The sequence below is a fragment of the Pandoraea anapnoica genome (genome assembly GCF_902459765.1).
GTDB classification, from domain to species: Bacteria; Pseudomonadota; Gammaproteobacteria; order Burkholderiales; family Burkholderiaceae; genus Pandoraea; species Pandoraea anapnoica.
Genome location: NZ_CABPSP010000018.1, coordinates 57672 through 115173, shown reverse-complemented (window position 1 = coordinate 115173; position 57502 = coordinate 57672). Strand labels below are relative to the sequence as shown.

Genomic DNA, 57502 nt, shown 5'->3' with positions numbered 1-57502 from the left:
CGAGCATCACGCCAAAGTCGTGATGGAGCCGTTCGAACGTGGCTACGGCCACACCTTGGGCAACGCGCTTCGCCGCGTGCTGTTGTCGTCGATGGTGGGCTATGCGCCGACCGAAGTGACGATCGCCGGCGTTGTGCATGAATATTCCACCATCGATGGTGTCCAGGAAGATGTCGTCAACTTCCTGTTGAACCTCAAGGGTGTCGTGTTCAAGCTGCATAACCGTGACGAAGTCACCGTTACGCTGCGCAAGGATGGTGAAGGTGTGGTGCGCGCTTCGGATATCGAAGTGCCGCATGATGTGGAACTGATCAACCCCGATCACGTGATCGCGCATCTGGCGAAGGGCGGCAAGCTCGACGTTCAGATCAAGATCGAAAAGGGTCGTGGTTATGTCCCGGGTAACGTGCGCCGTTATGGCGACGAATCGGCCAAGGTTATCGGCCGTATCGTCCTCGACGCCTCGTTCTCGCCGGTCAAGCGTGTGAGCTACGCGGTCGAATCGGCCCGCGTGGAACAGCGTACGGACCTGGACAAGCTCGTGATGAACATCGAAACCAACGGTGTGGTGTCGCCGGAAGAAGCGATCCGTCAATCGGCTCGCATCCTCGTCGACCAACTGTCGGTGTTCGCTGCGCTGGAAGGCACGGAAGCTGCCAGCGAAGCGCCGTCGCGTGCGCCGCAGATCGATCCGATCCTGCTGCGTCCGGTGGACGATCTCGAGTTGACGGTGCGTTCGGCCAACTGCCTGAAGGCCGAAAACATCTACTACATCGGCGACCTGATCCAGCGTACCGAGAACGAATTGCTCAAGACCCCGAACCTGGGTCGCAAGTCGCTCAACGAGATCAAGGAAGTGCTTGCCTCGCGTGGTCTCACGCTCGGCATGAAGCTCGAAAACTGGCCGCCGGCCGGTCTCGAGAAGTAATGTAACGACATGGCCGCCTTCGGGCGGCCGTGTTGCTACGTAAGTGCGGCACGTCGGCATGTCCGATACGGCCGATTGCGAAGGTACCGGCCCGCGGTGGTTGCCACCGATAGAAGAGCTTGGTCGAAAACTCTGTTTAAAGGAAAGTAAAAATGCGTCACCGTCATGGTTTGCGTAAACTGAATCGTACCAGCAGCCACCGTCTGGCCATGCTGCGTAACATGTCGAATTCGCTGCTCCAGCACGAAGCCATCAAGACCACGCTGCCGAAGGCCAAGGAACTGCGTAAGGTCGTCGAGCCCCTCATCACGCTGGGCAAGAAGGACTCCGTCGCTAACCGTCGTCTGGCGTTCAACCGCCTGCGCGATCGTGAAATGGTCACGAAGCTGTTCAACGAACTCGGCCCGCGTTTTGCCAACCGTCCGGGCGGCTACCTGCGTATCCTCAAGATGGGTTTCCGCGTGGGTGACAACGCTCCGATGGCTTTCGTCGAACTGCTGGATCGTCCGGAAGTCGACACGGAAGCGCCGGAAGTCGCTGAGTAAGCGATTCGCGCAACGGTCTTTTGAAGACCGTCAGCCGTAGAAAGAAGCCAGGTCATTGACCTGGCTTTTTTTGTTTTGGGCATCGTCCGAGCAGGCATCAGCACCAGTCCGGAAATCGTTGTCGCCGCACACATCTTTACCGGTGTCGGTGTACAGTGAACACCTCTCATGCTTGAACGGTCTACAGCACACCATGGACGCCCTTCTCATCGTCATGACGACATTTCCTGACGAGGCCAGCGCAGAAGTCGCCATCGACGGCATGCTTGCCGGACGTCTGGCGGCCTGCGTGCAACAAATGGCGCCGGTGCGATCGAGTTATCGCTGGCAGGGCAAGCGTGAGACGAGCGTGGAAGTGCCGCTCATGATCAAGACGACTGCCGCGCGTTATGGTGCGCTGGAGCAGTACATCAAAGAACACCATCCATACGACGTCCCGGAGATTGTGGCGTGGCCTGCCACGGCGGCACTGCCGGCTTACGCGCGATGGGTCGAGGAAGAAACGCGGGGGGAACTGCATGTTTGATGTAACGACGTTGGTCGGGCCGGGATTAGCGGGTTCTGGCGGCACCCGGGGAGCAACGATGCCGAATCGTGTCCAGCGACTCTGGATACTTGCGCTGACCATGCTGGCGATCATGCTGACGTTGGGCGTGGGCCGTGCCCATGCAGCGGACGACTTCCTCGACCCTGACGTCGCCTTCAAGGCGTCGAAATCGGAACAGCCCGGGGTCGTGGTGCTGCGTTTCGACGTTGCGAAGGGGTACTACCTCTATCGTGAACGGTTCGCCTTCGCCGCGGATAACCCCGCCGTCAAACTCGGTACGCCGGTGTTTCCGAAAGGCGAGGTCAAGCACGACGACACCTTCGGTAAGGACATGGAGGTGTATCACGAGCCGATCGATGTCCGGATTCCGGTCGATCAGGCGAGCAGGCCGTTTACGCTGAACGTCACGATGCAGGGATGCGCAGACAAAGGCCTGTGCTATCCGCCGATGGACAAACCGCTGAAGATTTCCGCCGCGGCGGTTGGCAATGGCGGTGGTGGCGCTTCCAGCGCCGGTTCCTCTGTCGGCCCGGCGACTCAGGCATTGCTGGGCGGTGGTGCGCAGGGGGCCGGAAGTGCTTCCGTCGTCTCCCCCACCGGTGGCTCAGCAGGCGGATGGCTGTCCGCGCGCAACGACTACAACGAGGCGGAACGGATTCTCTCGGGCGGCAGCTTTGCATTGGCTTTGGGGATTTTCTTCGTGCTAGGCCTCGGGCTCGCCTTCACCCCGTGCGTTTTGCCGATGGTCCCAATCCTCCTGTCGATCGTCGCGGGACAGGAAGCCAGTCGTGGGAAGGCAGTGCGTCTGGCCATCGCGTACGTCCTCGGTATGGCCATTGTGAACACCGTCATTGGTGTGGCCGCCGGACTGCTCGGGCAGGGCCTGATTGCCTTCTTGCAGGCCCCCTGGGTGCTTGCCCTGTTCGCGTTGCTAATGGTGGTCTTGTCCCTTTCGATGTTTGGGATGTACGAGATCCAGTTGCCTGCCGCGCTGCGCGACCGGATCGATAATGCCGCGCGCAAGCAGCAGTCGGGGCAGTGGGTCGGTGCGGCAACGATGGGGGTGCTGTCCGGGCTGATCGTCAGTCCCTGCGTGACGGCCCCCCTGGCAGCAGCGTTGGCGTTCATCGCCAAAACCGGGGATGCCGTTTTCGGTGGTGCGACACTCTTTGCGCTGTCGCTGGGGATGGGACTACCGCTTGTGATCCTTGCCGGTGGCGGGGGCACGTTGCTGCCTCGCGCGGGCGCATGGATGGACGGCGTGAAGCGTTTCTTTGGTTTCCTGCTGCTCGGGGTTGCGCTGTGGATCGTTCGTCCCCTGTTGTCGCCGCCGGTTTTGCTTCTCGGCGCGGGCGTTCTCCTGCTGGTCGCCGCCACGTTTATGCGCGTGTTCGACAATTTGCCCGATGGGGTTAGCGGTGCGCGACGTCTTTTGAAAGGCCTCGGCGTTGCCGTGGCCCTGTTGGGGGCCGTAGCGCTCGTTGGTGCGGCCGCCGGAGCGCGTGATCCGTTAGCGCCGCTGGCGGGCCTGTCGACCGTGGCGTCGGGCAGTGCCAATGCTGGCGCGCCCGCTGTAGAAGGCGTGAAATTCCAGCGCGTTCGTAGTGTGGCGGAGCTGGATCAGGTGGTGGCGAGCGCCGGGCGTCCGGTGATGTTCGACTTCTATGCGGACTGGTGCATCAGTTGCAAGGAGATGGAACGTTTCGTTTTTACGGATCCGCGCGTGAAAGCCCGTCTCGATCAAGTGGTGCTCGTTCAGGCTGACGTCACGGCCAACAATGCAGACGATCAGGCGCTACTCAAGCGCTTCGGATTGTTCGGGCCACCCGGCATTATCTTCTTTGATGGCACTGGCAAGGAAGTCACCGGAACGCGCGTGATCGGCGCGCAGTCAGCCGATCTGTTCTTGCGAAGCCTCGAAAAAGCATTCGGGCCGGCTGCCTGAGGCACCGACCCGAATCGATCCGACGCGACTAGCGCCCAGCGAAATGCCTTACGCCTGCGCGCGAAGCAGGCGTGCTGCGTCGAGTGCGAAGTACGTCAGAATGCCGTCCGCACCGGCTCGTTTGAAGGCCAGCAGCGATTCCATCATGACCTTGTCGTGATCGAGCCAGCCGTTCTGTGCGGCGGCCTTGAGCATCGCGTATTCGCCACTGACCTGATAGGCGTATGTGGGGAAACGGAACTCGTCCTTCACGCGGCGCACGATGTCGAGATATGGCATGCCGGGCTTGACCATCACCATGTCGGCACCTTCCTCGATGTCGAGCGCCACTTCGCGGATCGCTTCGTCCGAGTTGGCCGGGTCCATCTGGTAGGTCATCTTGTTGCTTTTGCCGAGGTTCGCGGCCGAGCCCACGGCGTCCCGGAAGGGGCCATAGAACGCCGATGCGTACTTGGCCGCATAAGCCATGATCCGCGTATGGATATAGCCACCGGCTTCCAGGGCTTCGCGCACGGCGCCAATGCGGCCGTCCATCATGTCCGAAGGGGCAACGATATCCACGCCCGCTTCCGCCTGCGTGAGCGCTTGCTTCACGAGCAGGTCCGTCGTCACGTCGTTGATGACGTAGCCGTTCTCATCGAGCACGCCGTCCTGTCCGTGGCTGGTGTACGGATCAAGCGCGACATCAGTCAGGACGCCGAGATCGGGGAAGTTGCGCTTGAGCTCGCGCACCGCGCGCGGGATCAGGCCGTCGGGGTTGGTCGCCTCGATGCCGTCCGGCGTCTTGAGCGAGGCTTCGATGTTCGGGAACAGGGCAATGACTGGGACGCCAAGCGTGACGCAGGTGTCGGCCACACGCATCAATTCATCGACGGAAACTCGTTCGACGCCGGGCATCGAATCGACTGCCTCGCGGCGTTTCTCACCTTCGAGCACGAACACCGGGTAGATGAGGTCGTCGCAAGTCAGGCGGTTTTCGCGCATCAGACGGCGCGAGAAGTCATCGCGTCGCATGCGGCGCGGACGAAGCAGGGGGTAGGAACTCATGCGATCGGTCCTTTGGACGAAGAATGGCGCGTCGGAAATTCCCGTGAATCGGACGTTTTGACGTGTCCCGAAAACGGTGCTGTCGTTGCGACTGGCTCAACGATTCCGTAAGAGGGAAGGCGCGCAAAAAAGGGCGCTTGCCGGGAAACTTTCGAACGCATGGTATATCATACCAACCGGATGTTCGCACTGCGTGTGACGTCCCCCGCTTCTCCTCCCTGAGCGGGCGCCTGTCGTTCTACGATAAGGCTTATTTAAACCCGCCGTGCCTACACGGCGGTTTTTTTATGTGCGCTCGAATCGTGTCATAACGGCACGGCAACCTCCCGGATCGTCTCGCTTTCCGGTGAGTTCACGCAGACATCATCCGTTTGGCCGATACGGCGGCTCGCCGCGTCGACCCCATCGATTTCCCTGTGACGATCTCTAAACGTCGGTCACCCGCACGCCTGCGCCGCGACGATTTGTCGCGCACGGCCGGGGTGCCGAACGTCTACCTTTGGAAACTGGACCCGCGTGCGGTCCGCGGACCGGCGTTTACTTTTTGGCCTTCTCGCGCGCCGGAATGGCGAGCCAGTCTTCGAGCATGCGCTGCGCCGCGTCGACGCCGGTGCGCTTGAGCGACGAGAAAAGCTGTGCCGTGAATTGCGGCGCAATCGTCGGATCATCGGACGGCAGCCCATCGGTGCGCGGCAGTGCGGACAAACGTTTCTGAGTCTCTCGCAACACGTTCGTGGCTTCCTGACGCGTCAGCTTGTCGGCTTTCGTCAGCAGGGCATGGATCGGACGTCCGGTCGGCATGAACCAGTCGATCAGTTCGCAATCGAGGTCCGTGAACGGGCGGCGCGAGTCCATCACCAGCACGAGGCCGCGCAATTGCGGACGCTGGACGAGGTAGTCGCCAAGGAGCTGTTGCCAGTGCACCTTCACACCGCCACCAACCTCGGCATAGCCGTACCCCGGCAGATCGACGAGGTAGCCGTAAAGGTGTTCGAGGTGGGCGATCTCGAAATAGTTGATGTGCTGCGTGCGGCCCGGCGTCTTGCTCGAGAAGGCCAGCCGCTTCTGATTGCAGAGGATGTTGAGCGCGCTGGATTTGCCCGCGTTCGAGCGACCCGCGAAGGCGACCTCGGGCACGGCCGTAGGCGGCAGGTCGCGCAGATGATTGACGGTCGTAAAGAAGCGGGCTTGATGAAGTAGGGACATGACGGAAACCGGGGAGCGCCGCAGCCACTGGAATCGGGCTGCAACGCGGGCGCAGGCACGCAAGACGGTGGGTTGAACACTCACCGGCGACAGGCCGGGAAGCCCCGTTCTGCGGCCTTCTACATGGAAATCCCCTAAAGCCGGGGAAAGTCTTTATTGTACAATATGAAAGTTAACCTTGGCCTTGCCAAGGCTTGCCCGAACGTCTCGCGCGCCGTGAGGTTGGAGGAGAAACGCGGCGTCGGACGGTGAGTTCGAACGACCGATTTCCCGACAAAACAGATATAAGGTGTGCGAATGAACCGAGGAGTGTGGAAGTCTCTCGCTGCAACACCGTTGGCGCTGGCATGCATTCTTCTGAGCGGTGCAACACAAGCCGCCGAGCCTCAGACGCCCGCAAAACCCGACCTGGCTCGGGGACAGGCCATCGCCACGCAGGTGTGTGCGGCCTGCCACGCGGCAGATGGCAATAGCCCCGGCGGCGCTTATCCGAAGCTGGCCGGTCAGCATGCCGAATATCTCTACAAGCAGCTCGTCGACTTCAAGGCGCAGCCCGGCAAGACCCCGGCACGCAACAACCCCATTATGGCCGGCATGGTCGCGGCATTGAACGAGCAGGACATGCGCAACGTGTCCGCTTACTTCGCCTCACAGACCGAGAAACCGGGCGTCGCCCGCAACAAGGACACCGTGCCGCTCGGCGAGAAGATCTATCGTGGCGGTATCGCGGAGAAGGGCGTGCCGGCGTGCGCGTCATGCCACGGCCCGACCGGTGCCGGTATGCCGTCGCAATACCCACGCCTGTCCGGGCAATGGGCGGAATACACCGAGGCACAACTCATCGCGTTCCGTAACGAGACGCGCGGCAACAACGCGCCGATGCATACGATCGGCGGACGCCTGTCGGATAAGGAAATCAAGGCCGTCTCCGATTACGTGGCCGGTCTGCGCTAAGCGTGATGATCGGGAGCCCTGCCCTGACATCATGTGAACGTCAGGGTATATTCGCTGACTTATAACGAAACCCGCTACGGTGCCGCAGAGCGACCGGGGGTAACTGGTTTAGCATACACAGGGTGGCGGGCGCGTGAGATACGCGTCCCCGCCCTTTTTTGTTGTCGGAAACAGGATGAGCATCAGTACCTCGGGTATGCAGATCAAGGGAGCGCAGCGCTGGGTGCGCGATGGCGTCGAGCTTGTCAGTTCGATGCGTTTCGCCATCAGTCTGCTGACTGTGCTCGCGATTGCCAGCATCGTCGGCACCGTGCTCAAGCAGGGCGACCCTTACCCCAATTACGTCAACCAGTTCGGTCCGTTCTGGGCCGACGTTTTCCGCTCGCTCGGCCTGTACACGGTGTACAGCTCGTGGTGGTTCCTGCTGATCCTCTTTTTCCTGATGGCGTCCACGACGCTGTGCATCGTGCGCAATGCGCCGAAGATGATCGCGGATATCCGCAGCTGGCGCGATCACGTGCGCGAAGGGAGTTTGCGCGCGTTCGGTCACAAGGCCGAGTACGCCGGTCCCCTCTCGCGCACGGATCTGCTCAAGCGTGTAACGGGCTATCTCGGACATCGCGGTTACCGCTTCGTCGTGCGCGAGCGCGAAGGGGCGACGCTGGTGGCCGCCAAGGTCGGCGCCATCAACAAGATCGGCTACATCTTTGCGCACAGCGCCATCGTAATCATCTGTCTGGGTGGTCTGGTCGACAGCGACCTGCTGATTCGCGTCCAGATGGCGCTGTTCGGCAAGTCGCCGCTGCAAGGCAATGCCGTCATCGCACAGATTCCCGAGAATCATCGTTTGTCGGCGAACAACCCCGCGTTTCGCGGCTACGCATTCGTACCGGAAGGCGGTAAATCCACCACGGCAATTCTGAATTTTCAGGACGGCTCGGTCGTGCAGGATCTGCCGTTCTCCATCGAACTGAAGAAATTCCACGTCGACTATTACTCGACGGGCATGCCGAAGCTGTTCGCCAGCGACATCGTGGTGACGGACCCCGAAACCGGCAAGTCGATGGACGCGACGGTCAAGGTCAACGAACCGTTCATCTACAAGGGCGTGGCGATCTACCAGTCGAGCTTTGAGGATGGCGGCAGCAAGTTGAAGCTGACCGGCTACCCGATGCGCGGCGCGACCGATCGTCCGTTCGCGTTCTCCGGCGACATCGGCGGCTCGACCCAGTTGCGCGGCGGCGCTGCAGGTAAGGACGCCTACACCGTCGAGTTCAGCGACTTCCGCGCCATCAACGTCGAGAACATCAGCAACGGTGGCGGCGAGCGCGACGTGCGCGGCGTCGCCCGTAAATCGTTGCGTGACGAACTGGGGGCGCAACTGGGTTCCGGTGCGCGAACCGACGTGGGCAAGGATCTGCGAAACGTCGGTCCGTCGGTGCAATACAAGGTGCGCGACCGCAGCGGTCAGGCCAAGGAGTACCGCAACTACATGCTGCCGATTCTGGTGGAAGACGGCGAGCGTGTGTTCATGACGGGCGTGCGCGACACGCCGGACGGCCCGTTCCAGTACCTGCGCATTCCGGCGGATGCCGATGGCTCCGTGAAGCAGTGGATGTTGCTGCGTGCGGCGCTTCAGGACGACGGTGCGCGGACCGAAGCGGCTCGCCGGTTTGCGATGCAATCGCTGCCGTCGCAGACGTCAGCCGAGTTGCGCGGGCAATTGCAGGAAAGCGCCAAGCGCGAACTCGACCTCTTCGCCGGTGCGATGCCCGCGAGCAAGAATGGCCACGCGACGGGCGGTTTGCAGGCAATTGCCGAGTTCGTGAATGAGAAGGTGCCGCAAGAACAGCAGTCGAGTGCGGCCGACATGTTCCGTCGCATTCTGGACGGCACGATCTGGCAACTGTGGCAGGTCGCGCGCGAGCAAGCGGGGCAGCCGGCGGCGGTGCCGTCGCCGGAGACCGAGCGCTTCGTGCACACGGCCACTAACGCGCTGTCCGACAATTTCCTGTACGACGCTCCGGTGTTCCTGCAACTCGATTCGTTCGAGCAGATCCAGGCGAGCGTCTTCCAGCTCACGCGCTCGCCGGGCAAGAAGATCGTGTATCTTGGCAGCTTGCTGCTGGTGCTAGGCATCTTCTCGATGTTCTACGTGCGCGAGCGGCGTCTGTGGCTGTGGGTCAAGGACACGCCGGAAGGTGGCAGTTCGGTATTGATGGCAGTGTCGACGACGCGTCGCACCCTGGATTTCGAAAAGGAATTCGCCCGCACGAAGGCGGAGATGAACGAGATCGTCACAAAACGATGAAGGTGAGACAGATGGAGTTATCCCAAGGCTATTCAGAGGTCTCGTGGCTGCGCCGTCGCAGCATCGGCGACTGGTTATTCGCGCTGGCGCTGGCGATGGGCGCGGGCTTCGCGCTCAACCGTTATGGCCACTTCATGGACTATTACGAGCATACGATTCTGGTGCTCTCCGTCCCGACGTTTGCCCTGCTCGGCTGGCACTGGCGTTCGGTGCGCTGGCTGATGGCAGGGATCGCGATTCTCGCGCTCTCTGGCATCGGGATGTATCACCACGATCTGGCGCGGGCCGATCAGGCGTTCTTCCTCAAATACTTCCTGTCGAGCCAGTCCGCCATTTTGTGGATGAGCGCGCTGTTCTTCCTGTCGACGCTCTTCTACTGGGGCGGTCTCCTTGCCCGCTCGCCGTTTGGGGCGAGCGTCGGTTCTTCGCTGTGCTGGGCGGCCGTGCTGCTCGGCTTCACCGGCATGATGGTGCGCTGGTACGAGTCCTATCTGGTGGGCGCAGACGTCGGCCATATTCCGATCTCGAATCTGTACGAAGTCTTTGTTCTGTTCTGCCTGATTACGTCGCTGTTCTATCTGTACTACGAGCAGCGCTACGAGACGCGCTCGCTCGGCCCGTTCGTGCTGCTCGTGATCAGTGCTGCGGTCGGTTTCAACCTCTGGTACAGCGTGGCGCGTAGCGCCTACGAAATTCAGCCGCTGGTGCCTGCGCTGCAAAGCTGGTGGATGAAGATTCACGTGCCCGCGAACTTCATCGGCTACGGCACGTTCGCCCTCGCAGCAATGGTGGCGGTGGCCTACTTGCTCAAGTCGGGGGAGAACAAGCGTCTGGCTGCTAATGGCAAGCCGCTCGACAGCGGATTCTTCTCGTCGCGCCTGCCGTCGCTCGAATTGCTCGACGACGTGATGTACAAGGCGATTGCCGTGGGTTTCGCGTTTTTCACGATCGCCACGATTCTCGGGGCGCTGTGGGCGGCGGATGCCTGGGGCGGCTACTGGAGCTGGGATCCGAAGGAGACCTGGGCACTGATCGTCTGGTTGAACTACGCGGCCTGGCTGCACATGCGCCTGATGAAGGGGCTGCGCGGTGTGGTGGCGGCATGGTGGTCGCTGACGGGCCTGCTGATCACGACGTTTGCCTTCCTCGGCGTGAACATGTTCCTCTCCGGGCTGCATAGTTACGGACAGCTCTGACATCGCGATGCCCCTGTCACCGAGGGGCGACCGCATGGCCATCGCGTTTGAAAAGCCGCCTCACTCACGTGCAGGCGGCTTTTTTCATCTTGATATGTGATTTTTCACAACGCAACGCAGGGAACAGCACTCTTTGGATGTCGGTCACATCTCCTATAGGTGACAATTGGGCGGCGCGTAGACCGCAACTGGGCGGGCACGTCGGTCGGTGGAGACAACTCGGATACGTTCGGGAGGCAGGCATCATGAGTACGAGCAAAGCGCGTCTGCGCGGGGCAGATATCCCGGCGAGCAGCATCACGCCGCGGGAAGTGGCAACAGGTCGGCGGCGCTTCTTGCAGGCGTCCGGCATTGGCTTGACTGGGATGGGCGGTGCGGCACTCGGTTTGCTTCCGTCCGGTGCAGCCTTCGCGGCCGACAGTCCCGGCACCGGGCTGGCCAGGCTGGCGGCGACGCGCAACGCGCAGTACGTCGTGACCGACAAGCCGACCGATATCAAGGACGTCACCACCTACAACAACTTCTACGAATTCGGCACCGACAAGTCCGATCCGGCACGTCGTGCCGGCACACTGAAACCACGTCCCTGGCAGGTGGCCATCGAGGGCGAGGTCAAGCAGCCGAAGATCTACGATCTCGATGCGTTGCTGAAACTCGCACCGCTCGAAGAGCGCGTCTATCGGATGCGCTGCGTCGAGGGCTGGTCGATGGTGATTCCGTGGGTCGGCTACTCGCTCTCAGCGCTCATCAAGCAGGTGCAGCCGACAGGCAACGCCCGGTATGTGGAGTTCGTGACGCTGGCCGATCCGAAGCAAATGCCGGGACTGTCATATCCGGTACTGAGCTGGCCGTACGTGGAGGGGTTACGTATGGACGAGGCGATGCATCCGCTCTCGCTGTTGACGTTCGGCCTGTACGGCGAAGTGCTGCCGAATCAGAACGGCGCGCCGGTGCGCATGGTGGTGCCGTGGAAGTACGGATTCAAGAGCGCCAAGTCCATCGTGAAGATCCGTTTCGTCGAGAAGATGCCGCAGACGAGCTGGAATCGCGCGGCGTCGAACGAATACGGCTTTTATTCGAACGTGAATCCCGAGGTCGATCACCCGCGCTGGAGTCAGGCGACGGAGCGCCGTATCGGCGAGGGCGGCATCTTCACGCCCAAGCGCAAGACGCTGATGTTCAACGGGTACGCCGATCAAGTCGCCAGCCTGTATCAGGGCATGGATTTACGTAAATTCTTCTGAGTCGACGCGCCGTGCTGCCATCCCCTTCTCGATTGCCTTCTACGTCGACACCCGGCAACGTTGCCCCGATGCCGAAAGCCCGCAACGGCAGTCGTTCAGCGAACCGTCCGAATCGGTGGGTGCCGTGGGCCAAGGTCGTCGTCTTCCTGCTCGCGCTTGCGCCGCTGTTACGGCTCGTGGTCTACGGACTGACAGACCAGCTAGGCGCAAATCCGGTCGAATTCATCACGCGTTCGACTGGGACGTGGACGCTCGTGATGCTCTGCATCACCCTCGCCGTCACGCCGGTGCGACGCGTGACAGGCATGTCGTGGCTGCTGAGATTTCGTCGCATGCTCGGGCTATTCGCGTGCTTCTACGCCGCCTTGCATTTCGCAACGTATTTCTGGCTAGACCAATGGTTCGACTGGGCCAGCATTTTGCGCGACGTGACGGGCAAACGGCCCTTCATCACGGTGGGATTTGTGGCGTTTGTCCTGATAACGTTGCTCGCGATAACGTCACCGCACGCGGTAATGCGTCGTCTGGGCGGGCGGCGCTGGCAGCGGCTGCATCGCGCGATTTATGCGATAGCAGTGCTTTCGATCCTGCACTACTGGTGGATGAAGGCGGGCAAGAACGATCTTGCCGAGCCGCTGATCTACGCGATCGTGGTGACGGGCCTGCTGGGCGCCCGTGTGATCTGGGCGCTGCGCAGGCCGTTGCGGCGGCAGTCTTAGGCGGGGATGTGGTGTATCCGGCAGATCGCGAGGATCAGACCGGAAGGAGCCGTTCGCCGGCAAACAGCGATTCGACCGTCTCGCGTTCGCGCACGAGATAGGCTTCATTGCCGTCGACCATGACTTCGGCGGCGCGCGGACGCGTGTTGTAGTTCGAGCTCATTGTGAACCCATAGGCCCCGGCGGAACGAATGGCGAGCAGGTCGCCAGCGTCGATCGCCAACCCACGATCACGGCCGAGCCAATCGCCACTCTCGCAGACCGGACCGACGACGTCGAACGTCGCGGTATCCCCGGCGCGACGCACCACCGGATCGATCCCGTGATACGCCTCGTACATGGCCGGGCGGGCCAGATCGTTCATCGCGGCATCGACGATGGCGAAGTTCTTCGTCTCGCCATGCTTGAGGAATTCCACGCGCGTGAGCAGCACGCCGGCGTTGCCGACCAACGAGCGGCCCGGTTCGAACAGCACCTGACGATGGCCGTGGCCACGCTTGGCGATATGGTCGAGCAGCGTCGTGGCGAACGCCGTGATGTCCGGCGGCGTTTCGTCGGTATAGGTGATGCCCAGGCCGCCACCAACGTCGATGTGATGCAGCGAAATGCCAGCCGCTTCAAGCTTTTCGACGAGATCGAGCACCTTGTCGGTCGCGTCAAGGTACGGCGAGATTTCGGTGATCTGTGAGCCGATGTGGCAGTCGATGCCGACGACTTCGAGATTGGGCATGGCCGCGGCCGCGCGGTAGGCGTCGAAGGCTTCTTCATACGCTACGCCGAACTTGTTGCCGCGCAGGCCCGTGGAGATGTATGGGTGCGTCTTTGCGTCGACGTTCGGGTTCACGCGCAACGACACGCGCGCCCGCTTGCCGACTTGCCCGGCCACCGCGTTCAGGCGATCCAGTTCCGGACGCGATTCCACGTTGAAGCAGAACACATCCTTTTCCAGGGCGAAACGCATTTCGTCTGCATGCTTGCCGACGCCGGAAAACACGGCGCGCTTCGGATCTCCGCCTGCGGCGATGACGCGTGCCAGCTCACCCGCCGAAACAATGTCGAAGCCCGCGCCCAAATTGGCAAATACGCCGAGGACCGCAAGGTTCGAATTGGCTTTGGCGGCGTAGTGAACTGCGGCGTTACGGCCTTCGCAGGCCTTGGCATAGGCCTGATAGGCGTTCGTCAGAGCCGCCTTCGAGTAGACGTACAGCGGCGTGCCGAAGCGCTCGGCGAGGGCGGGCAGCGCTACGCCTTCGGCGTGAAGTACGTCGTCGCGGTAGGAGAAGATGGCGTCGGACATCGGAGGTGCTCGGTAATCAACGGGAAAAACAAGGGGCCGCTGGACGGGCCGAATGCGATGTGCCCCGAATGTCGAGGGAAAACCCGTCGGAATTCGGCCAACATCGGCTAATTTACGCTTATTCCGGCTTTGCTGCGGGGCGCGAGGCGGCCGGCGGCACATCGACGGACGGCCCGCGCTCAGGCGTGGGCACGAGCGGCGGCGTCGGCAATGGGGCGCCCGGCGGCGGCGTCGGTTTCACCGGTTTGGCGGGATAGTAGAGCGGGCCGGCCTGGCCGCAGCCGGCCAATGCGCTCAACAGAGCAATCGACGCTACAATCGCGCAGGTTCGAATAGGTGCAGTCATGGGGGTATCGCCGCGTGGTGCGGCATGCTAACGATGACGCAAACCGTGGAGTTTAGCATGACGGAAAGTGAATTCCTGGCGCTCGCCGAGGCAGTGCTGACGCAGGTCGAGGCGGCGGTCGAGGCGGTGGTCGACGACAGCGATGTGGATATCGATTGCGAACGTACGGGGAATGTCCTGACGCTCGAATTCGACGATGGCAGCAAGATCATCGTCAATGTCCAGACGCCGATGAGCGAGATCTGGATTGCCGCACGCTCGGGCGGTTTCCACTTCCGCCTGAAGGGCGACAAGTGGCGCGACACGCGCGACGATTCCGAGTTGTTCGAAGCCTTGTCGCGCTTCGCGTCGCAACAGGCTGGAGAGTCCGTCACGCTTCAGCCGGTCTGATCGCTTTTCGGGTCTTTCGCTGAGGTACTTCTCTGTAACTGCGGAATTGCGGGCGCCTGCCGATCACGGGGGGCTTCAGATCACCGCAGCTCCATGGGCTGCGGTGATCGAAGGTCCCGTCATCCCTGAGTTCGTCAGGGCTTGCTGTTGAACATATCCAGGATGCGCTGACGCTCCTGGCGGTCGACCGGGGCGGGCGCGGGTGCTGGCATTGCCCCCGGTTGTGCAGGCATCTGGCCGGGCAGGGCACCCGTCGACGGACCCGGGGCTGCCGAGCCGTCCGGTGCCGTCTCGGCACTCAGGCCTACGGTGCTGACGGCGCGTCCCGGCGGATAGTCGTCGTAGTAGTAATCGCCATTTGCCTGAATGACGCCTGGCGGCATCGCGCGAGTGGACTCCGGCACCCCACGCAGCGCCTTCGACATGTAGTCGATCCAGATCGGCAACGCCAGACCGCCACCGGTTTCACGATCGCCCAGATTGCGCGGCTGATCGAAACCGATCCAGGCAACACCCACCAACTGAGACTGATACCCGGCGAACCATGCATCGTGCGAATCGTTCGTCGTGCCCGTCTTGCCCGCGAGATCGCTGCGCTTGAGTGCATTGGTCTTTGCCGCGGTGCCGCGCGTCGCCACGTCGTGCAACATCGAATTCATGATGAAGGCGTTACGCGCCGGAATGGCACGAATCGACTCGTCGCCTGCCGCGATCGGCTTCTCTTCCATGATCACGTTGCCTTTCGAATCGGTGATGCGGGCCACGATGAATGGATTGACGCGGAAGCCGCCGTTGGCGAACACGGCAAAACCGCTTGCCATTTGCAGCGGTGTCACCATGCCCGCGCCCAGCGCCATCGGCAGATAAGCCGGATGCTTGTCCGCTTCGAAGCCGAAGCGCCCGATGAACTTCTGGGCATAGGCTGGCGTGATGCTTTGCAGAATGCGGATCGACACGAGGTTGCGGGAGCGCATCAGCGCCACGCGCATCGGTTCCGGTCCGTCGAAGCCGCCACCGTAGTTCTTGGGTTCCCACGGTTGTCCGCCGGTCTGTGCTGCCGAGAAGTACAGCGGACCGTCGTTGATGATGGTCGCTGGCGCAAAGCCTTTTTCCAGCGCGGCCGAGTAAATGAACGGCTTGAAGCTCGACCCTGGCTGACGCCATGCCTGCGTCACGTGGTTGAACTTGTTGCGGTTGAAGTCGAATCCGCCGACCAGCGAGCGGATGGCGCCGTTTTGCGGGTCGAGCGACACGAAGGCCGCTTCGATGTCCGGCATCTGCACGATGCGCCAATTGTCCTTCGCATCCTTCGTCACGCGAATGACCGAGCCCGGACGAATCCGCTGTTTCGGCTGCGCTTTAGCGCTCAACCCAGCGGCCGCGAATCGCAGTCCGTCGCCCGTCACGGTGACGTCGTCGCCATTCAGAAGCACGGCTTTCACTTGCTGGGGCGATGCGGCGAGCACCACGGCCGCGACCATGTCGCCGCTGTCCGGATGCTCGACCAGCGTGTCGTCGATCAGCTGTTCGCGCTCGTCCTTGCCGTCCGGCAGATCGATGTTGGCTTCGGGGCCGCGATAGCCGTGGCGCAACTCGTACGCCATGACGCCCGCACGCAGCGCTTCGTACGCCGCTTCCTGATCCGCCGAGTTGATGGTGGTGTAGACGTTGAAGCCGCGCGTGTAGATCTCGTCCTTGAACTGCGCGTAGAGCAGTTGACGCACCATTTCCGCCACATACCCGGCGTGCACGCTGAATTCGCTACCCAGCCCGCGCACCACCAGCTCCTGCGCGATTGCCTGATCGTATTCGGCCTTGGATGCATATCCGAGGTCGTACATGCGCTTCAGGATGTATTCCTGACGCACGCGCGCACGCTTGTAATTGACGATCGGGTTATAGGCCGACGGCGCTTTCGGCAACCCGGCAAGCATGGCGGCTTCGGCGAGCGTGATGTCCTTCAGATCCTTGCCGAAATAGACGCGTGCCGCGCTGGCGAAGCCGTAGGCACGCTCTCCGAGGTAGATCTGATTCATGTACAGCTCGAGAATCTGATCCTTGGTCAGGCGCGATTCGATCTTGTAGGCGAGCAGCGCTTCGTAAATCTTGCGCGTGTACGTCTTCTCGCTGGACAGGAAGAAGTTACGTGCCACCTGCATGGTGATCGTACTCGCACCCTGCGACGAGCCGCCGCGCGTGAAGTTTGCGAGGCCCGCGCGGAAGATTCCGATGAAGTCGACGCCGCCGTGCTGATAGAAGCGGTCGTCCTCGATGGCGAGGACGGCCTTCTTCATGACGTCGGGAATATCGGCGAAACGCACGAGATTGCGACGCTCTTCGCCGAATTCGCCGATCTGGATTTCGTCGGCGGTATAGATGCGCAGCGGAATCTTCGGCCGGTAGTCGACGATCGTGTCGAGCGACGGCAGTTGTGGCGTCATCACCACCAGGATGTACCCCGCGAGCAACGCGCCGCAGACGGCCATCGCAGCGATCAGGCCTACGAACCAAAGTGCGATACGCAGCCAGATGGAGCGGCGCGGTTTGGGCGGGCGCTTGTCGCGGGGTGTCTCGGTTTGGGGTGTGCTTGCCATGGGAGAACCGGAAAAAACGATGGGCCGATTATAACGAACGCCCCGGAACCTCCCTCGATAGTCCCCCGAAATCGGAGTTTGAGCCTATCGGGGCTAGGAATCGTCCGAGCCAAAAACGGCATGAATTCCGAAAGCGCATTTCGCTCGTCTTTCCCTCGCCACTATTCGGAATCGTCCGATTTGACCGCTTTGCCATGCCCGTTAGCATCGATCGCATCGATACGACGAAAGGCAGGAGGAAGTCATGCTCGCAGCGGCTTTACGCGGGGTGCGTCACATGGGAAAGCAGTGGGCGGCGAGAAGGCCGGGCAACGGCGGTGGCGGTTGCGGAATCCACTTCGATGCCAATGGTATGCAATTCGTTCGCATCACGCGAACGCCGGGGACCGACCGATTGCGTCTGGATGTGTATGGCGCTGCCGCACTGGAAGACGACATGCTGCGTGGCGCACTCATCGTCAAGCCGGAGGCCGTGGCGCGTCGCCTGGAGGAGTTGCTGGAACGTCTGGGCACGCGGGCGGAGGCGTTGCAGGACGATGCCATCGTCCTGGCGCTTCCGTCGCACGGAATGAAAACGCAGGTGATCGACTGTCCGACGGACCTTCCGCCGCGCGCGCTGCGGGCGTGGTGCCAGCGTCGCGCGGCGCTTTTGCTGCCAGGCGACGGCGACCCCGATTTGCGCAGCCGTGTCGGCGTAGCGTGGGCTGAACCGGGCAGCCATCGTCTACGGCTGTATGCCTGCGAAGCGACCCCGGTCGACGACAGGATGGCCGTGCTTGAAATGTCAGGGCTACGCGCACAAGCGATTGATGCCGCGCATCAGGCGGGGCGACGCGCGTTTCTGTGGGCGCAATGTGCGGCAGGGCGAACGTCCGCATCAGACGATCACGAGGCATTCGCGCCCGCAGCCTCTGTCGGCAGAGATCGAACAGGCGGGCCGTGCGCGCTATTGCAGATCGATGCCCAGACAATCGATCTGGCGGTATTCGATGGTGCGGTTTGCGTCGGGGACGTTCGTGAGCGCTTTGACGGTGTTCGCGGGCACCCGGAGGCGTTGGCAAGCGTCGTTCGCGATCTGGCGCGCACATTGCCGATCGCGCCGCGCGCTATCGACGTGGCGACGCAAGGCGCTAGCCCGGCGGAATTGGGGGCGATCTGTGACGCTGTCGCAAGCGCGTGCGGCATGGCTGTGTGTCCCTTCGACCCGCTCGCGACGTTCGAGGGTGCCGATCCCGCAGGACAGCGTCAGGAGACGTTCGTGCCGCGTGCGGCGCTCGCCGTGTCTTGTGGGCTGGCGCTGAGAGCCCTGTCGATGCAGGGGGTGGCATGCGGGTGACGCAGGCATTTCCGCCGCTCGATTTCCTTCCCACGCTGGCACAGTGGCGACGCCGCGACATGCGTCGGCAATGGCGAATCTGGGTGTGCCTTGCGGCGTGCGGCGCCACAGCTTCGCTGGTGCCCATTGCGTGGGACCTGCACCAGCGCCGCGAAATGCAGGCGCAGCAAATGGCATTGCGCGCCACGAACGAGAGGTTGGCCGGTGAGGTGGCGGCGTTCGACATGACGCGGCGACAACTCGCCGAACTGCTGGCTCACCGCAGAACCGTCGTTGCGCTGGTTGAGCGTCGGCCTGCTGCGGCCGATCGTCTGCTCGACATCATGCGGGCCTGCGCCGATGGCGTGCGGTTGTCGGTTGTGAAGACGGCCGACGCGCATCTGCGAATCGAGGGCTATGCGACGACGCAATCGCGGGTGCGCGAAACGCAGAAGCGACTGCGTGCGTTGCCCTGGGTGCGCAAGGTCGCCGAGGTCGAATCGAGCGTGGTGCCGGAGAGCGTCCGGCGCCAATGGGCGGACGCGCAGACGCAGGCCGGAGCACTGAACGTTCGTCGCTTTACGCTGCGCATCGCGCTGAAACCCGTGCCAACACCCGTCGTCTTGGCCGGTATGTCGGATATCGACAGCCAAACGAGGGAGGAGGTGCCGGATGTACAGTGAAAATCACCCTCCAGACGATGTGCGTGACATGTTTCATGATGTGCGGGCGCGTTGGCGGGCGCGCTGGGCGACATGGGTTTCCATTTCACCGACCGAATGGTCGTCGACTGTACGGTGGGGCCTCGCGATCGCTGCAGCGCTGACGGGTTTCTTTCTGGCGTGGTCGATTGGGTGGTTGACGAGTCTCCCGGCGCGGGCGGCCCTGAAACAGGGGCTTGAAGTTGAGCGGCAGATGTTGGCGCGTGCCAAGGACGCTGCGGACCAGTTACCGTCGCTCATGCGCCGACTTCAGAACGAAGGGGCGCAAACCAGAGCATGGCAACGCATGCTGCCCGTCGTCGAGCCGGGGGCAGAGGCATTTGCAGGGGCGTCCGAAGGCGAGTCGTCGGCTTCGTCGACCGTCTCAAAGCATGCAAGTGACGCTCCCGAGGTTGACGACGAGGCCCTTGCAGCATGGCGTACCGATCTTGAGCGGCTGGTTTCTCGGAGCGGGCTGACTTTGGCGTTTTCGCGTCCGGGACCGGCGGCAGTATCCGGCGAACTGGAAACTGAGCGCGCCGAGTTGCGTGTTCGAGGCACGGTCGCGAATTTGCTCGGCTGGCTTGCTGAGGTTGATCGGCTGCCACGGCATCTGGTGGTGGAGCAGTTCGCGCTGGACGGCCCTCGTGTGCAAACGGGCACCACCGGTGGTGCAACGCATCCCGAAAGCGCAGAAGCATCGTTGAGCGTCACCGTCTCTGCATATCGTTGGCGCCGCACGGCCGAGCCCGCCGAGTCGCTCGACATGCCGATGACACATGCGCTCCCAGCGTTGCCTGAACCGCCACCGCGATGGGAGATGCCGACGGATGCTATCGACGTGTTTCGCACGCCCATGACACGTCGGTCTGCCCAAGATGCCGTGACCATGACCAAATCTATGTCTCAGGTGAGCGTCGAGAGCGTTGAGTCCGTGGGGGCAATGCGTGCCGGTGCTCGCCGCGTGGTGTTGCGCCGGACCGCAACCGGCGGGCTGTTGGCCACCTGGAGCGATGACGGGGCATTGCCGGGCAGGGCGCTGTCGAATACCGACCCTTCTGCGGTGGACGTGGTGTTGCACGGTGCTGAGGCTGCAGACGCGCTGCGGGTATTCGCGAGGCTGACCGGCCGGAGCGTGGCGATCGGCGAGCGCGTCACGGGGCGACTCGATATGGAGGTGACGGGGGTGTCTGCGGCAACGGCGTTCGAAGTCATGATCCGAAGCGCAGGCCTGGGAGTGCAATCCGTGAACGGTGTCGACTGGATTGCGCCGCGTGCCGATCTGCTGGCTGACGAGCGAACGCAACTGGAGGCTGCGGCGAAACGTGAGGCGTTGCAGCCACTGGCTGCGCGCCGGTTCCGGCTGAACTATCCGCGGGCCGAGGCGTTGCGGGAGATCATTCTCGGACAGAAGGACAGCAAAGGGCAGCGTCTCTTGTCAGCGCGCGGCGGTCTCATTGCGGATCCCCGGACAAACCAGCTCTTCGTCACTGATCTGCCTGAGAGGCTCGATGCGCTGGCGTCGTTTATTGCACGTATCGATGTGCCTGTGCGGCAGGTGCTGATCGAAGCCCGCATCGTCGAAGCCGATGACGGGTTCAGCGAATCGCTCGGCGTCCGGCTGGCGGGACAACACGGTGCCGCGACTGCGGGACGGGACGGCGATAAACGTCCGACGTCGGACACGGGATCTTTGGATATGCCGGCTGGCGGGCGCGTCGCGAACGGTGGCGCACGCGGAACGGGCGGGGACACGAGCGCTCCCGGCAGCGCGGTGGATGTCGGGCTTTCGGCGGCGGCGCTGGCGGGCGTGACCCCGCCGAGTCTCGCGATCACGTTGTTCGGCCGGTCCGCAAGCCGTTTCCTGCAATTGGAGCTCTCAGCATTGGAGACCAGCGGGCGAGGGCGAGTGGTCTCCCGCCCGCGCGTGGTCACGGCAGACAAGGTGCAGGCGCTCATCGAGCAAGGCACGGAATTGCCGTACCAAACGCGCAACGGTCGGCGCAATGTGGCATCCGTGCAGTTCCGCAAGGCGACCCTAAGACTCGAGGTCACGCCCTTGATTACGCCGGACGGGCAAGTGATATTGGATGTGGATGTGCGCAAGGACAGCGTGGGGCAGGCCGTCGGCGAAGGCTTCGCCGTCGACACCCGGCATGTCCGGACGCAGGTACAAGTCGAAAGCGGCGGGACAGTCGCGATCGGGGGAATTTACCAGGAGGTGAAGCGCGACAGCCGCGCAAGCGTTCCCTGGCTGGGAGACGTGCCGGTGCTGGGCGCACTTTTCCGTAACCGCGCCAATGAGAACCGGCGCACGGAGTTGCTGGTGTTCCTGACACCCAGCGTGGTGCCGGACGGCGCGGCGGTCGGTGCTCCCAGCGCGTTGGACGACGGCACAGCGGGGCGGGGCACCGCAGCGCTGGAGCGGATCGCCTTGGCGGAAGCCGTGGCAGATGTGGGCGAGGTGCCTGACGTGCCTGAGGTGCGTGACTTACCCGGCGCGAGTGCCAGCGCGGCGTCGCCACCCGTGTCAGACGACCTGCGTGATGACGTTCCACCCGGCCATCCCCGGCTCCTCGGGGTGTTCCCCGAGGCGACGCGTTCCGCACGCCCGACGCAGATACCGGTATCATCAGGGATTGGAACCCAAATATCAGCGATTTATGCTGGAAAACGTAATACTTGTCGGACTGATGGGAGCGGGCAAGACCACGGTTGGACGCGCAGTGGCACGACGTCTTGGACGGCAGTTCTATGACTCCGACCATGAGATCGAGGCGCGCACGGGCGTGCGCATTCCGGTCATCTTCGAGCACGAAGGCGAGGACGGCTTTCGTCAGCGCGAAACCCAGACCATCGACGAACTCACCCAACGCAGCGGAATCGTGCTCGCCACTGGCGGGGGCGCGGTGTTGCGCGCAGAAAACCGTGAGTACATCAAATCGCGCGGAACGGTGGTGTACCTGCGCGCCAATCCGCACGATCTCTGGTTGCGCACGCGTCGCGACAAGAATCGTCCGTTGCTGCAAACGGCAGATCCGCGTGCGCGACTAGAACAGTTGTATCAGGAGCGCGACGGGCTCTACCGGGAATGCGCGACGTTCATCATCGAAACCGGGCGACCAAGTGTCAATGCGCTCGTCAACATGGTGCTGATGCAACTGGAAATGGCGGGCATCGTACCGAGCAACGCTGCACTATTGCCCGATGCGCTGGATGCAGCGGATGCAGTGGGTGCGACGGACACATCGGATAGCGCTCATGGCGGTGCCGGAGCGGAACAACTGCCGTCGGATGACGTCGGCGCGACGCATGCTGTGGACACCGGCGACGCGATATCGACAGTGCCTGTGACGCATGGCCGTGATACCTTTCCTCGCTGATAGTGGCCCGCACGGACCGATATCGCAGAACATGACAACAAGCCAACAAGCGGCATGATTACCCTGAAACTCGACCTTGGCGAGCGCGCCTATCCCATTCATATCGGCACCGATCTGCTGACGCAGGATGCGCTGTTTGCGCCGCACGTGCGCGGCACGCATGCCGTGATCGTGACGAACACCACCGTCGATCCGCTTTATGCGGAACGGGTGGCAGCAACGTTGCAACGTCTCGGTAAGCGCGTGGTGAAGGCGGTGCTGCCCGATGGCGAGGCCTACAAGAACTGGCAGACGCTCAACCTGATCTTCGATGAACTGCTCGGTGCGCAAGCGGACCGCAAAGCCACGCTGATCGCACTGGGTGGCGGTGTCGTCGGTGACATGACCGGTTTCGCCGCCGCGTGTTATATGCGAGGCGTGCCCTTCGTTCAGGTGCCGACGACACTGCTTTCGCAGGTTGACTCTTCGGTTGGCGGCAAGACGGGCATCAATCACCCGCTCGGCAAGAACATGATCGGCGCCTTCTGGCAGCCGAGCGCCGTGCTGGCCGATATCGGCACGCTGTCGACGTTGCCGGATCGTGAGCTGGCGGCCGGCATGGCCGAGGTGATCAAGCACGGTGCCATTGCAGACGAGAAGTACTTCGACTGGATCGAAGCCAATATCGATGCCCTGAACGGGCGCGACACGGCGGCGCTGACGTATGCCGTGCAACGCTCTTGCGAAATCAAGGCGCAGGTCGTGGCCAGCGACGAACGCGAGCAGGGGCTGCGCGCGACGCTCAACTTCGGTCACACGTTCGGTCACGCAATCGAATCCGGCTTGGGTTATGGCGAATGGCTGCACGGCGAGGCCGTGGGCTGCGGCATGGTGATGGGGGCGGACTTGTCGGCGCGTCTGGGCTTTATCGACGAGACGCTCGTGCAGCGAATCAAGGCGCTGGTAGCGGCGGCCAAGCTGCCAGTGACGGGACCGGACCTCGGTGAGGACCGGTATATCGATTTGATGCGCGTCGACAAAAAGGCAGAAGGCGGCGATATCCGCTTTGTGCTGCTCAACCGGTTGGGGCAGGCGTTCATGACGAGCGTGCCCGACGCCGAACTTCGCGCCACGCTGCGCGCTAACGTCTGAGACAGGAGAGCTGGCGATGATCGATTACGAAGCGTCGCTTGCCTCCTACGCGGCGCGCTCCACCGCGTCACGTGGCCGGCGCTTCGCGGAAAGCGCTCCCACGACACGCACCGAGTTCCAGCGCGACCGCGACCGCATCATCCACTCGACGGCATTTCGGCGTCTCGAATACAAGACACAGGTCTTCGTGAATCACGAAGGCGATCTGTTCCGCACGCGCCTCACGCACAGTCTCGAAGTGGCGCAGATCGGGCGATCGATCGCGCGAAATCTGCGCGTCAACGAAGATCTGGTCGAAGCGGTCGCGTTGGCGCACGATCTCGGCCATACACCGTTCGGTCACGCGGGGCAGGACGCGCTGAATGTCTGCATGCAGAACTACGGCGGGTTCGAGCACAACTTGCAGAGTCTCATCGTTGTCGATGAACTCGAAGAGCACTACGGCGGTTTCAATGGACTGAACCTCTGCTTCGAGACGCGCGAAGGCATTCTGAAGCACTGCTCGCGAGCGAATGCGCGCGGGCTTGGCGAACTAGGCGAGCGCTTTCTCAAAGGGCTTCAGCCTGGCATCGAAGCGCAGATCGCGAATCTGGCCGACGAGATCGCCTATAACAACCATGACATCGACGACGGTGTGCGATCTGGTCTGCTGACGCTTGAACAGCTCGACGAGGTGCCGCTTTGGCACCGGTACTGCACGGAAGCCCAGCTCGCATGGCCGGACATCTCCGGTCGCCGTCTGGTGCATGAGACGACGCGACGCATCATCAACGCGCTGATCGTCGATCTGATTGCGACGACACGTCAACGCGTGGCCGACGCCTCGCCGTTCTCCATGGATGACGTGCGCGCTTCGGGACCGCTTGTCGCATTCAGTGCTGAGATGCGCGAACAGGCGGGAAGTCTCAAGCGGTTCCTGTTCGATAACCTTTACCGGCACTATCTCGTGATGCGAATGGCCGCCAAGGCGCAGCGCATCGTGCAGGAACTGTTCGACGCCTTCATTTCCGAACCGCGCCTGTTGCCGCCGAACTACCGCCCGGAGAATCCGGAAGATCAGCCGCGCTGGATTGCTCACTATGTGGCCGGTATGACCGACCGCTACGCGATCAAGGAATACCGCAGACTGTTCAGCGTCGAACCGACGCTTTGAGGCACGAATGTCGGACGTTCGCAGGCTTTCGGTTGCGAGACGGGAGACTGGCAACGACGGGGGACGAGAGCAAAACAAAAAAACAGCCGGCATTTGCCGGCTGTTTTCATTTCAAATCTGATTCCGTCGAGTCAAGCGCGGCTAAAGGGCGATGCTCTTTCGCCATCGCGCCGCTACCGCACAACCAGCGGAATCAGCTGCGACCGAGGATAAAGCCGAGTACCAATGCGGCTGCGGCCACCGTGCCGACGGTCTGCCACGGGCGCTCGTGCACGTAGCCATCGGCCTCTTCCCAGACTTCATTGGCGCGACGACGCAGATTCGCACGCGCATCGCCGAAGTCGTCGCGTGCCTGACGCAGCTTGTCTCCGATCTCCGCGCGAAGCGCTTCGACATCCGACGCCGACTTGGCGTTGGAAAGCGCGTGGTCCAGATCGTCGAGGAGATCGCGGACTCGCGACGACACATCGCTACTCGCCAACCGCGCCGCACGTGCCGTACGACGACCGGCAAAGCGTGCGTCTTCCATGCTGCTGTTGAGTGCCGTTTCCGCTTTCGAGGCAATTCCCATTTTCAGACTCCCAAGAGGTGGTATTGAAATGCGACGTCCGGTGAACCCGGGAGGACGAACGTCGGTGGAACCCTGAGGCGATTAGCCATTATGGCCCGCCCACTTGCGTGCGTACACCTGGAGAGACAGTTTCGAAAAAAGGAAAGTTGCGTCGCTTTGGCTGAAGATGATGTCGGAATGCGCTGACATGCGCCGAGATGATGATTGTCCGGCCCAGAAATGCGAAAACGCCGCACAAGGCGGCGTTTCCAGTACAGCTTGATGCGACTCGGTGTAGCTTGTGTCGTGCGGCGACTTAGAAGCGGTAGCCGAGCGACAGGAACGTCACGACCGGGTTCAGCTTGACCTTGGCTTCGCTGGTCGTCGTGATCGGGCCGCGCGTCGTCGTCAGCTTGGCCGTCGTGCTCACCGGGATGTACGACACCGAGAAAGCCAGCGTCCAGTGCTTGTCGACGTTCCAGTTCAGACCTGCGTTGAACACCGGTGCCCACGAGTTGGTCAGTTGAGCCGTCGTGTTGCCGCCGGCACCGCCGGTCAGGCTTGCGCTGGCGAGCTGCTGGAAGCCCGGCGTCAGTTCGATGTTCGAGTACCAGAAGTAGCTCGCACCGATACCGAGGAACGGACGCCACGTGTCGCCCGCCTTACCGAAGTAATACTTCAGCAAGATGGCCGGGCTCCACTGCTTGGCCGAAGCCAGCGAGCCTCCGCCCGGCAGCGCCAGGCTGCCCGTGCCATACAGGCGGAACTTGGGCGGCACGCCGAACACGCCTTCGACGGCGATGTTGTCGGTGAAGAAGTGGGTCAGCGTGAGGCCGAGCGTGTCGGCGTCATCGACATTGGCACCTGTGTTGCCCAGACGGCTGTTCACCAAATTTGCCAGTCCCGGGACATTCGATCCCGTCACATGCAGCGGATCACTCGAAACCTGGGGCGAGAGATGGAACCAGCCTGCGCTGACCATCGTATCCCCGGCTTGCTGTGCGAAGGCGGCCCCCGATGCCGTCAGCATAGCCGCGGCAGCAATCGTCAAATGCTTCAACTTCATCGATTTCGTCTCCTGCTCAAGATTCTTTATTGTCGAGAATTTCGTTAAATGAAATTCAGGGCCATTATGCCGACCGTGCAAATTCGCGGATAGCGCGACTCTGGAGGTGTCGCTCTAAAGGTGTTGTATCCACGCATCGACCTATGGAATGCCCTTAGAAAAAAGCGCTGGACGAAAGAAAAGCGTGCCCTTATATGTCAGGCACGCTTTCGGAAATAACTGCGGAGTCCGATATTCTGGCCGCAACTAGCGGAACGCAATTGGCGTCCCGCCTGCTGGGTTTAGAACTTGTAGCCGACCGATACGAAGGTCACAATCGGGTTGAGCTTGATTTCGGCGTCGGACGACGAGAGCACCGTTCCGTCCTGCGCCTTGATTTTGATGTTCGCAGTGGTTTTGAGTGGCAGGTAGGAGACCGACGCGCTGGCAACCCAGTGTTTGTCGAATGCATAAGAAACACCGGCGTTGAAAACCGGTTGCCACGACGCCGACGATTTGGCTTCGACCGTCGTTGGCCCGTTATGTCCGGAAGTAAAAGCCAGCACACTGCCGAAATTCTGATTCAGCGCCGCTTCAAAATTCGGATTGAGACTGACGTTCGTGAAGAACGTATAACTCACACCGACACCCAGAAAAGGGCGCCACGTCGAATTGGCTTGTCCAAAGTAGTACTGCAGCACGAGCGCCGGGCTCCACTGGCGCACACTTTGCACGATCGGGTTGTTTTGTGCCGCGCCGAGGTCGATACTCGTGAGCGCGCCGGCCAGTCCCGGTGGCGCAATCACGCCTTGTCCGGTGAGCTTGAACTTGGCCGGCACGCCGGCCACGGTTTGCAGGGCGATGTTGTCGGTAAAGAAGTGCGTGATGACGAGCCCGAGCGTGTCGGCGTTGCTGACCTTCGCGCCGCTGCCGGGTGAAGTAAAGTTCGATGGCACCAGGGTGGGTGTGAGGCCCTCCTGAGTGACGCTGGTGGTCATCGGTTTGCTGGAGTCTTGCGGGGCGATGTGGAACCAACCGAGGTTGACGACGTTATCGCCTGCTTGTTGTGCACTGGCGCCGGTGGACGCCAGGGAAATGCCGAGTCCGAGCGCGCATAAGCACGCCGCGGACCGATAGGTCCGAGTTGTCATTTGTCTTTCCTCCCAAGATTATTTATTTATTTTTCGATGCATTATGCGCTTGGGATTTCGGTGCGCAATCGTCGGATCTAGAACTTTTGTACGAATCAACGGGGTTTAGCTAGATATCAGTATTTAAAGAGATTTTTCATGATGAAACTCTCTCGTAAATCGTGATTTCCAGCTTTAAAGCATTACATTTGAATCAGCATGGCCCGATTACCGAGACTCTTCATTCCGCGTCAGCCGCAGCACGTGATTCTGCGGGGCAATAACCGACAGGTAATCTTCGTCGACGACGAGGACCGGCGCGTGTTCCACGACCGTCTGCGCGACGCCGCGCGCGCCAACGGCCTGGCGATCCACGCCTGGTGCATGATGCCCAACCATCTGCATCTGGTCGCGACGCCCTCCGACGAGCGCAGCCTGCCTGCCACGTTGCAGGCGGTCGGCCGCTACTACGTGCTCTATTTCAACCGACGCCATCAGCGCACGGGCACGTTGTGGGAGGGCCGATATCGCGCCACGGTGATCGAGGCGGAGCACTATCTGTTACTCGCCAGCCGCTATGTCGAGCTCAATCCCGTTCGTGCCGGTCTGGTCGACACCCCGGGTAATTACCTGTGGTCGAGCTACAACCATCACATTGGTTTGACGGTCGACAGCCTCGTGACGGACCACGCGCTCTATTGGGAGTTGGGTAACACGCCGTTCGAGCGTCAGCGCGCTTACGCGGAGGGGTTCTCGATCCCGCTGCCGGCGCATGAAGTCGACGCATTGCGTACAGCGACGCAGAAGGGATGGCTCCTCGGCGGTCCCGAATATCAGGCGAGAATGTCGCTCGCCGCGAATCGTCGGGTGAGTCCACTCACGCGCGGGCGTCCCCGCAAACCGGCGCCCAACGCCCTCTGATGCAAGAATCTGACAGGCCGGTTCCGGCCTGTCGCTCCCCTCGATAAGCTCTCCAAGCATTTGAAATTACGGATTTTTCTGTCAAATCTTCGTCGCACGAAATTAATCTGACCCCATTAAAATCAAGCCTTCTTTTGGTGCGGTTTTTAAATGGAATCTGACCCCATTAAATTCTTTTGTCAATGTGAATTTCATGGCGTATATTCCAACTTCGGCCGATTGGTGCGATGCGGAAAACCGTGCGCGCTGAGTCGGCGCCCTGTGGCGACGCCCGAGAACGACCTTCGACGCGCGCGAATCCGCAGCTCTGGCCCGCCCGGCCAACCCCACTTAACCCGGTCGACCGCGACGATCATGCGCGCGGCGGCCTCGCCAAGAGACGGTGTAACTCGTGGAAAAGAAACAGCAACCGATTGCGACGGCAGCAGCGCTGCCGGGTGAGGCGTACTTGGCGCCGGACGCACAGGGCATGTACGACCCGGCCAACGAACACGATGCCTGCGGCGTCGGCTTCGTGGCACACATCAAGGGCGTGAAGAGCCACGCCATCGTCGAACAGGGTCTGAAGATTCTCGAAAACCTGGATCACCGGGGCGCCGTGGGCGCCGACCCGCTGATGGGCGACGGCGCAGGCATCCTGCTCCAGATCCCCGACCAGTTCTACCGCGAAGAGATGGCCAAGCAAGGCGTGACGTTGCCGCCGGCTGGTGAGTACGGCGTCGGCATGATCTTCCTGCCGAAGGAACACGCGTCGCGTCTGGCCTGCGAACAGGAACTCGAGCGCACCGTGAAGGCGGAAGGTCAGGTCGTGCTGGGCTGGCGCGATGTCGCGATCGATCGCGACATGCCGATGTCGCCCAACGTGAAGGCCACCGAGCCGGTCATCCGCCAGATCTTCATCGGTCGTGGTCAGGACATCATGGTGACGGACGCCCTGGAGCGTAAGCTGTACGTCATCCGCAAGACCGCTAGCCACCGCATTCAGGCGCTCAAGCTCAAGCACGGCAAGGAGTACTTCGTGCCGTCGATGTCGGCGCGCACGATCGTCTACAAGGGCCTGCTGCTGTGCGATCAGGTGGGTCGCTACTACCGCGACCTGGCCGATCCGCGCACCGTCTCGGCACTCGCCCTCGTACACCAGCGTTTCTCGACGAACACGTTCCCGGCCTGGGAACTGGCGCACCCGTATCGCATGGTCGCGCACAACGGTGAAATCAACACCGTGAAGGGCAACGTCAACTGGATCAACGCCCGCACGGGTGCGATCTCGTCGGCCGTGCTCGGAAACGATCTGCAAAAGCTGTGGCCCCTGATCTACCCGGGCCAGTCGGACACTGCATCGTTCGACAACTGCCTCGAAATGCTCACGATGGCCGGCTACCCGCTTGCCCACGCCGTGATGATGATGATCCCGGAAGCCTGGGAACAGCACACGCTGATGGACGAGAACCGCCGCGCGTTCTACGAGTACCACGCCGCGATGATGGAGCCGTGGGACGGCCCCGCTGCCATCGCGTTCACCGACGGCCGTCAGATCGGCGCGACGCTCGACCGTAACGGTCTGCGTCCGGCGCGCTTCGTGATCACGGACGACGACGTCGTCATCCTGGCATCGGAATCGGGCGTGCTGCCGATCCCCGAGTCGAAGATCGTCAAGAAGTGGCGTCTGCAGCCGGGCAAGATGTTCCTGATCGATATGGATCAGGGTCGCATCATCGACGACAAGGAACTCAAGGACAACCTGGCCAACGCGAAGCCATACAAGAGCTGGATCGACGCCGTGCGCATCAAGCTCGACGAGATCGAGCCGAAGGTCGAGGAAGCCGGCGTGCACCACGACACGGCGACGCCGCTGCTCGATCTGCAGCAGGCATTCGGTTACACGCAGGAAGAAGTGAAGCTGCTGATGACGCCGATGGCGATCAACGGCGAAGAAGCCGTGGGCTCGATGGGCAACGACAGCCCGCTCGCGGTCATGAGCAACAAGAACAAGACGCTCTATCACTACTTCCGTCAGTTGTTCGCGCAGGTGACGAACCCGCCGATCGACCCGATCCGCGAAAACATGGTGATGTCGCTGGTGTCGTTCATCGGCCCGAAGCCGAACCTGCTCGACACGAACAACATCAACCCGCCGATGCGTCTCGAAGTGTCGCAGCCGGTGCTGGACTTCAAGGAAATCTCGAAGATCCGTCACATCGACAAGTACACCGGCGGCAAATTCCGCTCGTACGAGTTGAACATCTGCTACCCGGTCGCATGGGGCAAGGAAGGTATCGAAGCGCGTCTCGCCTCGCTGTGCGCGGAAGCGGTCGACGCTGTGAAGTCGGGCTACAACATCCTCATCGTCTCGGATCGTCTGACGAACCGCGAACAGGTCGCCATTCCCGCGCTGCTCGCCACGTCGGCTGTGCACCAGCATCTGGTTGCCCAGGGTCTGCGTACGAGCACGGGCCTCGTGGTTGAAACGGGGTCGGCACGTGAAGTGCACCATTTCGCATTGCTCGCGGGCTATGGCGCGGAAGCCGTTCACCCGTACCTGGCGATGGAAACGCTCGCGCAGATCGCTCGCAAGCAAGGCGGCGACCTGACGCCCGAGAAGGCCGTCAAGCACTTCGTGAAGGCCGTCGGCAAGGGCCTGCATAAGGTCATGTCGAAGATGGGCATCTCGACGTACATGTCGTACACGGGTGCACAGATTTTCGAAGCGATCGGTCTGTCGCAAGACCTGATTCAGAAGTACTTCCAGGGCACGGCGTCGAACGTCGGCGGTATCGGCATCTTCGAAGTGGCCGAAGAAGCGGTGCGTCTGCATCGTGACGCGTTCGGCGACAACCCGGTGCTCTCGAACATGCTCGACGCCGGTGGCGAATACGCGTTCCGCATTCGTGGTGAAGACCACATGTGGTCGCCGGACGCCATCGCCAAGCTCCAGCATTCGACCCGTTCGAACTCGTACCAGACGTACAAGGAATACGCGAACCTCATCAACGACCAGAGCAAGCGTCACATGACGCTGCGCGGTCTGTTCGAGTTCCGCGTCGATCCGCAGCGCGCGATTCCGCTCGACCAGGTGGAATCGGCGAAGGACATTGTCAAGCGTTTCGCCACGGGTGCGATGTCACTCGGTTCGATCTCGACCGAAGCGCACGCCACGCTGGCCGTCGCCATGAACCGTATCGGTGGTAAGTCGAACACGGGTGAGGGCGGCGAGGATCCGCGTCGCTATCGCAACGAACTCAAGGGCATTCCGATCAAGAAAGGCGAATCGCTCGCCTCGATCGTGGGACGCGACGTCATCGAGACCGACATCGAACTGCAAGACGGCGACTCGCTGCGCTCGAAGATCAAGCAGGTCGCGTCGGGCCGCTTCGGCGTGACGGCGGACTATCTGGTCTCCGCCGATCAGATTCAGATCAAGATGGCGCAGGGCGCGAAGCCGGGCGAGGGCGGTCAGTTGCCGGGTCACAAGGTGACCGAGTACATCGGCAAGCTGCGTTACTCGGTGCCGGGCGTGGGTCTGATCTCGCCGCCGCCGCACCATGACATCTACTCGATCGAAGATCTGGCACAGCTCATTCACGATCTGAAGAACGTGAACGCGTCGTCGTCGATCTCGGTGAAGCTCGTGTCGGAAGTCGGCGTGGGCACGGTGGCTGCCGGTGTCGCGAAGGCCAAGGCCGATCACGTAGTGATCGCCGGTCACGACGGCGGTACGGGTGCATCGCCGCTGTCGTCGGTGAAGTACGCTGGCACGCCGTGGGAACTGGGCCTGGCTGAGACGCAGCAGACGCTGGTGCTCAACCGCCTGCGTGGTCGTATCCGCGTGCAGGCCGACGGTCAGATGAAGACCGGCCGCGACGTGGTGATCGGTGCGCTGCTCGGTGCAGACGAATTCGGCTTCGCGACGGCACCGCTCGTCGTCGAGGGCTGCATCATGATGCGCAAGTGCCATCTGAACACCTGCCCGGTCGGCGTCGCGACGCAAGATCCGGTGCTGCGCAAGAAATTCCAGGGCAAGCCGGAACACGTCGTCAATTACTTCTTCTTCGTGGCCGAGGAAGTGCGCGAAATCATGGCGCAACTGGGCATCGCGAAGTTCGATGACCTGATCGGTCGCGCCGATCTGCTCAACACCAAGTCGGGCGTGGAGCACTGGAAGGCGAAGGGCCTCGATTTCAGCCGCATCTTCCACCTGCCGGAAATGGAAGCCGACGTGCCGCGTCTGCACGTCGAAACGCAAGACCACGGTCTGGCTGGCGCACTCGATCACGCGCTGATCGAGAAGGCAATGCCGGCGCTGGAGAAGGGCGAGCACGTCTCGTTCATCCAGCCGGTGCGTAACCGTAACCGTACGGTCGGCGCGATGCTTTCGGGCGAAGTGGCCAAGCGCTACGGTCACGAAGGTCTGCCGCAAGACACGATCCACGTGCAGCTCAAGGGCACGGCGGGTCAGAGCTTCGGCGCGTTCCTCGCACGCGGTATCACGCTGGACCTCGTGGGCGACGGTAACGACTACGTCGGCAAGGGTCTGTCGGGTGGCCGCATCATCGTGCGTCCGACCAACGACTTCCGTGGCAATGCCGAAGACAACATCATCGTGGGCAACACCGTGATGATCGGCGCTATCGAAGGCGAAGCGTTCTTCAACGGCGTGGCTGGCGAGCGTTTTTGCGTGCGTAACTCCGGTGCGACGGCGGTCGTGGAAGGCACGGGCGACCACGGTTGCGAATACATGACGGGTGGCACGGTGGTCGTGCTGGGCGAGACCGGCCGTAACTTCTCAGCAGGTATGTCGGGCGGTGTGGCCTACGTGTACGACGCTGACGGCACGTTTGCCGCCAAGTGCAACACGGCGATGGTCGCGCTCGATCCGGTGCTGCCGCACGGCGAGCAGGAGCGTACGGTGAGCCAGGGTCTGTGGCATCGCGGTCAGACGGACGAGGCACAGCTGCGCGAGCTCATCGAGCGTCACTTCCAGTACACGGGTTCCACGCGCGCAAAGGCGCTGCTCGAAGACTGGGACGGCGCACGCCGCAAGTTCGTGAAGGTGTTCCCGAGCGAATACAAACGCGCGTTGGGCGAAATGGCCAAGGCGGGCGACAAACAAGCACTGGCGGCCTGAAGCCGCTGGCGCGGTCACGCCGCGCGGGGTGAGGGCCCCGCAGGCGTGCCGCGCGCGGGTGAGGCACGGTAACCACAAAACTTTCCGACTGAAGAAACATGGGCAAGGTCACAGGTTTTCTCGAATTCGAGCGCCAGAGCGAGTCTTACGAAGCACCGCTGGCACGCGTGAAGCACTACAAGGAGTTCGTACTCGCGCTCTCCGACGATCAGGCAAAGGTGCAGGGCGCACGCTGCATGGACTGCGGCATTCCGTTTTGCAACAACGGTTGCCCGGTCAACAACATCATTCCCGACTTCAACGATCTGGTGTATCGCCAGGACTGGAAGTCGGCCATCTCGGTCTTGCACTCGACCAACAACTTCCCGGAATTCACGGGACGTATCTGCCCCGCGCCGTGTGAAGCAGCCTGCACACTGAACATCAACAGCGACGCAGTGGGCATCAAGTCGATCGAGCACGCGATCATCGACAAGGCCTGGAGCGAAGGCTGGGTCGAGCCGCAACCGGCGAAGCACAAGACCGGCAAGACGGTCGCCGTCGTCGGCTCCGGTCCTGCGGGCATGGCGGTCGCACAGCAACTCGCGCGCGTCGGCCACGACGTCACCGTGTTCGAGAAGAACGATCGCGTGGGCGGCCTGCTGCGTTACGGCATCCCCGACTTCAAGCTGGAGAAGTGGCTGATCGATCGCCGCATGCGCCAGATGGAAGCCGAAGGCGTGACGTTCCGCACCGGCGTCTACGTGGGCAAAGATGCCCCCGAAGCGCACATCAATAACTTCTCGAAAGAGACGATCACGCCGGACCAGTTGCAGGCCCAGTTCGACGCCGTGGTCATCGCAGGCGGTGCGGAACAGCCGCGCGATCTGCCGGTGCCGGGTCGCGAGCTCGAAGGCATCCATTACGCGATGGAATTCCTGCCGCAGCAAAACAAGGTCAACGCGGGCGACAAGCTGGCGAACCAGATGCTGGCGACGGGTAAGAACGTGATCGTGATCGGCGGTGGCGACACCGGCTCGGATTGCGTGGGCACGTCGAACCGTCACGGCGCGAAGGCGGTCACGCAGTTCGAACTGCTGCCGCAACCGCCGGAGCAGGAAAACAAGCCGATGGTGTGGCCGTACTGGCCGACCAAGCTGCGCACGTCGTCGAGCCACGAAGAGGGCTGCGAGCGCGACTGGTCGGTGGCTACGAAGCGCTTTGAAGGCAAGAACGGCAAGGTCGAAAAGCTGATCGCCGTGCGTCTCGAATGGAAGGACGGCAAGATGCAGGAAGTGCCGGGCTCGGAGTTCGAGTTGAAGGCCGACCTCGTGCTGCTCGCGATGGGCTTCGTCTCGCCGCTGCAAACGGTTCTTGATGCGTTCGGCGTGGACAAGGATGCGCGCGGCAACGTGCGTGCCTCGACCGAAGGCGAGCGCGCCTACACGACGAACCTGCCGAAGGTGTTCGCGGCCGGCGACGTGCGTCGCGGTCAGTCGCTGGTGGTGTGGGCGATTCGCGAAGGCCGTCAATGTGCCCGTGCGGTGGACGAGTTCCTGATGGGCCATTCGGAACTGCCGCGCTAAGTCTGGCTAAGCTGGTTGGGCGCACCTTCGGGTGCGCGCAGGTTTGTGCCTGCCAAAACCACAAATACGGGGTGGTTGTGATTTGAGAGGAGGGGCGCGGAGGTAGGCATCTGCGTCACTGTGAAGAAGCCGTCCGGATGGAAACGTCCGGGCGGTTTTTTCTTGCCTGTTCCTCCTGCGCGGCCCGCGGTCCGTTGCGATCCCGCCCATCGCCGAAATTCTGTAGGCGACTAAATATAAGACGTCATACAACAAGACGTCATTTGCTCACATTTACATGTGGGATAACTCTCCCAATATGTGCAAACTTCAACACTGATAAGGCTTATGGCGCTGCAGTAGTGAATCTGCTGAAAGACTAGGGATTATCCGTAAACTGCGTAATCTTTCATTGTCATCGTACATCGTCTCACGTAGGATGCCTTTCCAAGCAAGCGCGCTGCTTGCCATAAAAATATCAACGAAAGAGAGACAACCATCATGGCACTGAAGATCAAAGGCCTGCGCTGGTGGATGATCGGACTGCTGACGCTCGGCACCGTCATGAACTACCTCGCACGCAGCTCGCTTGCCGTAGCCGCCCCCACGGTGATGAAGGATCTCCACATCACGACCCAGCAGTACGGCTGGATCACGGGCGCTTTCCTTGTCTTGTATCCGATCGGTGCCCCCATCACCGGTTATCTGATGGACCGTATCGGCCTGCGTCTGGGCTTCCTGTTGTGCGGCGTGATGTGGTCGGTGGTGTGCATGCTGCACGGGCTGGCCGACGGCTGGGTCGGGCTGTTCGTGCTGCGCGGTCTGCTGGGTCTGGCCGAAGCGTCGTTCATTCCGGCGGGCATGCGTGCCGCCGCGTTCTGGTTCCCGTCGAAGGAGCGTGCGCTCGCCGCCGGTATCTTCAACATCGGCACGTCCATCGGCGCGATTCTCGCACCGCCGCTGATCGCGTGGTCGATCTTGCGCTACAACTGGGAGACGGCATTCGTCATCGCTGGTGCGCTCGGTCTCGTATGGGGCGTGCTGTGGTTCGTGTTCTATCGTCACCCGACAGATCACCCGGCGCTCTCGCAGGCCGAGTCCGATTACATCAACGAAGGTCGTGTGGTCGATGCCGCCGCCGATGCCCGCAAGCCTAACCTGGGCTCGATCCTGCGTCAGCGCAACTTCTGGGGCATTGCGCTGCCGCGCTTCTTTGCCGATCCGGTGTGGGGCACGATCGTGTTCTGGATGCCGCTGTACCTCAATCAGGCGCGCGGTTTCGATCTGAAGACGATTGCCGCGACCGCGTGGTTGCCGTTCGTCGCGGCCGACATCGGGTGCCTGATGGGCGGCACGGTGTCGGTGTGGCTGAACAAGCACTTCAAGATCACGATCTTCAACGGCAAGCGTGTGGTGTTCACCATCGGCGCAATCATCATGACGGCGATGTGCGGCGTGGGCTTCGTGAAAGACCCGATGATGGCGATCTTCCTGCTGTGCCTCGGTGGCTTCGCGCACCAGACGCTCTCCGTCACCGTGATCTCGATGTCGGCCGACCTGTTCCAGCGCAACGAAGTGGCGACGGTCACCGGTCTGGCGGGGCTGTCCGCCGGGATCGGCAACTTGCTCTTCACGCTGGTGATCGGCACGTTCGTGACGGCGGTCGGCTACGCGCCGTTCTTCGTGGCGCTGGGGCTGGGCGATCTGATCGGCGCGGTGATTCTGTGGACGGTGGTCAAGCCGCATATTACTGGGACGGCCACGCCGTCGCCGGTGCAGGCTGGCCATGGCGGGAATGGTGCGGGTGTCGACGTGAACCGGACCGCGAATGCGTAGCCAGCGAGACGTTTGAAGATTTAGCGTACGCCGCGCTGCACACTCCCCCTTGGTTGTGCGGCGCGGCGTCGGTTTTGTTGTACCGATGAATCAGGAGCAATAAGGATCACTATGAGCCAGACTTCCGGCAAACCCTTCCGCCGTCTTCTGCTGACCGGCGCTGCGGGCAACCTTGGCAAACAACTGCGCAGCAAGCTCGCGGAGTGGGCGGACATCGTGCGCGTGAGCGACATCGTGCCGATCACCGACACGGCTGTGCACGAAGAGTCGATGCAGGTCGACCTCGCCGACCGTGCGGCCGTGCATGCGCTGCTCGAAGGCGTCGATGCGCTGGTGCACCTCGGCGGCGTGTCTGTCGAAGCGCCGTTCGACGACATCCTGCAAGCGAACATCCTCGGTCTGTACAACGTCTACAGCGCCGCGCAGAAGCAAGGCGTGAAGCGCATCGTCTACGCCAGCTCGAACCACGCCGTCGGTTTTCATCCCGTGACGGAAGTGCTCGACATCGACGCGCCGCATCGTCCCGACGGCATGTACGGCATTTCGAAGTGTTTCGGTGAAGACCTCTCGCGCTACTACTTCGACCGCTTCGGCCTCGAGACCGTGTGTCTGCGCATAGGCTCGTCGTTCGAACAGCCGAAGAATCCGCGCATGATGGTGACGTATCTGAGCTACCGCGACTTCATCGAACTCGTGCGTTGCTCCCTGTTCACGAATCGCGTGGGTCACGCGATCATCTACGGCGTGTCGGACAATCCGACGCTGTGGGTCGATAACACCAAGGCGGCGTTCCTCGGCTTCCGTGCGCAAGACAGCTCGGCCGAGTTCGCCGGTCTGTTCCCGGCCAAAGCCCCCGATCCGCAAATGGACGACTGGACGCAACGTTTCCAAGGCGGTCCGTTCGTGCTGATGGGGCCGATGGAGCCCAAGGCGTGAGTGTGGCCGGAGTCTCTATCGAGCGGTTGGAGCCGTCGCGCGAGACACCGCACGCGGTCGGCGAAAGCCCGCTATGGCGTGCCGACGAACAGGCGCTCTACTGGGTCGACATCCCGGCAAAGCAACTGCATCGCTTGACGCCCGCCGACGGCGAACACCGTCAGTGGACGTTCCCCGAGCAGGTCGCGTGCTTCTCGTTCGACACGGCGGGCACGTTGCTCGCCGCGTGTGAAACGGGGGTGTTCGCCGTACGGCTGGGCGCACCGGGCGACGTGGCTGCGTTGGCGTGGACGCGTCTGGCCGCACCGGAATTTCCGGCCTCGGGCATGCGCTTTAACGATGGACGTTGCGACCGTCAGGGCCGCTTCTGGGCGGGCACGATGGTCGCGGATATGTCGCTGGCGAGCGACGCGGGTTCGCTCTATCGCTTCGATGCAAAGGACGGGCTGTCCGTAGCGCTCGTCGACGGACTCGTCACACAGAACGGCCTCGGCTTCTCGCCGGACAGCCGCACGATGTATCTGAGCGATTCGCATCCGACGGTGCGTCGCGTGTGGGCGTTCGACTTCGATGCGGACAGCGGCGCGATCCGCAACCGCCGTCTCTTCGTCGACATGAACCAGTATCCGGGACGCCCCGATGGCGCAGCCGTCGATGCCGACGGGTGTTACTGGACATGCGCCAACGACGGTAGCCGTCTGCTGCGTTTCACGCCAGCGGGGGTGCTGGACCGGGAGATCGTGTTGCCGGTGTCGAAGCCGTCGATGTGCGCGTTCGGCGGACGCGACTTCGACACATTGTTCGTCACGTCGATTCGTCCCGGCGCGAACGCGAACGAACACGACGGTCATGTCTTCGCCGTGAGATGCGGCGTGCAAGGATTGCCGGAAACGCTCTATTCAGGCGTGCTGCCGGTAACAAGGGTGTAGGCGGGGGTACGAAGGTGGCGACGCCGCACGGGATCACACAAGCGGCGCGCACTGAAGCGGTTCCGGGTTGGCTGGCTTACACAATGGCCATCCGGTGAGGCGACGGGACGTCGGGGCGATCGTGGTGTTCGCACCGGCGTCCCGTTTTGCCATGCAGACAGTTAATGCACGAAGTCGGTCGAGACGAGCGACTTGCCGCGCGTTTCGGGTAGCAGCAATGCGCACACCACGACAAGCAGATAGCCACCGCCCGCGACCATCCCGATGGCCTTCACGAGCGAACCGGTTTGCGCGAGCGTGCCCACGGCGATGGGGAAGAACGATCCGATGCCGCGCCCGAGGTTGTAGCAGAAGCCTTGACCCGAGCCGCGAATGTGGTTCGGATACAGCTCAGTGAGGTACGCGCCGATACCCGCGAAAATGCCTTGCACAACGATGCCCAAAGGGAAGCCGAGCAGCAGCATGGCACTGTCGGTGATCGGTAGCATCGTGTAGACCATGCCGAGGACAAACGACGCGATGGCGAAGAAGATGAACGCGCCGCGGCGTCCGAGCTTATCCGAGAGAATCGCCCCGACGATATAGCCCACGAACGAGCCGACGATCAGCACGATCAGGTAGGCGCTCGTGTTGAACACCGACAGACCGCGCACCGTCTTCAGATACGTCGGCAGCCACGTCGTGATCGCGTAATAGCCGCCGAGCATGCCGGTGCACAGCAGACTGCCGAGGATCGTCGTCTTCAGATGCGCCGGTGCGAAGATCTGCGTGAAGTTGCTCTGCAACTGGCCTTCGGCGATCTTGCGGCGCGTTTGCGTGAAGATCTCCGGGTCCGACACGTTGCGGCGCACGTAAATGATCCACACCGCGGGCAGAATCCCGATCCAGAAGCACGCACGCCATGCGTAGCCTTCATCGAGCACCGCGAAGAAGAACCAGTACAGCAGCGCGGCGGCGGCCCAGCCGACCGACCAGCTGCTTTGCACGGTGCCGACCGCTTTCGCGCGATGCTGCGGCGAGCGGATCATCTCGCCCATCATCATCGTGACGACAGTCCACTCGCCACCGAAGCCGATGCCCTGCAACGTGCGCGTCACGAGCAACTGCCAGAACGAGTTCGTGAAGCCAGACAGGAACGTGAACAGGCAGAAGGTGGCAATCGTCCATTGCAACACGCGCACGCGGCCGTAGCGATCCGCCAGAATGCCCGCGAGCCATCCGCCGACCGCCGACGAGATGAGCGAGCTGGTCGCGATCATGCCCGCCTCGCCCTTTGTCATGCCCCATGCAGCAATGAGCGTGGGGATGAGGAACGAATAGATCATGAAGTCGAACGCATCGACGGCATAGCCGCCAAAGCCCGCATACAGGGCCTTGCGCTCCTTCGTGTTGAGTTCTTGGAACCAGGAAAAAAACGCCATGAAGACTCCTCGGTGGATCGTGTGCTTGTCGTTATGTGTGCGACGTATGGTTGTTGTGTATCGATGTCGGGCATCGATGGTTGGGTCTACGTCTGACCCGGTGATCAGTGGATTGTCAGGGCTGCATCAGAGTGTGAGGCCACCATCGACATGAATCACCTGACCGGTGATTTGTCGCGCGTGCGGGCCGAGCAGGAAGACGGCCAGAGCGGCGATGTCGTCGGGTTCGCAGAGGCGTCCGGTTGGTGTGGCGTCGGCCGCGCGCTGCCATGCGGCCGGATCGATGGCCGAGTGACCGCTGTCCTTGCGCGTGTAGCCGGGCGCGACGCAATTGATCGTCACCCCTGCTCGCGCGTATTCGGCGGCGGCGCTTTTCGCCAACGCTTCGATGGCCGCCTTGGCAGCGGCCGTCGCGGGAAATCCGGGTTGGTTCGGCGCGAAGCGATGCGCCACGAACGAGCTGACGGCGACCACGCTGCCTTGCGACGAACGTTGGAGATCGGGTAGCGCGTGACGCAACAACGCGGCGAATGCGCCGGGCATGGCGGCGAGCGTGCGTGCGAAGGCCTCGTCGTCGATGTCGGCCAGCGACTGACGCGTGGCGAAGCCCGCGTTGCTCACGATTTGGTCGACGGGACCGAAGGCGTCATGCGCGGCGTCGACGAGTCGTGCGGCGGACTGCGCGTTCGTCAGGTCGCCGAACCACATGGCGCACTGCGCACCGGCGTCTTCGCATGCGCGACGTACTTCTGCGAGCCGCGTCTGACTGGCATCGGACGCGCCGCGTGTGTGCAAGAGCAAGCGGGTGTCAGGGGAGGCGAGACGGCGGGCGATGGCCGCGCCGATGCCGGAAGCGGCGCCGGTGACGACAACGGTGCGTCCGTCGCGCTGCGAGGAATTCGGCGACTGGCCGGACGAGGAAGCTGGAGGAGTCACGATGAGCCCGGAGTTTGCCTGATGGGGTGCTCGTGATTATGCCAAACCACCTCGGTGCCGGAACAGCCGCGTCAATATTATTTACGAAGTGAACAAAGTGGATGAATCGTCCGGTGGGAATGGCGCGGGGCGGCGTGAGATCGTCCGCCCCCTATGCCGTCACTACACCGCGCCGACGACCCGAGGTGGCTCGATCTCGCTCGCGGCGTGCAAGGTCATCGTGTGCTGATGGAAGCGGGCCAGTGTGTCGCGATGCGCCACACTGACGATGGCCGTGTCGGGCAGTTGCGCGTGCAGTGCGTCGTACACCGTTTCTTCGGTTTCGACATCGAGCGCGCTCGTCGCTTCGTCCAGAAACAGGAAGTCCGGTTTTTGCAGCAATGCGCGTGCAGCCGCCAGTCGCTGCTGCTCGCCGCCGGAGAGACGTCGCGCCCAATGCGCCGAGGTCAGCAGCTCGTCGCCGTATTGCCCAAGGTTCACGGCGTTCAGGGCATGGCGGCACTCGGCGTCGGTAAACGTATCGGGCGACGACGGGAAGGCGAGCGCGGCCTTGAGCGTGTCAATGGGCAGATAGCTTTGCTGCGAGAGGAACAGAACGCGGGCATTGGCGGGGACTTCGATGCGTCCGCTGCCGAACGGCCACAGACCGGCAAGTGCGCGCAGCATCGTGCTCTTGCCGCAACCCGAGCGACCGCGCACCAGCCAGCGCGATCCCGGAGCGAAGGCGAACGACCCGGCGGTCGCGAGCGGCTCGCCGTTCGGCAGCGACAGCCGCAGGTCGGCGGCCGTATAGGCAGGGACATCACTCGCCGTCACCACGGAGATGCCGCTTCGAGGGTGCGGTGTGGCGTCGATGACGCGTGTGAATTCGCGCAGACGGTTGATCGTCGCCTTCCAGTCGGCCAGCGTCGAGAAGCTGTTCACGAACCAGGAGAAACCGTCGCTCACTTGCCCGAAGGCGTCGATGATTCGCATCAGCACCCCCAGCGTGAACGCACCTGCGAAGTAACGGGGTGCTGCCGCCATGATCGGAAAGACGATGGCGATCTGCGCGTAGATCGAGTTCGCGAAGATCAGGCGTTTCGTCACCACCATGATCTGCCACCAGTTGTCGCGCACCGCGCCGAACGCCGACTTCAGACGCGATAACTCCGCGCCTTCGCCACGATAGAGCGCGACCTGCTCGGCCGATTCACGCAGCCGCACCAGCAGAAAACGAAAGTCGGCTTCGACCTGTTGTTGCCGGTAGCTGAGTCCAACGAGGGGGCGGCCGACCTTGAAGATCAGGAACGAACCGACGATGGCATACAGCGCAGCGACCCACACCATGTAGCCCGGAATCGTCACGTTCATACCTGCCAGCGCGAAGGACACTGCACCCGAGATCGTCCACAGAATCGTGATGAAGGAGAACAGCGAGACGAGCGTCGTCAGCAGATCGAGCGACAGCGCGAGCGACGAATTGACGAGCGTGCGGATGTCTTCGGAAATACGCTGGTCGGGGTTGTCGGCGAGGTGATCGCGTTCGATGCGGTAGTAAGCGCGATGCGCGAACCACTTCGTGAGATTCGCGTCCGTCACCCACTGACGCCAGCGGATCTCCAGCATCTGACGGAAGTAAGTGCGGAACGTCGCAATGATGATGAAGCTGAATGCCAGCACCGCAAACTCGGCGAGCGACGACTTGAAGACCGGCCAGTCGCGCTTGTCGAGGGCATCGTAAAAGCTGGCGTTCCACGCGTTAAGCCGCACGTTGATGAACACGACGGCAAGGTTCAGCGCGATCACGAGCGCAAGCAGGCGTCTGCCCTCCCAGCGCTTCTCCGAGACCCAGTAGGGGCGGATCAGTTGCCAGGCGGTGGGGTGTTTGGGTGGTCTGGGCGGCGGCGCGGCGGTGTCGCCTGAGGATTGCGGGGCGTGTGGCGTGTGGGTCGGCGTGTTGGCCATGATCTTCGGGCGGCGCGGCCGCAGTGGGGCAACGTTGTTATCTGCACGTTTGGCACATATGGCCCATTTGACCGCAGTTCCCGATGGTGCGTTGCACGATTTGCGGCCGGGGGCGCGCGTGACGGGGATTTTCAGTTTACGGACCGTTACACGCGGCCGGAATCAGGGGCGGGAGATCTCAAAAAACGAGACGCGACGAGCGTGCAATCGCCCGGGAAGCCTGCTTGCACGGGCGTCGGCATCTATGTTGTAATGGCTGCGGGCGAAACAGGGGTGCTCCGTAATTGGCGTAGTCACGTCAAAGAAGTCACGGGGCTGAGAGAGACCCTTTGCACCCGACCCGGGTAATACCGGCGTGGGAAGTTTCCGACTCCTCCATTGGGGTAAGGTGGCCATCACCGTTTCGTCCTTTTGCTTTCATGAGGAAAGGGCCCCATGCGTTGCCTTCCACAACATTCTTCGTATTCCCCTGAGTGCCCGCGCGCCGTGATGGCTTGCGCGGCAATGCGCGTATGAGCGCGACGGCTGCCATTACCACGTCGCGTCCCGACATTGCCGTGCTGGGCGGCGGGCTGTCCGGCCGTCTGCTGGCGTGGCAACTGATTCGCGTCGGCGCGCGCGTGGCGTTGTACGAGCGGGGCGACGCCGACGGCTCGTCCGCCGCTGGCTGGGTCGCCGCGGCCATGCTCGCGCCGCTGGCTGAGGCCGCCGTAGCTGAGCCGAGCATCGTCGAGATGGGCGCGGTCGGACTTGAGCGCTGGCCTGCGCTGATCGACGGCCTTCCCGAACACGTCTTCTTCCAACGCAACGGCACGCTGGTCGTGTGGCATCAGCCCGATCGCGCCGAGGCCGTGATGTTCGATCGTCGGATGCGTGCGAACGCACCGCCCGAGCTGCTGCGCGGCGGCGTCGAGCGGATTTCGGGCGCACAACTGAAGGATGTAGAACCGGCGCTCGCTGGACGTTTCCAGGAAGGCTGGCTGCTGCCGAACGAAGGGCAGCTCGACAACCGTCAGTTGTTGCGTGCGCTTGCCGCAGGACTTGCGAAGGCGGGCGCGGACCTGCACTGGAACACTGAAATTGTCGAGGGCGAGTATCCGGACGCCGGTCTGGTCATCGACTGTCGTGGACTGGGCGCACGCGAAGCGCTCACCCAATTGCGCGGCGTGCGTGGCGAAGTTGTGCGCATTCACGCGCCGGGGATCGGTCTGCGTCGTCCGGTGCGGTTACTGCACCCGCGCTATCCGATCTACATCGCGCCCAAGGAAAACGATCTGTACGTGATCGGGGCGACCGAGCTCGAATCGGAAGACATGTCGCCGATGACCGTGCGCTCGGCGCTCGAACTGCTCTCGGCGGCGCACTCGCTGAACCCGGCGTTCGGCGAGGCGCGCATCGTCGAGCTGAACGTCAATTGCCGCCCGGCGCTGCCCGACCATCTGCCGCGTGTGCAGTGGGACGGCGCACGGCTGCTGCGCGTGAACGGTCTGTACCGTCACGGCTATCTGCTCGCACCGGCGGTCACCGGCGAAGCGTGCGCGCTGGCGCAGGCATTGATGCAAACGAAGGGCGCGCCGTCGGGATCGGCGGACGCGTTCGACTGGGAGACGTGGCGAGCCAGCCGGCCGTGGCCGGAACTGTTTCGTCAGGCATGAGAGGAAGCGGTACGTAATGGACATCCATATCAATCAACAGATGCTGAGCGTGGCCGACACGGCGACGCTGGCCGAGGCGCTCGCTGCCTACGGCGCCAAGCCGCCTTTCGCGGCGGCGATCAACGGGCAATTCGTGCCCAAGACGCAGTACGCTGCGCGCACGCTCGTGCAGGGTGACAAGATCGATGTCGTGCAACCGGTGGCCGGAGGCTGAAATGAACGCATTCACCGAATCGAACAACGTGGCCGCAAGCAGCACGCGTGATGCGCTCACGCTCTACGACACCCGCTTCGGCAGCCGTTTCCTGCTCGGCACGGCGCGTTACCCGTCGCTGCAAGCGCTGAACGATTCCATTGACGCAGCGCGTCCGGGCATGGTGACGGTGGCATTGCGCCGTCAGCTCTCGGGCACCGGGGCGCAAGCGTCGGAAGGTCATTTCTGGGAGACGCTGCGCCGTCTTGCGGTGCCGGTGCTGCCCAATACGGCGGGCTGCCATTCGGTGCAGGAAGCGGTGACGACGGCGCAAATGGCGCGCGAAGTCTTCGAGACCGACTGGATCAAGCTCGAACTCATCGGCGACGACTACACGCTTCAGCCCGACCCGTTCGGTCTTGTGACGGCCGCCGAGCAACTGATTCGCGAGGGCTTCAAGGTCCTGCCGTATTGCACGGAGGATCTGGTGCTGTGCCGTCGATTGCTCGACGTCGGCTGTCAGGCGCTGATGCCGTGGGGCGCACCGATCGGTACCGGCAAGGGTGTGATCAATCCGTACGGTCTGCGTCTGTTGCGCGACCGTCTGCCGGATACGCCTTTGATCGTCGACGCAGGCCTCGGCTTGCCGTCGCACGCTTGTCAGGTGATGGAGTGGGGCTATGACGGCGTGCTGCTCAACACCGCTGTCGCGCTCGCTGCACAGCCGGTCGAGATGGCCGGTGCATTCGCCGGTGCGATCAAGGCAGGACGCGCCGCCTGGCTCGCGGGTCCGATGGCCGAGCGCGAGAGTGCCGAAGCCAGCACCCCGGTCGTGGGTGTACCGTTCTGGCATCAGTCCGGTAGCTGACCGTTCCTGATTTCATGACTAACGGCCGCGCGATGCGGGGCCGGATCAACAAGGATTTTTCATGACGACGCACGCTGGCGCCGCCGGGCCTGTGCACATGCAGCACGTGCAATGCCTGCCCACCGACGCATCGCTGGCGATGGCCTGGCAGCAGGCCGCCGACGCGATCCGCGCGCGCCTCGCACCATGGCCGGATGAGGCGACATCGGCGCAATGGCGGCTGCATGCCGAGACGCCCGGCAGCGCAGGGCCGGGCGATGTCGTCTGGCTGCCGCTCGTGCCTGCGCATGGATTGGGCACGGCGGCGTCCGTCAACCTGGACGCATGGCGCGCGAATGGCGCAGTCGTGCTTTGCTCGCGAGCCCTCGCGCAGGGGCACGTGGAAGACACTCTGTACACGCCGGACGGCGTCTATCGCGTCGCGGGCGTCGACGATCCCGCCTTCTTTCCCGCGTTTGCAGCGTTTCTGGATTGCGGATTTGCCCCGCACGACGCGCTGGTGCTCGGCCGCGCATGGCGCACAGACGGCAGTCATGTGCGTTCGGAAGACGTCAACACGCTGGGCGCGTGGCCGACCGTGCTGGAGACGTTTCCCGCTGTGCTGGGTCAGGTGCCGTCACCGGGACGCTTTCCTGCGTGCCCGGCGCGACTAGGTCTCTACCCGGTGCTACCCGACGCCGAGTGGTGCGAGCGGATGGCCGATCTTCAGGTCGGCACGGTCCAGTTGCGCATCAAGGACCCTGAGCACCCGGGGCTGCGCAGCGAGATCGAACGCACGGTGGCGGCCGGTCGCCGCGTGACGTACGACAGCGCGTGGTTCATCAACGATCACTGGCGCGAAGCGGCGCAAGCGCACGCCTATGGCGTGCATCTCGGTCAGGAAGACATGGCGGCACTCTCGGCCGACGAGGTCGCGACGCTGCACGCGAGCGGCATGCGGCTGGGCATCAGTACGCACGGCTATTACGAGATTCTCGCGGCGCATCACTTCCGCCCGAGCTATCTGGCCGTCGGCGCGGTGTTCCCGACGACGACCAAGGTCATCGCCACCGCACCGCAAGGGCTGGCGAAGCTGGCGCGTTACGTGAAGCTCATTGCGCCGCATTACCCGCTGGTGGCGATTGGCGGCATCGATGCCGCCAACCTGCCGCAGGTGCTCGATACCGGGGTGGGATGCACGGCCGTCGTGCGCGCTGTGACGGAAGCCGACGACGTGGCAGCGGCGGTTCGTTCGATGCAGCAGGAATTCGCGCGGCGGGTGTGAGTTAGCGATGCGCCTTTAGTGGTGGTTACAGTTCGCGCGTCATGAAGACTGCGCCATCGCCGTAGCCTGCCAGTTTGGCGGCGATCTGCGGCGAGACGTCCACCGTGACCTGATACCCGAAGCGAGCCCAGAACCCCTGCGATTGCTGCACAGCCACCAACGCCGATGCGCGCAGGCCGAGCGATTGTGCCGCTGACAACGCGGCGGCATACAACTGACCGGCCACGCCCGCACCACGGGTGCGCGGTGCAAGCGCCATGTCGTGCACGTACCAGCAGTCGGGAGCCTCCGGTAGCGTGTCGAGTACGGTGTCTAGCGGCGGCGGTGCGGCGAGACGCCACGGGTGCGTGAACAGATAGCCCGCGATGCCTGCGTCCGTCGGTCCGGTCGTTCCCGCATCCACCGCCACCCAGCAAGTCTGCGGCGACAAGGTCAGACGCGAGGCGAGAGTGGCTTCCGACTCCAGCATCAGGTCGGCGTACGCCAGGGCCTGGACCGTCAGCACATGGGGGAGGTCGCCGGGTTGCATCGGACGAATCTGAAAGTCCGGTGTCGCCGTAGACTGCGGCGCGACGGAGCTGGAAGACGGAGGGGTAGCGGAGGACATCCCGAGGAACGATGACAAGGGCGAAACGTCGTATTGTAGCAACGGCGCAACACTGGTGCGGGGCCAGAAGACGATAAGTCCTTGGCGCCGTTGGGTTTTTGCGGCGTTACGTCTATTGGAACGTTATCGCAGCAATACGCCCGGGGCCTGTAGAATCCCGCGGGGCAGCGCCGTTCCTTGCTTTCGCCGACCCGGCGTGGGCGGCATCGATTGGTAAACCCCCCTATAATTGGCGTTTTGCGCCGCACTATAAGACCCGAAACGTGCCTACCCCGAATCCGGAAAATCTGCTCGAACTGCGCGACGTCAGCTTTGGTTATGGCGAACGTCTGGTGCTTTCCGGGCTGAATATGCGGTTTCCCCGCGGCAAGGTCATTGCGGTCATGGGAGGCTCCGGCTGCGGCAAAACGACCGTGCTGCGTCTGATCGGCGGTCTCGTGCACGCCAGTCGGGGTCAGGTCGATTTCGACGGGACCGACGTTTCCACGCTCGATCGCGACGGCTGGTACCGCTTGCGTCGCCGCATGGGCATGCTGTTCCAGTTCGGCGCGCTGTTTACCGACATGACCGTGTTCGACAACGTGGCGTTTCCGCTGCGCGAACACACCCGTCTCGACGAAGATCTGATTCGTGACCTCGTGCTGATGAAGCTCAATGCCGTGGGCCTGCGTGGCGCACGCGACATGAAGCCGGCCGAGATCTCGGGCGGGATGGCGCGCCGTGTGGCGCTCGCCCGCACGATTGCGCTCGATCCGGACCTCGTCATGTACGACGAGCCGTTTACCGGTCTGGATCCGATCTCGATGGGCATTACGGCGAATCTGATCCGTAAGCTCAACGACGCGCTGGGCGCGACGTCGATCATCGTCTCGCACGATGTCTCCGAGACGTTCGCCATTGCCGACTACATCTACTTCATCAGCGAAGGCCGTATCGCCGCCGAGGGCGCGCCTGACGCGCTGCGCGCCTCGAACGACCCGACGGTGCGCCAGTTCATCGATGCCCAGCCGGACGGCCCCGTGAAATTCCAGTATCCCGCGCCGCCGCTCGCGGAAGACTTCGGTATCGGAGCGCGTGCATGATTACCACTATCGGCAGTTTTGTTCGCGGCCACGTCGAGCGCCTGGGTTACGGTGCGCGCATGTTTCTGCGCATGCTCGGATCGAGCGCCGCGCTGCTGCGCCGTCCGCGTCTGGTGACGGACCAGATTCACTTCGTCGGCAATTATTCGTTCGTCATTATCGCCGTCTCGGGCCTGTTCGTCGGTTTCGTGCTCGGCCTGCAAGGCTATTACACGCTCAACAAGTACGGCTCGGAGCAGGCCCTCGGTCTGCTCGTTGCGCTGTCGCTGGTGCGTGAGCTGGGGCCGGTCGTCACGGCGCTGCTGTTCGCCGGGCGCGCGGGCACGTCGCTCACTGCCGAGATCGGTCTGATGAAGGCGGGCGAGCAACTGACCGCCATGGAGATGATGGCGATCGATCCGATCGCGCGCGTGGTCGCGCCGCGTTTCTGGGCGGGTGTGATCGCCATGCCGATTCTCGCCGCGATCTTCTCTGCGGTCGGTATTTTCGGTGGCTACCTCGTCGGCGTCGAAATGATCGGCGTGGATTCCGGTGCGTTCTGGTCGCAGATGCAAGGCGGCGTGGACGTATGGTCGGACGTCGCGAACGGCGTCATCAAGAGCATCGTGTTCGGCATTGCCGTCACCTTCATCGCGCTGTATCAGGGCTTCGAAGCACAGCCGACGCCGGAAGGCGTGTCGCGTGCAACGACGCGTACGGTCGTGCAGGCATCGCTGGCCGTACTCGGCCTCGACTTCCTGCTTACGGCACTCATGTTCAGCTAAGAGGCCGGCTCGCCTGCCAAGACATAGACAGACAGTTTGCGCACACTGACACAATGAAAAAACACCCTCTCGACTTCTGGGTCGGCCTGTTCGTGGTACTCGGCTTTGCCGCCCTCCTGTTCCTCGCGCTCAAAGCGGGCAACATGAGTTCGCTGTCGTTCTCGAATACCTATCCGGTCACGGTGCGGTTCGATAACATCGGCGGTCTCAAGCCGCGTGCGGCGGTCAAGAGTGCCGGCGTGGTGGTGGGGCGCGTGGCGTCGATCAAGTTCGACGACAAGCGCTATCTGGCCGATGTCACGCTCAATCTGGATTCGCAGTACCACTTCCCGAAGGACTCGTCGGCGAAGATTCTGACGTCGGGTCTGCTCGGTGAGCAATACATCGGACTTGAGCCTGGCGGTGATGATCAGATGCTCAAGGGCGGTGATACGATCACGCTCACGCAGTCTGCCATCGTGCTGGAAAACCTGATTGGGCAGTTCCTGTACAACAAGGCAGCAGATGCCGGCGGCGCCCAGGCGGGCGGCGCATCGGCAGCACCGGCGGCAGCGCCGGCGGCTGGGGCAGCACCGGTAACCCAAGGAAAATAAGAGAAAATGACCAGCTTCCGTACTTCGGCAGTGTTGGCCGCTGGCGCGTTGGCGCTGGCAGGCTGTGCCACTGTCACGAACCCCAACCCCGCTGACCCCATCGAAGGTTTCAACCGTTCGATGTACAAGTTCAACGACACGCTCGACAAGGCCGTGCTCGTGCCCGTGGCAAAGGGCTACCGCTTCACGGTGCCGGAACCGGCGCGTGACATGGTCACGAACTTCTTCTCGAACGTGGGCGACGTGTACAACCTCGCCAACAACCTGCTCCAGTTGCAGATCACGGCCGCCGCGCAGGATCTGATGCGCCTGACGATCAACACCTTCTTCGGTGTCGGTGGTCTGTTCGACTTCGCGACGCCGGCCGGCCTGCCCAAGCACAGCCAGGATTTCGGCGTGACGCTGGGCAAGTGGGGCTTGCCTGACGGCCCGTACCTCGTGCTGCCGCTGCTCGGCCCGAGCACGGTGCGCGACAGCGTCGGCATGGCGGGCAACATGTTCATCGACCCGACGTCGTATATCAAGCCTGACTGGATCAGCTACTCGCTGTACGGTGTGCGTCTCGTGAATACGCGCGCTAACCTGCTCGACGCGTCGAACCTGCTCGAAGCCGCCGCGCTCGATCCGTACTCGTTCACGCGCGATGCATATCTTGCACGTCGCAAGTATCTGGTGAACGGCGGGGCGACGAGCGATACCTCGCTGCCGAACTACGAAGATGAAGACGGTGCAGGTGCTGCCGGTGCAGCAGCGGCCGGTGGCGCTGGCGCACAGCCGATGCCCGCCGCTCAACCGGCCTCGGGCGCAAGCGCCCCGGCAGCCGCTTCAGGTGCGCAGGCCGAACCGGACGCGCCGCAAGGCTCGCCCGTGCCGGGCAAGATGGTGCCGGGCGGTTTGCCCTTCCGTCGCTAATCGTCATCGATCGTCGGCGACCGTCGTCGACTGTTGTTGAAACGGGGCTCGGCGCGCTATCCAAGCGATAGTCGCGTCGTCTCCGGGCAACAGTTTGTTACACGACACTCCCGGCAATCCGAGAACTCCAGACGCCGCGCGGGTATCCAAACCCGCAACACTCGTCACTCGAAAGAGGAAGTCCACAATGAAGAAGTTCTGGCTCATTCCCGTCATGGCTTTCATGACGTACACCGCCGCCGGCTCGGCCATGGCGCAAGCGCAGTCCCCGGACGCACTCGTTAAGCAGACCGTGACCGAAGTGATGGCTGCGGCCAAGAGCGACCCCAACATTCAGAAGGGCGATCTGAACAGCATTACGCGTCTGGTCGAGCAGAAGATCATGCCGCACGCCGACTTTGCCAAGACAACGCAACTGGCGACCGGCGCCGCATGGCGCACGGCTACGCCCGAGCAGAAAAAGCAGCTGACCGAACAGTTCAAGACGCTGCTGCTGCGCACCTATGCCGGTGCCATCGCTCAGATTCGCGACCAACAGGTCAATTACAAGCCGTTCCGCGGTCAGCCGAGCGATACCGATGCCGTGGTGTACACCGACGTCGTCAACAACGGCCAGCCGATCGAACTCGACTACCGTCTGTACAAGACGGCGAGCGGCGAATGGAAGCTGTATGACCTGAACGTGCTGGGCGCGTGGCTGATTCAGACGTACCGCAATCAGTTCACCGAGAAGGTGAATCAATCGGGCGTCGACGGCCTGATCCAGTTCCTGACGCAACGTAATCAGCAACTCGCAGGCGGCAAGTAAGCCCATGCTCGCGTTGCAAACCGACCTGACTCACGACACTGCCGGCGACGTCCTCGCGCAGGCCATCGATCGCATCGACGCGGGCGAGACCCAGATCGACTGCGCCGGGCTCACGCATTTCGACTCGTCGGCGCTCGCGGTGCTGCTGGCCTTGCGCCGTCACGCGAGTCGGCGCGGTGCGACGTTGGCGTTCACTAACTTGCCGACAGGGCTGGCCAGTCTCGCACTAGTGTACGGCGTCGACCATTTGCTCTCGAGCTGATTCGTCCGGCCGGACTGCCGCCCTTTCGAAGAAGCGCCGTCATGTGACGGCGCTTTTTTTATGGCCGGGCGGATGACGGCGGAGGGCGCTGACCGTGTACTTCGCGTGGAGCGTGCGTTACCGAGGTTACAGACGGGTTAAGGCGGGCTAAGGTGGGCGCGAGCACGGCCGCCATCGGCTTCCTTTATAATCAGGGGTTTTCTGCCGAATTTTGGGCAGTGACCCCCGTCCGGGCTCCAACGCTGCCACCCTGGGTGCAGTCCCCCCGATCCGGAAAACAATAATGGCGTACCCGCGAAGACGGGTGCGTGCAGTCATGGCCGCCATCGAAATCCGTAACGTCAAAAAACGCTATCAGGCGTTGCAGGCGCTCAAGGGCGTCAGCTTCTCGATCGAAGAAGGCGAATTCTTCGGTCTGCTCGGCCCCAACGGCGCGGGCAAGACCACGCTGATCAGCATTCTTGCGGGCCTCGCGCGCGCGGACTCGGGCAACATCAGCGTGCTCGGTCACGATGTGGTGCGTGACTACCGCGACGCCCGCCGCAAGCTCGGTGTGGTGCCGCAGGAACTCGTCTTCGATCCGTTCTTCTCCGTGCGCGAGACGCTGCGTATCCAGTCCGGCTACTTCGGACTCAAGCGCAACGACGACTGGATCGACGAAGTGATGGCTAACCTCGACCTGACCGACAAGGCGGACGCGAATATGCGTCAGCTCTCGGGCGGCATGAAGCGACGCGTGCTGGTGGCGCAGGCGCTGGTGCATCGCCCGCCGGTGATCGTGCTCGACGAGCCGACCGCCGGGGTCGACGTCGAACTGCGTCAGACGCTCTGGAAGTTCATCTCGCGTCTGAACCGCGAAGGTCACACGATCGTGCTGACCACTCACTATCTCGAAGAAGCGGAAGCGCTGTGCGACCGCATCGCCATGCTCAAGCGCGGCGAAGTCGTGGCGCTTGAGCGTACGGCGTCGCTGTTGCAGCGCTTTGCGGGCACGCGTCTCGTGCTGCGCTTCAAGCAGGGCACGTTGCCGGCCGAGCTGCGTCCGTTGCTGGTCGACGGGCAGGACACGAACGGGCATCAATTCGCGCTGCGCCTGTCGGGCTGCGACGAAGTGGAATCCATTCTCGCCACTTGCCGTGCGGCAGGCGGCATCGTCGAAGATATCGACATTCAGAAGGCCGACCTCGAGGACGTATTCGTGCAGATCATGTCGGGTTCGCGCGCGCAGGAGGTGGCAGCATGACCGGCTTCAGCACGTTGTTTTACAAGGAAGTGCTGCGCTTCTGGAAGGTGAGTTTCCAGACCGTGGCCGCACCGGTGCTCACCGCGCTGCTGTATCTGATGATCTTCGGGCACGTGCTCGAGGACCGCGTGAAGGTCTACGACCAGATCAACTACACGTCCTTCCTCGTGCCGGGACTGGTGATGATGAGCGTGTTGCAGAACGCGTTCGCCAATAGCTCGTCGTCGCTGATCCAGTCGAAGATCACGGGCAACCTCGTGTTCGTGCTGCTGCCGCCGCTCTCGCATTGGGAGATGTATGGCGCGTACGTGCTGGCGGCCGTCGTGCGCGGGCTGGCGGTCGGGCTGGGCGTTTTCCTCGTGACGGTGGCGTTCACGCACCTGACGTTCGCCGCACCGCTGTGGATCCTGGGCTTTGCCTTCTTCGGTGCAGCGATCCTCGGTACGCTGGGGTTGATTGCGGGCATCTGGGCCGAGAAATTCGACCAGCTCGCGGCATTCCAGAACTTCCTGATCATGCCGGCGACGTTCCTCGCGGGCGTGTTCTATTCGATTCAGTCGTTGCCGCCGCTGTGGCAGGCCGTGTCGCACTTCAACCCGTTCTTTTACATGATCGACGGGTTCCGTTACGGCTTCTTCGGCGTGTCCGATGTGGCCCCGACGACGAGTCTCGCCGTCGTCGGCGTGACTTTCCTGATACTCGCAACCGTGGCGCTGAATCTGCTGCGCCGTGGCTACAAACTGCGTCACTGAACTTCTCCAGGATCAGCCATGCTGCCTACCCCCGAACAAATCAAACAGTACATCGAAGCCGGTCTGGCTTGCGATCACGTGGCCGTCGAAGGTGATGGTCAGCACTTCTTCGCGACCATCGTCAGCACGCAGTTCGAAGGCAAGCGCCTCATTGCGCGCCATCAACTCGTGTACGGCGCGCTGGGCGACCGCATGAAGGCCGAAATCCACGCGCTCTCGATGAAGACGCTCACGCCGGCGGAGTATCAGGCGCAATGAGGATTACGCAAGAAAGCGCTGGCGCTGCTGGCAACGGCGAGGTTCTCGCCGGCGAGCGTGTGGCCGCGGACCACCTGGAAATCGAAGGCGGCGAGCGGCTGGAAGGCGAGATTGCCGTCTCGGGCGCCAAGAACGCGGCGCTGCCCATTCTGTGTGCCAGCCTGCTGACTGCCGAGCCGCTGGTGCTGGGCAACGTCCCGGATCTGCATGACGTGCGCACCATGCTGACGCTGCTCGCGCGCATGGGTGTGAAGGTCGAGCGCAACGGCGAGTCGGTGACCCTGGACGCGTCGCAGATTACCGAGCCGGCCGCACCGTACGAGTTGGTGAAGACCATGCGCGCATCGATTTTGGTGCTCGGTCCGCTGCTCGCCCGTTGCGGTGAAGCGCGCGTGTCGCTGCCGGGCGGATGCGCCATCGGCGCACGACCCGTTGATCAGCACATCAAGGGCCTGCAAAAGATGGGAGCCGAGATCACGTTGACGCATGGCGACATCTTGGCGCGGGCTTCACGTCTGCGCGGCGAAACGCTGGTGACGGACATGATCACCGTGACGGGTACCGAAAACCTGCTCATGGCGGCCACGCTGGCCGACGGCGTGACCGTGCTGGCCAACGCCGCGCGCGAGCCGGAAGTGACCGATCTGGCCCATCTGCTCGTGAAGATGGGCGCGAAGATCGACGGTATCGGCACCGATCGTCTGGTCGTGACGGGCGTCGCACGCTTGCATGGTGCAACGCACGATGTCGTGCCGGATCGTATCGAAGCGGGCACGTTCCTGTGCGCGGCTGTGGCCACGCGCGGCGACATTACGCTGCGCCGCGTGGTGCCGGGCACGCTCGACGCCGTCATCGAAAAATTGCGCGAGACCGGCGCGAATGTGACCGGTGGTGCGGATTGGCTGCGTGTGCAGATGGATCGTCGCGCGCAGGCCGTGAGTTTCCGGACGTCGGAATATCCGGCGTTCCCGACCGATATGCAGGCGCAGTTCATGGCGCTGAACTGCATTGCACAAGGCGCGTCGCAGGTCGTTGAAACGATCTTCGAGAACCGCTTCATGCATGTGCAGGAATTGATGCGTCTGGGGGCGAACATCGGCATCGAAGGCAACACGGCGCGGATTTCCGGCGTAGATCGCCTGTCCGGTGCCCATGTGATGGCCACCGATCTGCGCGCGTCCGCCAGTCTGATCGTCGCGGGTCTGACGGCCGAAGGCCGTACCCTCGTCGACCGCATTCATCACCTCGATCGCGGCTATCATCGTATCGAGGCCAAGTTGTGCGCCGTGGGCGCGCGAATCCGGCGTGTCGAAGCACGCCAGGGAGAGATTGCATGAGTACCGTGAAGTCGGCCAAGCCGGCCCAGCCGCTGGCCCAACCGCTGACGCTGGCGCTCTCGAAAGGGCGTATCTTTACGGAGACGCTGCCGTTGCTCGCAGCGGCCGGTATCGAGGTGACGGAAGATCCCGAAACCTCGCGAAAGCTGATCCTGCCGACGACCGATCCGAATCTGCGCGTGATCATCGTGCGCGCGACGGACGTGCCGACGTATGTTCAATACGGTGCTGCCGACTTCGGCGTGGCCGGCAAGGACGTACTCATCGAACATGGCGGTGGCGGCCTGTATCAGCCGATTGATTTGAACATTGCGCGTTGCCGCATGTCTGTGGCTGTACCGAAGGGTTTCGACTATGCGAATGCCGTGCGTCAGGGCGCACGTCTGCGTGTGGCGACCAAGTACGTGCAAACCGCGCGCGAACACTTCGCGGCCAAGGGCGTGCACGTCGACCTGATCAAGCTGTACGGCTCGATGGAGCTGGGCCCGCTCGTGGGTCTGGCCGACGCGATTGTCGATCTGGTGAGCACCGGCGGCACGCTGCGGGCCAATAATCTGGTGGAAGTGGAGGAGATCATGGATATCTCGTCCCGCCTCGTGATCAACCAGGCTGCGCTCAAATTGAAGCGTGAGTCTTTGCAGCCTATTCTGGATGCCTTTGAGCAGGCGTCCCGGCAAACAGCATGAAACTCGATATTCGCAAACTCGACTCGTCCGCTGAAGGGTTCGCCGCGCAGTTGCGCGACGTTCTGGCGTTCGAAGCGAGCGAAGACGCCGCCATCGACCGTGCGGCCGCCGAAATTCTCGCCGACGTGAAAGCGCGCGGCGACGCTGCCGTCATCGAATACACCAACAAGTTCGATCGTCTCAGCGCCCCCGATATGGGCGCGCTGGAGCTGTCTGCCGACGTGTTGGCGGCGGCGCTCGAAGGGCTTGAGCCGAAGCGTCGCGCTGCCCTCGAAGCTGCGGCTGCGCGCGTGCGCGCCTATCACGAAAAGCAGCGCATCGAATGCGGCAGCCATAGCTGGCAATACACCGAGTCGGACGGCACGGTGCTGGGTCAGAAGGTGACGCCGCTCGATCGCGTCGGCATTTACGTACCGGGTGGCAAGGCGGCATATCCGTCGTCGGTGCTGATGAACGCGATTCCGGCGCGTGTGGCTGGCGTCAAGGAAATCGTCATGGTGGTGCCCACGCCGGATGGCGTGCAGAACCCGTTGGTGCTGGCAGCGGCGCACATCGCCGGGGTGGACCGCGTGTTCACCATCGGTGGCGCGCAGGCGGTTGGCGCGCTGGCGTATGGCACCGAAACGGTGCCGGCTGTCGACAAGATCGTCGGTCCGGGCAATGCCTTCGTGGCGGCGGCCAAGCGTCGCGTGTTCGGCACGGTCGGCATCGACATGATTGCCGGTCCGTCGGAAATCCTTGTGATCTGCGATGGTTCGACCGATCCCGACTGGGTGGCGATGGACCTGTTCTCGCAGGCCGAGCACGACGAACTCGCCCAATCCATCTTGCTGTGCCCGGACGCCGAGTACATCGCGCGCGTGTACGCGTCGCTGGAACGTCAGATCGACGACATGCCGCGTCGTGAGGTGATCGCCGCGTCGCTGCAAGGCCGTGGCGCGCTGAT

The 57502-nt window shown here is 62.7% G+C and carries 49 protein-coding genes, 1 pseudogene and 1 riboswitch (2 of these 51 only partly in view); of the genes and pseudogenes, 38 read left to right on the top strand and 12 right to left on the bottom strand.

Annotated features, from left to right (window positions below; genetic code table 11):
• From PAN31117_RS24380 to dsbD, 4 genes are all read left to right on the top strand, one after another.
• Positions 1 to 928: the 3' portion of a DNA-directed RNA polymerase subunit alpha gene (locus PAN31117_RS24380; RefSeq protein ID WP_039393697.1), read on the top strand. It extends 50 nt beyond the left edge of the window; the window shows 928 of its 978 coding nt (coding positions 51-978); the start codon falls outside the window, past its left edge; its stop codon occupies positions 926 to 928.
• 152 nt (positions 929 to 1080) lie between these two features.
• On the top strand, positions 1081 to 1473 hold the full coding sequence (gene rplQ / locus PAN31117_RS24375) for a 50S ribosomal protein L17 (RefSeq protein ID WP_039393695.1): 393 nt from the start codon (positions 1081 to 1083) through the stop codon (positions 1471 to 1473).
• Between the two features lie 193 nt (positions 1474 to 1666).
• The gene (cutA, locus tag PAN31117_RS24370; protein WP_150740473.1) at positions 1667 to 1999 is read left to right on the top strand and encodes a divalent-cation tolerance protein CutA; all 333 of its coding nucleotides are present in this window, start codon (positions 1667 to 1669) and stop codon (positions 1997 to 1999) included.
• Positions 2000 to 2057: 58 nt separating this feature from the next.
• Entirely contained in the window at positions 2058 to 3965 is a 1908-nt protein-coding gene (gene dsbD / locus PAN31117_RS24365) for a protein-disulfide reductase DsbD (protein WP_150740472.1), read from the top strand.
• Positions 3966 to 4013: 48 nt separating this feature from the next.
• Here the strand turns inward: dsbD and hemB are convergent, their stop codons facing one another.
• Together hemB and yihA are read right to left on the bottom strand one after the other, a co-directional pair.
• Positions 4014 to 5012, bottom strand: a complete 999-nt coding sequence (gene hemB, locus PAN31117_RS24360; protein WP_039393691.1) for a porphobilinogen synthase — start codon at positions 5010 to 5012, stop codon at positions 4014 to 4016.
• 537 nt (positions 5013 to 5549) lie between these two features.
• Positions 5550 to 6218, bottom strand: a complete 669-nt coding sequence (gene yihA, locus PAN31117_RS24355; protein WP_150740471.1) for a ribosome biogenesis GTP-binding protein YihA/YsxC — start codon at positions 6216 to 6218, stop codon at positions 5550 to 5552.
• 297 nt (positions 6219 to 6515) lie between these two features.
• Between yihA and PAN31117_RS24350 the strand changes: the two genes are divergently transcribed.
• The 5 genes from PAN31117_RS24350 to msrQ all read left to right on the top strand — a co-directional run bounded on the left by PAN31117_RS24350 (position 6516) and on the right by msrQ (position 12642).
• Complete coding sequence (locus tag PAN31117_RS24350) at positions 6516 to 7172, top strand: c-type cytochrome (protein WP_150740470.1); 657 nt, start codon at positions 6516 to 6518, stop codon at positions 7170 to 7172.
• Positions 7173 to 7347: 175 nt separating this feature from the next.
• Complete coding sequence (locus PAN31117_RS24345) at positions 7348 to 9483, top strand: cytochrome c biogenesis protein ResB (protein WP_246189242.1); 2136 nt, start codon at positions 7348 to 7350, stop codon at positions 9481 to 9483.
• Between the two features lie 11 nt (positions 9484 to 9494).
• Positions 9495 to 10679 carry a c-type cytochrome biogenesis protein CcsB gene (ccsB, locus tag PAN31117_RS24340; protein ID WP_150740469.1) on the top strand — a complete coding sequence of 395 codons (1185 nt, stop codon included), beginning with the start codon at positions 9495 to 9497 and terminating at the stop codon, positions 10677 to 10679.
• A 245-nt stretch (positions 10680 to 10924) separates the two neighbouring features.
• Positions 10925 to 11923: a protein-methionine-sulfoxide reductase catalytic subunit MsrP gene (gene msrP / locus PAN31117_RS24335; protein ID WP_150740468.1), complete on the top strand. Its 999-nt coding sequence runs from the start codon at positions 10925 to 10927 to the stop codon at positions 11921 to 11923.
• 68 nt (positions 11924 to 11991) lie between these two features.
• Positions 11992 to 12642 (top strand): protein-methionine-sulfoxide reductase heme-binding subunit MsrQ, encoded by a 651-nt coding sequence (gene msrQ / locus PAN31117_RS24330; RefSeq protein ID WP_150740467.1) that lies wholly within the window; start codon positions 11992 to 11994, stop codon positions 12640 to 12642.
• A 34-nt stretch (positions 12643 to 12676) separates the two neighbouring features.
• On the opposite strand, the gene lysA is transcribed toward msrQ, so the two are convergent.
• Both lysA and lptM read right to left on the bottom strand, forming a co-directional pair.
• Complete coding sequence (gene lysA / locus PAN31117_RS24325) at positions 12677 to 13939, bottom strand: diaminopimelate decarboxylase (protein ID WP_150740466.1); 1263 nt, start codon at positions 13937 to 13939, stop codon at positions 12677 to 12679.
• A gap of 118 nt (positions 13940 to 14057) precedes the next feature.
• Positions 14058 to 14285, bottom strand: a complete 228-nt coding sequence (gene lptM, locus PAN31117_RS24320; protein ID WP_150740465.1) for an LPS translocon maturation chaperone LptM — start codon at positions 14283 to 14285, stop codon at positions 14058 to 14060.
• Positions 14286 to 14342: 57 nt separating this feature from the next.
• On the opposite strand from lptM, the gene cyaY reads away from it, so the two are divergent.
• Positions 14343 to 14675 (top strand): iron donor protein CyaY, encoded by a 333-nt coding sequence (cyaY, locus tag PAN31117_RS24315; RefSeq protein ID WP_150740464.1) that lies wholly within the window; start codon positions 14343 to 14345, stop codon positions 14673 to 14675.
• Between the two features lie 134 nt (positions 14676 to 14809).
• Here cyaY and PAN31117_RS24310 read toward each other — a convergent pair whose 3' ends face one another.
• On the bottom strand, positions 14810 to 17269 hold the full coding sequence (locus tag PAN31117_RS24310) for a penicillin-binding protein 1A (RefSeq protein WP_150740463.1): 2460 nt from the start codon (positions 17267 to 17269) through the stop codon (positions 14810 to 14812).
• A 244-nt stretch (positions 17270 to 17513) separates the two neighbouring features.
• On the opposite strand from PAN31117_RS24310, the gene PAN31117_RS24305 reads away from it, so the two are divergent.
• From PAN31117_RS24305 to PAN31117_RS24280, 6 genes and pseudogenes are all read left to right on the top strand, one after another.
• A complete protein-coding gene (locus PAN31117_RS24305) occupies positions 17514 to 18605 on the top strand; it encodes a type IV pilus biogenesis protein PilM (protein WP_150740462.1) in 1092 nt (363 codons plus the stop codon).
• A complete protein-coding gene (locus PAN31117_RS24300; protein WP_150740461.1) occupies positions 18596 to 19267 on the top strand; it encodes a PilN domain-containing protein in 672 nt (223 codons plus the stop codon). Before PAN31117_RS24305 ends, PAN31117_RS24300 begins: the two co-directional genes overlap by 10 nt.
• The gene (gene pilQ, locus PAN31117_RS24295; RefSeq protein ID WP_150740460.1) at positions 19257 to 22043 is read left to right on the top strand and encodes a type IV pilus secretin PilQ; all 2787 of its coding nucleotides are present in this window, start codon (positions 19257 to 19259) and stop codon (positions 22041 to 22043) included. Before PAN31117_RS24300 ends, pilQ begins: the two co-directional genes overlap by 11 nt.
• Positions 21949 to 22467, top strand: a pseudogene (locus PAN31117_RS27380) (shikimate kinase); the annotation flags it as partial. The gene pilQ and the pseudogene PAN31117_RS27380, both read left to right, overlap by 95 nt.
• 255 nt (positions 22468 to 22722) lie before the next feature.
• Positions 22723 to 23799 carry a 3-dehydroquinate synthase gene (gene aroB / locus PAN31117_RS27375; protein WP_150740459.1) on the top strand — a complete coding sequence of 359 codons (1077 nt, stop codon included), beginning with the start codon at positions 22723 to 22725 and terminating at the stop codon, positions 23797 to 23799.
• Between the two features lie 16 nt (positions 23800 to 23815).
• Complete coding sequence (locus tag PAN31117_RS24280) at positions 23816 to 24952, top strand: deoxyguanosinetriphosphate triphosphohydrolase (RefSeq protein WP_150740458.1); 1137 nt, start codon at positions 23816 to 23818, stop codon at positions 24950 to 24952.
• Between the two features lie 193 nt (positions 24953 to 25145).
• Here PAN31117_RS24280 and PAN31117_RS24275 read toward each other — a convergent pair whose 3' ends face one another.
• The 3 genes from PAN31117_RS24275 to PAN31117_RS24265 all read right to left on the bottom strand — a co-directional run bounded on the left by PAN31117_RS24275 (position 25146) and on the right by PAN31117_RS24265 (position 27698).
• Positions 25146 to 25523 (bottom strand): ElaB/YgaM/YqjD family protein, encoded by a 378-nt coding sequence (locus tag PAN31117_RS24275; RefSeq protein ID WP_150740457.1) that lies wholly within the window; start codon positions 25521 to 25523, stop codon positions 25146 to 25148.
• Positions 25524 to 25818: 295 nt separating this feature from the next.
• A complete protein-coding gene (locus PAN31117_RS24270) occupies positions 25819 to 26568 on the bottom strand; it encodes an OmpW/AlkL family protein (protein WP_150740456.1) in 750 nt (249 codons plus the stop codon).
• A 281-nt stretch (positions 26569 to 26849) separates the two neighbouring features.
• A complete protein-coding gene (locus tag PAN31117_RS24265) occupies positions 26850 to 27698 on the bottom strand; it encodes an OmpW/AlkL family protein (protein WP_150740455.1) in 849 nt (282 codons plus the stop codon).
• Positions 27699 to 27896: 198 nt separating this feature from the next.
• Between PAN31117_RS24265 and PAN31117_RS24260 the strand changes: the two genes are divergently transcribed.
• The 6 genes from PAN31117_RS24260 (at position 27897) to PAN31117_RS24235 (ending at position 38968) form a co-directional block, all read left to right on the top strand.
• Positions 27897 to 28598: a transposase gene (locus PAN31117_RS24260; RefSeq protein WP_150740454.1), complete on the top strand. Its 702-nt coding sequence runs from the start codon at positions 27897 to 27899 to the stop codon at positions 28596 to 28598.
• 391 nt (positions 28599 to 28989) lie between these two features.
• The gene (locus tag PAN31117_RS24255) at positions 28990 to 33723 is read left to right on the top strand and encodes a glutamate synthase-related protein (protein WP_370855787.1); all 4734 of its coding nucleotides are present in this window, start codon (positions 28990 to 28992) and stop codon (positions 33721 to 33723) included.
• A gap of 98 nt (positions 33724 to 33821) precedes the next feature.
• The gene (locus tag PAN31117_RS24250) at positions 33822 to 35288 is read left to right on the top strand and encodes a glutamate synthase subunit beta (protein ID WP_150740453.1); all 1467 of its coding nucleotides are present in this window, start codon (positions 33822 to 33824) and stop codon (positions 35286 to 35288) included.
• Positions 35289 to 35768: 480 nt separating this feature from the next.
• Positions 35769 to 37103, top strand: coding sequence for an MFS transporter (locus PAN31117_RS24245; protein ID WP_150740452.1), 1335 nt, complete (start codon positions 35769 to 35771; stop codon positions 37101 to 37103).
• Positions 37104 to 37214: 111 nt separating this feature from the next.
• Positions 37215 to 38039 (top strand): NAD-dependent epimerase/dehydratase family protein, encoded by an 825-nt coding sequence (locus PAN31117_RS24240; protein ID WP_150740451.1) that lies wholly within the window; start codon positions 37215 to 37217, stop codon positions 38037 to 38039.
• Positions 38036 to 38968: an SMP-30/gluconolactonase/LRE family protein gene (locus PAN31117_RS24235; protein ID WP_370855786.1), complete on the top strand. Its 933-nt coding sequence runs from the start codon at positions 38036 to 38038 to the stop codon at positions 38966 to 38968. The genes PAN31117_RS24240 and PAN31117_RS24235 overlap by 4 nt, the downstream gene beginning before the upstream one ends.
• 161 nt (positions 38969 to 39129) lie before the next feature.
• Here the strand turns inward: PAN31117_RS24235 and PAN31117_RS24230 are convergent, their stop codons facing one another.
• The 3 genes from PAN31117_RS24230 to PAN31117_RS24220 all read right to left on the bottom strand — a co-directional run bounded on the left by PAN31117_RS24230 (position 39130) and on the right by PAN31117_RS24220 (position 43272).
• Complete coding sequence (locus PAN31117_RS24230) at positions 39130 to 40389, bottom strand: MFS transporter (RefSeq protein WP_150740450.1); 1260 nt, start codon at positions 40387 to 40389, stop codon at positions 39130 to 39132.
• A gap of 126 nt (positions 40390 to 40515) precedes the next feature.
• The gene (locus PAN31117_RS24225) at positions 40516 to 41325 is read right to left on the bottom strand and encodes an SDR family NAD(P)-dependent oxidoreductase (protein ID WP_150740449.1); all 810 of its coding nucleotides are present in this window, start codon (positions 41323 to 41325) and stop codon (positions 40516 to 40518) included.
• A 162-nt stretch (positions 41326 to 41487) separates the two neighbouring features.
• A complete protein-coding gene (locus PAN31117_RS24220; RefSeq protein ID WP_150740448.1) occupies positions 41488 to 43272 on the bottom strand; it encodes an ABC transporter ATP-binding protein/permease in 1785 nt (594 codons plus the stop codon).
• 259 nt (positions 43273 to 43531) lie between these two features.
• Positions 43532 to 43651, top strand: a riboswitch (TPP riboswitch).
• Between the two features lie 133 nt (positions 43652 to 43784).
• Here PAN31117_RS24220 and PAN31117_RS24215 point away from each other — a divergent pair.
• The 4 genes from PAN31117_RS24215 (at position 43785) to PAN31117_RS24200 (ending at position 47252) form a co-directional block, all read left to right on the top strand.
• On the top strand, positions 43785 to 44927 hold the full coding sequence (locus PAN31117_RS24215) for an FAD-dependent oxidoreductase (protein ID WP_150740447.1): 1143 nt from the start codon (positions 43785 to 43787) through the stop codon (positions 44925 to 44927).
• A gap of 16 nt (positions 44928 to 44943) precedes the next feature.
• Complete coding sequence (gene thiS, locus PAN31117_RS24210) at positions 44944 to 45141, top strand: sulfur carrier protein ThiS (protein WP_150740446.1); 198 nt, start codon at positions 44944 to 44946, stop codon at positions 45139 to 45141.
• Between the two features lies 1 nt (position 45142).
• On the top strand, positions 45143 to 45988 hold the full coding sequence (locus PAN31117_RS24205) for a thiazole synthase (protein ID WP_046290003.1): 846 nt from the start codon (positions 45143 to 45145) through the stop codon (positions 45986 to 45988).
• A gap of 61 nt (positions 45989 to 46049) precedes the next feature.
• Complete coding sequence (locus tag PAN31117_RS24200) at positions 46050 to 47252, top strand: thiamine phosphate synthase (RefSeq protein WP_246189241.1); 1203 nt, start codon at positions 46050 to 46052, stop codon at positions 47250 to 47252.
• A 25-nt stretch (positions 47253 to 47277) separates the two neighbouring features.
• Here the strand turns inward: PAN31117_RS24200 and PAN31117_RS24195 are convergent, their stop codons facing one another.
• Positions 47278 to 47781: a GNAT family N-acetyltransferase gene (locus PAN31117_RS24195; RefSeq protein WP_150740445.1), complete on the bottom strand. Its 504-nt coding sequence runs from the start codon at positions 47779 to 47781 to the stop codon at positions 47278 to 47280.
• Positions 47782 to 48122: 341 nt separating this feature from the next.
• Here PAN31117_RS24195 and PAN31117_RS24190 point away from each other — a divergent pair, with 341 nt between their 5' ends.
• The 12 genes from PAN31117_RS24190 to hisD form a co-directional block, all read left to right on the top strand.
• On the top strand, positions 48123 to 48941 hold the full coding sequence (locus PAN31117_RS24190; protein WP_150740444.1) for an ABC transporter ATP-binding protein: 819 nt from the start codon (positions 48123 to 48125) through the stop codon (positions 48939 to 48941).
• Positions 48938 to 49705 carry a lipid asymmetry maintenance ABC transporter permease subunit MlaE gene (mlaE, locus tag PAN31117_RS24185; RefSeq protein WP_039393637.1) on the top strand — a complete coding sequence of 256 codons (768 nt, stop codon included), beginning with the start codon at positions 48938 to 48940 and terminating at the stop codon, positions 49703 to 49705. Before PAN31117_RS24190 ends, mlaE begins: the two co-directional genes overlap by 4 nt.
• 53 nt (positions 49706 to 49758) lie before the next feature.
• Complete coding sequence (gene mlaD, locus PAN31117_RS24180) at positions 49759 to 50298, top strand: outer membrane lipid asymmetry maintenance protein MlaD (protein ID WP_150740443.1); 540 nt, start codon at positions 49759 to 49761, stop codon at positions 50296 to 50298.
• A gap of 6 nt (positions 50299 to 50304) precedes the next feature.
• Positions 50305 to 51210: an MlaA family lipoprotein gene (locus tag PAN31117_RS24175; RefSeq protein WP_150740442.1), complete on the top strand. Its 906-nt coding sequence runs from the start codon at positions 50305 to 50307 to the stop codon at positions 51208 to 51210.
• A 187-nt stretch (positions 51211 to 51397) separates the two neighbouring features.
• The gene (locus PAN31117_RS24170) at positions 51398 to 52018 is read left to right on the top strand and encodes an MlaC/ttg2D family ABC transporter substrate-binding protein (RefSeq protein WP_150740441.1); all 621 of its coding nucleotides are present in this window, start codon (positions 51398 to 51400) and stop codon (positions 52016 to 52018) included.
• Between the two features lie 4 nt (positions 52019 to 52022).
• Complete coding sequence (locus PAN31117_RS24165; RefSeq protein WP_023593879.1) at positions 52023 to 52280, top strand: STAS domain-containing protein; 258 nt, start codon at positions 52023 to 52025, stop codon at positions 52278 to 52280.
• Positions 52281 to 52596: 316 nt separating this feature from the next.
• Complete coding sequence (locus PAN31117_RS24160) at positions 52597 to 53523, top strand: ABC transporter ATP-binding protein (protein ID WP_039393625.1); 927 nt, start codon at positions 52597 to 52599, stop codon at positions 53521 to 53523.
• Complete coding sequence (locus tag PAN31117_RS24155) at positions 53520 to 54275, top strand: ABC transporter permease (protein WP_039393623.1); 756 nt, start codon at positions 53520 to 53522, stop codon at positions 54273 to 54275. The genes PAN31117_RS24160 and PAN31117_RS24155 overlap by 4 nt, the downstream gene beginning before the upstream one ends.
• Before the next feature lie 18 nt (positions 54276 to 54293).
• Entirely contained in the window at positions 54294 to 54533 is a 240-nt protein-coding gene (locus tag PAN31117_RS24150) for a BolA family protein (RefSeq protein ID WP_150740440.1), read from the top strand.
• Positions 54530 to 55870 (top strand): UDP-N-acetylglucosamine 1-carboxyvinyltransferase, encoded by a 1341-nt coding sequence (murA, locus tag PAN31117_RS24145; protein WP_150740439.1) that lies wholly within the window; start codon positions 54530 to 54532, stop codon positions 55868 to 55870. The genes PAN31117_RS24150 and murA overlap by 4 nt, the downstream gene beginning before the upstream one ends.
• A gap of 32 nt (positions 55871 to 55902) precedes the next feature.
• A complete protein-coding gene (gene hisG, locus PAN31117_RS24140; RefSeq protein WP_095178579.1) occupies positions 55903 to 56556 on the top strand; it encodes an ATP phosphoribosyltransferase in 654 nt (217 codons plus the stop codon).
• Positions 56553 to 57502, top strand: the 5' portion of a protein-coding gene (gene hisD, locus PAN31117_RS24135) for a histidinol dehydrogenase (protein WP_150740438.1). Its footprint extends 373 nt past the window's final position; the window shows 950 of its 1323 coding nt (coding positions 1-950); the start codon lies at positions 56553 to 56555; the stop codon falls past the right edge of the window. Before hisG ends, hisD begins: the two co-directional genes overlap by 4 nt.

What these genes read in the sequence shown, in the direction of transcription:
- PAN31117_RS24165 (WP_023593879.1), top strand. Translation starts at nt 52,023, where the DNA reads ATGCTCGCGTTGCAAACCGACCTGACTCACGACACTGCCGGCGACGTC.
- PAN31117_RS24260 (WP_150740454.1), top strand. Translation starts at nt 27,897, where the DNA reads ATGGCCCGATTACCGAGACTCTTCATTCCGCGTCAGCCGCAGCACGTG.
- PAN31117_RS24265 (WP_150740455.1), bottom strand. Translation starts at nt 27,698, where the DNA reads ATGACAACTCGGACCTATCGGTCCGCGGCGTGCTTATGCGCGCTCGGA.
- PAN31117_RS24280 (WP_150740458.1), top strand. Translation starts at nt 23,816, where the DNA reads ATGATCGATTACGAAGCGTCGCTTGCCTCCTACGCGGCGCGCTCCACC.
- PAN31117_RS24200 (WP_246189241.1), top strand. Translation starts at nt 46,050, where the DNA reads ATGACGACGCACGCTGGCGCCGCCGGGCCTGTGCACATGCAGCACGTG.
- PAN31117_RS24150 (WP_150740440.1), top strand. Translation starts at nt 54,294, where the DNA reads ATGCTGCCTACCCCCGAACAAATCAAACAGTACATCGAAGCCGGTCTG.
- mlaD (WP_150740443.1), top strand. Translation starts at nt 49,759, where the DNA reads ATGAAAAAACACCCTCTCGACTTCTGGGTCGGCCTGTTCGTGGTACTC.
- PAN31117_RS24240 (WP_150740451.1), top strand. Translation starts at nt 37,215, where the DNA reads ATGAGCCAGACTTCCGGCAAACCCTTCCGCCGTCTTCTGCTGACCGGC.
- lysA (WP_150740466.1), bottom strand. Translation starts at nt 13,939, where the DNA reads ATGTCCGACGCCATCTTCTCCTACCGCGACGACGTACTTCACGCCGAA.
- pilQ (WP_150740460.1), top strand. Translation starts at nt 19,257, where the DNA reads ATGTACAGTGAAAATCACCCTCCAGACGATGTGCGTGACATGTTTCAT.
- PAN31117_RS24305 (WP_150740462.1), top strand. Translation starts at nt 17,514, where the DNA reads ATGCTCGCAGCGGCTTTACGCGGGGTGCGTCACATGGGAAAGCAGTGG.
- PAN31117_RS24195 (WP_150740445.1), bottom strand. Translation starts at nt 47,781, where the DNA reads ATGCAACCCGGCGACCTCCCCCATGTGCTGACGGTCCAGGCCCTGGCG.
- lptM (WP_150740465.1), bottom strand. Translation starts at nt 14,285, where the DNA reads ATGACTGCACCTATTCGAACCTGCGCGATTGTAGCGTCGATTGCTCTG.
- thiS (WP_150740446.1), top strand. Translation starts at nt 44,944, where the DNA reads ATGGACATCCATATCAATCAACAGATGCTGAGCGTGGCCGACACGGCG.
- msrP (WP_150740468.1), top strand. Translation starts at nt 10,925, where the DNA reads ATGAGTACGAGCAAAGCGCGTCTGCGCGGGGCAGATATCCCGGCGAGC.
- aroB (WP_150740459.1), top strand. Translation starts at nt 22,723, where the DNA reads ATGATTACCCTGAAACTCGACCTTGGCGAGCGCGCCTATCCCATTCAT.
- dsbD (WP_150740472.1), top strand. Translation starts at nt 2,058, where the DNA reads ATGCCGAATCGTGTCCAGCGACTCTGGATACTTGCGCTGACCATGCTG.
- mlaE (WP_039393637.1), top strand. Translation starts at nt 48,938, where the DNA reads ATGATTACCACTATCGGCAGTTTTGTTCGCGGCCACGTCGAGCGCCTG.
- msrQ (WP_150740467.1), top strand. Translation starts at nt 11,992, where the DNA reads ATGCCGAAAGCCCGCAACGGCAGTCGTTCAGCGAACCGTCCGAATCGG.
- cyaY (WP_150740464.1), top strand. Translation starts at nt 14,343, where the DNA reads ATGACGGAAAGTGAATTCCTGGCGCTCGCCGAGGCAGTGCTGACGCAG.
- hemB (WP_039393691.1), bottom strand. Translation starts at nt 5,012, where the DNA reads ATGAGTTCCTACCCCCTGCTTCGTCCGCGCCGCATGCGACGCGATGAC.
- PAN31117_RS24155 (WP_039393623.1), top strand. Translation starts at nt 53,520, where the DNA reads ATGACCGGCTTCAGCACGTTGTTTTACAAGGAAGTGCTGCGCTTCTGG.
- PAN31117_RS24170 (WP_150740441.1), top strand. Translation starts at nt 51,398, where the DNA reads ATGAAGAAGTTCTGGCTCATTCCCGTCATGGCTTTCATGACGTACACC.
- PAN31117_RS24350 (WP_150740470.1), top strand. Translation starts at nt 6,516, where the DNA reads ATGAACCGAGGAGTGTGGAAGTCTCTCGCTGCAACACCGTTGGCGCTG.
- PAN31117_RS24220 (WP_150740448.1), bottom strand. Translation starts at nt 43,272, where the DNA reads ATGGCCAACACGCCGACCCACACGCCACACGCCCCGCAATCCTCAGGC.
- cutA (WP_150740473.1), top strand. Translation starts at nt 1,667, where the DNA reads ATGGACGCCCTTCTCATCGTCATGACGACATTTCCTGACGAGGCCAGC.
- PAN31117_RS24300 (WP_150740461.1), top strand. Translation starts at nt 18,596, where the DNA reads ATGCGGGTGACGCAGGCATTTCCGCCGCTCGATTTCCTTCCCACGCTG.
- PAN31117_RS24310 (WP_150740463.1), bottom strand. Translation starts at nt 17,269, where the DNA reads ATGGCAAGCACACCCCAAACCGAGACACCCCGCGACAAGCGCCCGCCC.
- PAN31117_RS24215 (WP_150740447.1), top strand. Translation starts at nt 43,785, where the DNA reads ATGAGCGCGACGGCTGCCATTACCACGTCGCGTCCCGACATTGCCGTG.
- yihA (WP_150740471.1), bottom strand. Translation starts at nt 6,218, where the DNA reads ATGTCCCTACTTCATCAAGCCCGCTTCTTTACGACCGTCAATCATCTG.
- PAN31117_RS24275 (WP_150740457.1), bottom strand. Translation starts at nt 25,523, where the DNA reads ATGGGAATTGCCTCGAAAGCGGAAACGGCACTCAACAGCAGCATGGAA.
- PAN31117_RS24205 (WP_046290003.1), top strand. Translation starts at nt 45,143, where the DNA reads ATGAACGCATTCACCGAATCGAACAACGTGGCCGCAAGCAGCACGCGT.
- PAN31117_RS24245 (WP_150740452.1), top strand. Translation starts at nt 35,769, where the DNA reads ATGGCACTGAAGATCAAAGGCCTGCGCTGGTGGATGATCGGACTGCTG.
- ccsB (WP_150740469.1), top strand. Translation starts at nt 9,495, where the DNA reads ATGGAGTTATCCCAAGGCTATTCAGAGGTCTCGTGGCTGCGCCGTCGC.
- PAN31117_RS24175 (WP_150740442.1), top strand. Translation starts at nt 50,305, where the DNA reads ATGACCAGCTTCCGTACTTCGGCAGTGTTGGCCGCTGGCGCGTTGGCG.
- murA (WP_150740439.1), top strand. Translation starts at nt 54,530, where the DNA reads ATGAGGATTACGCAAGAAAGCGCTGGCGCTGCTGGCAACGGCGAGGTT.
- PAN31117_RS24270 (WP_150740456.1), bottom strand. Translation starts at nt 26,568, where the DNA reads ATGAAGTTGAAGCATTTGACGATTGCTGCCGCGGCTATGCTGACGGCA.
- rplQ (WP_039393695.1), top strand. Translation starts at nt 1,081, where the DNA reads ATGCGTCACCGTCATGGTTTGCGTAAACTGAATCGTACCAGCAGCCAC.
- PAN31117_RS24160 (WP_039393625.1), top strand. Translation starts at nt 52,597, where the DNA reads ATGGCCGCCATCGAAATCCGTAACGTCAAAAAACGCTATCAGGCGTTG.
- PAN31117_RS24345 (WP_246189242.1), top strand. Translation starts at nt 7,348, where the DNA reads ATGAGCATCAGTACCTCGGGTATGCAGATCAAGGGAGCGCAGCGCTGG.
- PAN31117_RS24230 (WP_150740450.1), bottom strand. Translation starts at nt 40,389, where the DNA reads ATGGCGTTTTTTTCCTGGTTCCAAGAACTCAACACGAAGGAGCGCAAG.
- PAN31117_RS24250 (WP_150740453.1), top strand. Translation starts at nt 33,822, where the DNA reads ATGGGCAAGGTCACAGGTTTTCTCGAATTCGAGCGCCAGAGCGAGTCT.